Source organism: Teichococcus globiformis, assembly GCF_042646265.1.
GTDB lineage: Bacteria > Pseudomonadota > Alphaproteobacteria > Acetobacterales > Acetobacteraceae > Pseudoroseomonas > Pseudoroseomonas globiformis.
Map to the genome: position 1 here is coordinate 1 of NZ_JBHRTN010000029.1, position 56,982 is coordinate 56,982.

Here is a 56,982-nt window from a genome sequence, read left to right on the forward strand (position 1 = left end):
TTCCTTCTTTGCTGTGGTGCACAGCAAAGTTGCGGAGGCGTCGCACGAGTTGCGCGAGGTTTGCTGGCGAAGTGGCCGCCCGCCAGGCGCTCGGAACGCACAAGCCCTAGCCGTGGCCTCACGGAAACGCGAGCTTTTTTAAGGAGCTTTTAAGGCCGGATATCCATCACCCTCATGGGTGTGCGATTTCACCTGTTACATTCAGCGAAATCTCGAACGTTTCAAAAAAGATTTTACGACAGCAGGGGATCAACCCGATGGTTTGCACGGCAGAGAGGAAGCTGTGCGGCGATCTGCCCTTGCAGGAGAGGGCTTTTTCTACTTTTTAGTTTATAGAGGAGGCAGGGTCCGCAGGCGTCCCCTGGAAGCACTTCTTCCAGATACGCCGTGAAGCGGCATCAGAGACTTTTCTATGTATTATTTGCTATATTGAATATAATTCCGCCATGGCGACGTTCTTTGTTAGATAAGAACCCTACTTTCTGCGCATGATGCTAAATTGCACTCAGGGATGATCTTACTATTTATTTTATAGTTTTAGGTGGCCTCAAGGTGATGACTTGTCCAGACGACGAGCCAATGCTTACAATCACTGACTTCAGCTAGATCTGAATTTTAGACCCTTGCTCCGAGCAAGTGAGACATCCTGGACGGCCTAGACTGAAGCTTGCGCTGGAGACTTCGCCTTCGTTCAAACGGAAACGCATCCTCAGCGTCCAGGCCGTCTCGTACTTTACCGACCCGTTTAGGCCGGTCGTGCACCCATGGATGGCTCCACGATCCACACTCAGGATCGTACTAAGCCGACCGATCCTCGTACCAACCCGACGAAAAGCGAGTCGCCCCTCGTACCTGACCGGCCCACTTCTAATAGGATTCTAATATCTCTATTGGAGCGGTCGGCTCGGTACGAAACCAAGGCTACCGACGGAAAGCCGGTCGGTCAGGTACGATCGCAGAAAAAAGAATTGCTGAAGCGGGCCCGCTTTACCCCCGGTCGGCAGAGTACGATTTGACTTATCCCAGCCGCAATGTTGACGGTGGCCGGGCGAGCAAAGAAGGCGACTCCGATGGCCCGCCCCATCCCTTTCGTGGCCCAGGACATAACGGATCACGAACCCGACCAGCCTTTATCTTGGGGAGCTGGAATCGATGACGCTCTGGCGGGCCAACTGCATCGTACCATTGAAGCCATTGGCATCGACCGCGCACGCGAGTTGGCGGTCACCAGCCGCGATCGGCTCTGTGTGGACGCGGCCTACTCGGTCATGTCGGAAGAAGATCTGGCTGCTGGCTTTGTTCATGCCGGTTTCGCGCTTACAGCCTTGCCGCATCGCCGAACCGACGAGCCGGAATGGGTCCGCGAGGCTGTGGGTCTCACCCTGCGGGTGGAAAGCGGCAAGGATCAGAAGGGTAGCCGTGTTGGCATTCCCTATGGCTCGGTAGCGCGCATGATCCTGCTCTACCTGCAGACCGAAGCCGTGCGCACCCGGTCGCGTGAGGTTGAGCTGGGACGCTCCATGAACAAGTGGCTGACCAGCATGGGGGTCAATAATGGCGGGAAAGGCTACTCCCTTGTACGGGAACAATCTCGCCGCTTGAGCCTGTGCCGACTGACCTTCTATGCCACCTCCGAAGAAGGGATGCGCATCACCAATGGCAGTTTCGTTCGCAATGCCATCCTGCCCAGCAACGAGAACGATCAGCTGTCCCTGTGGCGTGAGCGGGTCGTGTTGGACGAGGCCTTTTACGACTCCCTCATCGAGCATCCCCTGCCGGTGCGGGAAACGGCGATCAAGGCGCTGGCAAGCCGCTCCATGGCTATCGATGTCTATGTGTGGTTGGCTTACCGCCTGTGGGTGCTGCGGAAGCCAACACCGATCCGTTGGGCCGCCCTTTTCGAGCAATTCGGCGGCGGTTTCAAAACAATCAAGCACTTCAAGGCGCATTTCAAGGAGCCGCTGGCCCTCGCTCTCTCGGTTTACCCCGAAGCCAGGGTCGAGGTGACGGATACCGGACTGGTTCTTAAGCCCTCGCCCTCCCCGGTGCCCGAGCGATCACAGGTTTTCCGTGGCCACGAAGCGTCGGTGGCCCGCTTGAGCTGAAACGTTTCGTACTGAACCGACCGAGCGGTTCGGTCGGTTCAGTACGATCCCTGAACCTTTCGAAACACCATTCGCCATGCCTATCGACAAGCTCGGTTCGTACTTTACCGACCATCCGGCCACAGCTCCGTTCCGGACCCGGATCCATTGTGTGCCGCGCCGCAACATGCTTGAGTGCATCCCATGCGCGTCGTGCGATCCATACTCTTGAGCACAGGTGGCCTGGGCCTCGCTCTCGGCCTGTCCTGCGCCAGCCTCGGCGGTGTTGCACAGGAAATCCGGAGCTTCCTGGCACAGCTTGGCTTGGCAGAGGGTGGAATCACATTACGCACAGACCTGGCCCGGCTGGCCCGCCAACTCGGGCCGCAGCTGCCGATGGCGATGCAGCCGGGAGAGCACCTGATCGCCATTTCGGCGCAAGGCAGCCGCCTGAACTGTCGCAACCAGGCAATCTTTTCGCTCCCTTTCCGGGAACGGGAAGAGCAGGCATCAATGATCACCCATCAGCAGCAGCAGACCGATTGCCGGATGTTTGGCGCGCAACTGGCCCGCGGGGCGGTGGTCGAGCACGACATCACTGACGCCGCCGGCTTTGCCTTCCGTACGCGCACCACTGCGGAGGACTGCGCCCGCATGGCACGCGCCGTCCCGGAACGGTAGCAGCGGACCCTCAGGAAGAATGAAGCGGCAGAATCACTGCCGGGGCAGGAACTCCGCTTGACGGTCTCGCGCGATTCCCTCGAACGCCACCAGATTTCCATCAGCTTCGCCGCAACGCTGCTGGGCATTTGGGGCGCCTTCGCCTTGCCGGGCCAGACCTGGCGTGCGTTGATCAATCCGACCCTGGCCGCATTGCTTTACGTGACCTTTCTGCAAGTTCCCATCGTGGAATTGCGGCGGGGATGGACAGAGCGGCGCTTTCTGGCAGCCTTGGGAACAACGAACTTTCTGATCGCACCCCTCGCCGCCACGTTGCTCACCCTGACGCTTCCCGATGAGCCAGCGGTGCTGCGGCTCGGCGTTCTGCTGGTGTTGCTGGCCCCCTGCATCGACTACGTCGTGGCTTTTACCCACCTTGCCCATGGAAATGCACGGTTGTTGCTGGCTGCCACTCCGTTGCTGTTGGTGGCCCAGATGATTTCGCTGCCACTCTTCATCGGGCTGGTTCTGGGACAGGACGCCGCCAGGCTGATCCGCGCGGAGCCCTTTCTTCAGGCGCTGTTCTGGCTGATCATGGTGCCTCTGGCGCTAACCGCAGCCACGCAATTCTGGGCGGCGCGGCAAACGGCCGGACGGCACATGGTCCGCGCATTGAGCTGGCTGCCGGTGCCCCTGACGGCGATGACGCTTTTGGTGATTGTGGCGGCGGTCCTGCCCGACGTGTTTGCGCAGGCTGATGAGGTGGCACGGCTTGTTCCCCTCTATGCGGCTTTCACCTTGGCGATGCCGCTGGCAGGCGCGCTTGTGGGGCGCGGTTTCGCCCTTGCCGCACCCGCCGCCCGCGCTCTGGCTTTCAGCGGCGCGACGCGCAACTCCCTGGTCGTGCTTCCCGTGGCCTTCGCCCTGCCCGAAGCGGGGCTTTTGCTTCCGGCGATCATCGTCACCCAGACCCTGGTGGAGCTGGCTCTGATGCCGCTGCTGCTCCATGCCATACCAAAGCTGCTGCCGGGTCGAAGCCATATCCGCTCTTAGGGCAAGTGCCCGGTAGCAGCCATTCGGTGCAGGAAACGCTCGGCGGCCACGCCTGGGGCCCAGGGCTGCCACGGTGCATAGCCGGGAGGCAGCACGAGGGCGAGCGGATCATCGATCAGCACAGGATGTCCGGCGAAAATGTCGGCGACTTCGTCGGCTGGCCAGCCCGCGACGTGCAAGGCTTCGCTCGCGGCGGCGGCCCGATCCGCCGCCTTGTGCGTCGCATGGGAAGAGTTGGTCCAGGCCGGCAAGCGATACCGCAGCGCTATGGCCCGGCAAAGCCGCCGTGTCAGCGCGGCATAGGACGAGCCGAGCCGCGGCTTCAAAGGGGTGATGCAGTCGAAGCCGAGCAGTCCCTCATCGGCATCGTGCAGCAGTTCGCGCAAGGCTTCCGCTGGCGTCAGTGGGCCGGAGCGTTCCCGCAGTGCCAGAACCAGCAGGGAATGCTGCGCAACTGAAAGCGGAAGAGGCCAGGAGGAATGACCCCCCCAGCGATAGGTCCGCGACAGGCCGATCGCCAGATCAGCATCCGACCATGCATCCGGCTGTGGATCGAGCAGGTTCAGGCGCCGCCCCGAGGACAGGCGGACCCAGGCCCGCTCCTGCATGTGCTGTTCCGACGTCGCAACCTCCTAAGCCCGACCTCCGGCGGATCTTACAGGTGCATGACGGTACTGGCGACCGTCAGGCGTTCGAAGGCATTTCTTCCGGCATGGCGGGGCCGAGGCCCTGACGGTGCAGAGCGGAAAGCACGTAGAACACGGCCTTGAAAGAGAGCACCGGAATCATGGCGCGCCAGTTGCCGCGAAGGTTGCCTGCCAGCATGTTGATGATGCCGTCTCGCATCCACAACGTGTTGCGCGGTGCCATGAAGAGCGAGCGCATCACCGGATCATTCACCCGGTAGATCAACCAGGAAATGCGGTCCATGGCATCGGCCAGCTCGCGATTGGTGCGTGCCGCCAGACGCTGCCCACGTACGGGATCGTCAAGCCAGGTATCCGCCGTCCTGGCACCCATCTCGCCCGCCGTCATCGCCATCAGCACGCCGGTCGAGAACATGGGATCGACGAAGCCGAAGGCATCCCCGATCATCAGGAAGCCATCGCCATGGCCTTGCCGCGCACGATAGCTGTAGTTCGCGGTGCTGAAGATCTCCGAAACCATTACCGCACCGTGCATGCGGGCCGACACCATGGGGCTGGAAGCGATGCGAGCCAGAAACAACTCCTTCGGAGTTCCGCTCCGGCCTTTCCAGGCAGATTGATTGCCGACGAAGCCGACGCTCATGATGCCGCCAGGCAGAGGAATCAGCCAGAACCAGCCATCCTCGGCCAGGTGGATGCTGATATAGCCCTCCAGATCGCCCTCGCGCCGGGTGACACCGGTGAAATGAGCGTAGATCGCGGCCGTGTTGTTGTGCTTGTTGGAGTCCTTCACCTTCAGCCGCGTCGCCATAAAGGCATCGCGGCCTGAAGCATCCAGCACATAGCGCGGGCGCCATGTCAGCGTGACACCATCGGCACCGCGCGCCTCGGCCTGGGCCCGCTCGCCGGGTGCGCCCGGCCGGAGGGCGGTGACGCGGGTTTGTTGAAAGCCTTGCGCGCCGCTGCGGATGGCGTTGCTGAAGAGCAGCGCATCGAGCTCGGCTCGTTTCACCTGCCAGGCATGGGTACGATCGCGGTTCAGCGCCTGAGCGAACGGAAAGGCACAGCTGCGGCCGGTACGATCGGATACGAATTCGGCGCCCGGTTTGTGCACGCCGATACCGCGCACCTGGTCCAGCACGCCGAGGCGCTCGAAGATGTCGAGGTTGCGAGGCAGCAGACTTTCGCCGATGTGAAACCGGGGATGGGCCTCCTTTTCAGCCAGGATCACCGAGCGTCCAGCCTTGGCCAACAGGGCGGCCGCCGTGGAGCCGGCGGGCCCGCCGCCGATCACCAGCACGTCGGGTTCGCTTGTTGTCTGGCGCATGCACATCGGTTCCGCTGTTGTCACGACATGAAGGGCGAGGCGAGGATCAGCGCCGCAAAGGTGCCGATAGCGGCGGCGCCGATACGGGGAATGATCCGTGGGCCGCTGGAGGCGCGGGCGGCGACCTGCCCCAGGCCAGCCCCCGCCATGATCCAGCTCATCCCCACCACGACCAGCACGCCCATGAAGCCGGCCATGTAAGCCCAGCTATGCGGGGAGCCGAAGGGCACCACGCCCAGGGCAAAAATTAGTGCCTTGGGGTTCAGGAGGGTGGTTACAAACACCTGTCGCGGACGGATGGCGACCGCTTCTCCGTGCAACACGGAGCCCTGCCGCCACAATCGCAAAGCCAGCAGGATCAGATAGGCGCCGACCGCGACGCGGAGCGTGATGCTGATCAGGGGCGATGCCGCGACCACCGGCCCGAGCACCAGCCCCAGGAACAGGATCGAGATGAAATAGCCTGCTGCCTCGGCTGGCAGCAGCCGTAGGGAGCGCCGCCACCCGGAGGCTGCCCCGGATGTGGCCAGAAGCGTATTGGTGGGCCCCGGGGTTCCGAGGATCGCCAGAACGGTCAGAAGAAAGAGGATGGGATCCTGCACGGCGTTACCGCTCCCGGGTCGGTTGCTTTGTCATGCTGCGACCATGGCCCGCAGCTTGCGGATGGCACTGTCGGGTGTGGTCAGCACCGGACATCCGGTGCTGGCGGCGATCGCCTGCGCAGTCGGGGCCAGGCTGAACTGGGCCAGAGCGATGACGTCGCAGCCTTGCAGCCGTGCCGCAGCCTCCACCGCGGCCCGTTCATGGCCCACCGCATCCCCCCGATCCAGCGCGGCCAAGGCGCCCTCGGCCCACACCGGCTCCAGCAGCGCATCGCCCGGAAATTCCGGACGCATCGACTCCAGCGCTGGAGCAAAGCTTGCCAGAAGGCCGATCCGCCGGTCGGGCGCGTAGGCTTCCTCGATCATTGCCTCATTTGGCTTGAGGATGGGGATAGTGGGATGCGCAGCCTTGCAGGCATCGATGCACTTGCCGAAGGCGGAGCAGGTGAACAGCACGGCATCCGCGCCCGTGCCGAGCGCATAGGCTGTGAGGTCCAGGAAGCGCCGGGTCATGGCCGGCGTGATGCCGCCATCACGGGCCAGATCCGCCGACAAGCTGGTGTCGAGCAAGTTCATCAGATCGGCATCCGGCCACAGGCGGGCAAAAGCCGCCTCGATCGGGGGCGGCGAATGGCGTAGCGCATGGATCAGCGCGATCCGCATGGTTCGATCCTGGTTCGAGGATGGTAGCTGAGGCCGGCGGAATGATGCGGAACAGAAATGCCATGCCGCAACCGCGACGCAAAGCCCGCGGGTACGAAGATGCTGCCGACAAACTGATGTGATGTCGCATGACGGTTGAAATCGGGGCATTTTGAAGGCATTATCTCTCTGCGGCGAGGACCCTGCAATTCCGGGCTCCTTTGCTCCCCTGAAATCCGGAATGCGTGGTGGCTCAACCCGCCACTGCTCGCCTGCCGGTTCGGTCAACTGCCTGTTTCCTCTGACACGCGGTCGTGCCGGTGCCGGGTCCATGCTAAGGAGGCGTCGCCATGCTGCGCCCTGTGACGTATTCACCTTCCGGAACTGACTGCGCCGGCCAAGGAAAGATCTGATTGCCCCAACACTGGCAGGGGCGCGATCCCGTGGCCCGCCTTGAACACGACCTGCCGCCCAATGCCCGATGATTTCCCAAGGCTGCCCGATTTGAACAACAGCATTTCCTCCGATGCCGACAGCCTCTGGCACCATGCCGAGCTGTGCCGGATGGCGCTGCCGCTGACGCCGCATTCCGGCCAATGGCGGCGGCGTGTGGACCAGGCCGGCTTGACCATCGAAGGCGCCTCCGCCGATCAGCCCTTGCCATATGGCTGGGCCTTGCGGTTGCTGGTGATGGCCCTTTGCGATCGCGGCCTGCGCAATGCCGACAACCCGGTTGTCGAGCTTGGGGAGGACGCTTCGGAACTCGCCGCTGCCCTCGGCCTGCCGCAAAGCGAAGTCGTTCTGAACACACTTCGCGAACAGGCCGAGTTGGTGTCGCGTTGCCGGATCCTGTTGCAGATTGGTGAAGGCTCGCCGGTTCCCCTGCTCGATGCACGAGGCCTCGGGCGACGTGCGGAACCCGGCTGGCGGCCGCGATTCCGGCTTAACAGCCGGTTCCAGGCTTCGCTGCGCGCAATGCCCGTTGCGCTGGACCGGACGATCGTTGCGCGGCTGGCAGCCGAACCAATGGCGCTCGACGCCCATGGGTGGACCCGGGAGCGGCTTCGGTCGCAGGCGGGGCAGGAAAGCATCGCCTCCTGGGCCGAACTGGAGGCACGCTTCGGCTTTGGCCAGCCTGCCGACATGTTCCGGATCGCTTTCGAGGACGCCCTGCGGATGGTGTTTGCCGCGGACGGCTCCATTCTGTTGGCGGCGGACGATGAAGGGGTGGCTCTCGCGCCCGCCGCTGCAGCCGAGACAGTGGACGTGGCACCGCAACCCGCTCCTTTACCCCCCGCACCGGATAGCGGGCCTTCCGCCCAGTCTCGATCCCCTGCCGAAGCGCCCAGGCCCAGCCAAGCAGAAGCACCCCAGCCGCAAGAGGCTGCCCCGCCATCTGACGAAGCCGAACCGCGCCGGGCAGGTCGTGCGGGCACGGTGGGGCTGCCGCAGCACCTGACTGGCCTTCCGGTTTATCTTTGGCTGCGACGTGGCCGCGATGACGAGCCGGTGGTCATCGGCGCCACCCCTGGCCACAGGCTGGAGCAGCACCTGCTCACCATCTTGATGCTGGAGCCGATGACCATGCAGGTCGCTGGTGGTCTGCAGCAAAAGGAGTTTGATCGGGTTGCCGCCTGGATCAACGCCAACCGCGACGTGATTGAGCAGGTCTGGGAAGGCCAGCTCGCCTCGTTGGACGAGGTGGTACCGCTGATCCGCAAGGTGGCGGTCTCCGTCTGGGGCTGATCCTGCCCATGAACCCTGCCCAACGATCCTGGCCTGTCTGGCCGCCGCGTTGCGCCACGCATGTCCGGCGCGCCTTCACTGGAATAACAGAATGACGAATTTTGACGGTTTCGGCTTGTGCGCTCCGCTGCTGCAGGCGGTTCAGGAGGAAGGCTACGCCACGCCAACTCCCATCCAGGCCGGAGCCATCGGCCCGTTGTTGCAGGGGCGCGACCTGATCGGCCTGGCGCAGACGGGCACCGGCAAGACCGCCGCCTTCACCCTGCCGCTGCTGCACCGACTGGCCGAGAAGCGCAGGGCACCGCCCCGGCTCGGCGCACGGGTACTGATTCTGGCGCCAACCCGCGAACTGGCGAGCCAAATTGGCGACAGCGTCAACCGCTACGGGCGTCATCTTGGTCTGTCTGCCACGGTTGTGTTCGGCGGTGTCGGCCAGGGCCGGCAGGTTGAGGCTCTGCGCCGCGGTGTCGACGTGCTGGTTGCGGCACCGGGACGCCTGCTGGACCTGTGCGGTCAGCGCCTGTGCGACCTTTCCGGCGTAGAGGCGCTGGTGCTCGACGAGGCGGACCGGATGCTCGACATGGGCTTTCTCCGTGACATTCGCCGGGTCATCGCCCTGTTGCCACCGGAACGGCAAACGGCATTGTTCTCCGCCACCTTGTCGCCGAGCATCGCGACCCTTGCGCACAGCCTGCTCCGAGATCCGGCGCGAGTGGAGGTCACGCCGCCGAGCAGCACGGTGCAACGCATCCGTCAGACGGTGATGTTCGTGGAAGCGGAAGCGAAGAAGGAGGCGCTTCTGCACCTGGTGTCCCAGCGCAGCGTGGAGCGTGCCATCGTTTTCACCTTGATGAAGCACGAGGCCAACAAGGTTTCGGACGCGCTGACCGAGGCCGGCATCTCCGCCGCAGCCATCCATGGCAACAAGTCGCAGAACCGCCGCGAGGCGGCTTTGAACGGCTTCCGCGACGGCAGCGTCAAGGTTCTGGTGGCCACCGACATCGCCGCCCGCGGCATCGACGTCGATGACGTTACGCATGTCTTCAATTTCGACCTGCCAAACGAGCCGGCGAGCTACGTCCACCGCATCGGCCGTACCGGCAGGGCTGGCCGGGAAGGCTGGGCGGTTTCGCTTTGCGATCCTGATCAGCGGGCCTGGTTGCGCGATATCGAGCGCGAGATTGGCAAGCCGATCCCTGTTTTTGCCGGCCACCCCTGGCATTCCGAAGCGGCTCAGAACTCCACGCGCCCTGCGCCGAAGCTGGGGGGTGGCGGCGGGCGGGGTCGCACAGGCCGCCCCGGCGCTCCGCCAAGGCAGGGTTCAGGACCGTCGCGCGGATCGGGCGGACGGGGCCCCGCTGTGGGCGCGCCAAAGCGCGGCGGACCGCCGGGCGGCTCTCGGCGTCGCTGAGGCGAGGTCAGCGTTGCTGGAGGAAAGCCTCCAACTCGGCCAGAACGGCCTCGGGCGCTTCCTCCTGCAACGTGTGGCCGCAATCCAGCGCCCGGCCTCGCACATCCGTGGCCTTGTCGCGCCAGGTGGCCAGCACGTCGTAAAGCTGCCCAACTGTGCCTTTCGCGCCCCAGAGCGCGAGAAGTGGGGCCAGGATGCGCTTCCCGGCATCGGCCGCGTCGTGCTCCAGGTCGATACTGGCGGCGGCTCGGTAATCCTCGCAGATCGCATGGCGCGTTGCCGGATCGCTGTAGCATCGAAGGTACTCGGCGAAGAGCGCCTCGCTGGTTGCGCCGGGTGTCTTGCTCTGCCCGTCGAGATGTGCCCGCAGAAAGAACTCGGGATCGGCGCCGATCATCCGCTCCGGCAATGGATACGGCTGGATCAGGAAGAACCACCAGAAATAGCGCCGGGCGAATTCCATGTCGGTGCGGGCGTACATTGTTGCCGTGGGCGCGATGTCGAGCACGGCCAGCCGTTCCACAACATCGGGATGGTCAAGCGCCATCCGATGCGCCACGCGGCCACCACGATCATGACCGACAACTGCGAAGCGGCGGAAGCCGAGCATGTGCATGACCTGCACCTGATCGTTTGCCATGGCGCGCTTGCTGTAGTGGATGTGGTTCGGACCACCTGTCGGCTTGGCGCTATCGCCATAGCCTCGCAGGTCGGCCGCGACAACGGTATGTCCGGCGGCCAAGCGAGGCGCAATCTTATGCCAAGTGAGATGCGTCTGCGGATGTCCATGCAGCAACAGCACAGGTGAGCCGCTGCCACCCACGGCGATGCGGATACGTGTTTCCGCCGTTTCGACATCCCGGTCGATGAAGCCCGGCATGGAAGGACTGGTCACCCGGCGTGCTCCCTTCTTTCTTCCGCGACATTGCGCGGCGGGGCGCCGATGGCGTCAAGCCGCCTCCGACGCCTAAGCAGGAGCGAAGGGCTTCAGCGATCGCAAGGCGCGGCGAACCTTCCAGCGGCAAAGGACCCTAGGGCTGCAGCGCGGCGACGTTCGGGCACAGCAATGAATTGCTCGAACAGGAAGATGGCCCCTGACAGACAGGACATGCTGATGAAGAAAGAAGCGACACTCATGGCGAAACTCCGGCACGCCGCCGCCCGATGGGGCACTATGCCGGTAGCTTAGCGGCACATCCCTGGCAGCGGGTTTCACAGCTTCTTTGAACGACTAAAAAAGAACGTGTTCGAAGAAGAAAGAGGACGTGGTTTGGCCGCAAGAGCTGAAATCCTGCTTTAAGAACGCCGCTCAAGCTTTGCGTCTAACACGATGAGTTCCGCTGCGGCGCGACCTGGAGGACCATGCACATCTGCCTTGAGGTCAGGACGTCAGGCAGCTCCACCTATGTGGATCAACGAACGAAAATGGAAAGATGGGACCCGCTTCGGCTCTTTCGAACTGAAGCGTTCGACATTCGAGCGCACTGCGCCTCCTCCTGAAGCCCGGCTTACTGAAGGAGCACCCGTTGCCTGTACCCGGCGCATGGCACCACACCATGCCGGCCCGTGGCTCCCGCAAAGGCGTAGCGACGTTGCCCGTCGAGCCTCGAGGCTGTCCGAACATGCCATGCCGCGTCGCCGCTATTCACATCCACAGCTCGACACGGCATTCCGTTAACGCCGCGAAGGCGTGCGCAGAGCGAGGTAGGCTGAGATTCCGTTGACCCGGCGCCTCTTCGCTGAAGCATCAGAATCACAGACTCTTGATCTCCTGCATGGGGAGCGGTCGCTCAGCACCGCGAACCAGCAGGGAAGTCTTAAGATGCCGTAGGGATGATCACCTCTCATGGAAAGACTCCGGGAGTAGGCTGTGCGTATCCGTACCTTCATTCTCATCTGCTTCTGCGGTGTCGCCGTTCCAGGCACGGGTGCTTCCTTGTGGCTCTCGTCAACATCCTGGACCGCATGGCAGAACGCGGAAGAAGCGCGTCTGCTGACCCGCGCGATCAGCGATGCGCAACGGGCGCAAACAGCCATTGCGGTGGAAGTGGGCGCTTTTGCTTCCCAACTGCGCATTCCGAACCCTGATTTGGCGGCAACGCGCAATGCAGCGCCGCAGACGGATGCACGGCTCAAGGCAAGCGAGGAAAGCGCCGCTCAGGCCGGCCTCCGCGCCGATGTCGTCAGGGCCGTCCGCGACCGCATCCTTCCTGTTCGGCAGCGGGCGCTTCAGGAGATGGAGCAGCCTATCTCTTCCCGTGACACCGGCCTCCCCACCGTGACACAGGCCACGCGCAACGAAAGCATCGAGGCGATGAAGCGGCTGGCAGCGGAAGCCGGCATCCGGGTCACCGCCCTGGCGCCCAGTGCCGCCATCGTGTTGGAGGTGGCCAATGCCACCATGGATTTCCGCGACTATATGGGACGGCGCAGCGTGCCGGTCACAGCCTGGATCGGCAGCCTGCCGGTGCAGCCTGCGACCTATGACGAGATGCAGCTGCACAGCGGCAAGATGGAGCAGGCCCTTGCTACGGCCCAGCGCCTCATTGCCGCCTTGCCGGACAGCGCGAGGCTGCAGCAGGCGATGCGGGAGCAGCTGCGGATTCAGGAAGCCTCTGAGCAGCGCTGGCGCCAGATGCTGGTCCGTGCCCGTGCAGCGCTGGCTGGCGAGGTTCCGGAATGGGGCACCACGGTACCTGAGTTCCGCCCCTGGTCCCTGCAGTCACAAGCGCAGATCCTCTCCTTGCGCGACGCCGCGTTGGACGAGGCCACGGAGCGCACGACGGCCGGTGCGGCAGCGGCGCGGGGCAGCTTCCTGCAGGCCCTGGCGCTGGCCTTGCTGGTTTGTGGCCTGGCCGCAACGTCGGTGGCCTTGCTGATGCGCCGGATGGTGCGGCCATTGCGCAGCCTCACGGGCATCGTGGCCCGGATCGCTGGCGGTGAGCTGGCACTTGCCGTGCCGGAGCGGGGACGCGGTGACGAGCTGGGCGAGATGGCCGAGGCGATCGAGACGCTTCGTGCAGGCTCCCTGGAGCGTCATGCAATGGCCGAGACGCAGCAGGAGAACCAGAAGCAGCAGCTCGCGCGGGCGCAGAGGGTCGATGCGCTGCTGCGCGAATTCGAGGAAGAAACGGCCGGTGCGCTTCGTTCGGTGGCCGCAGCTGCCACCGAGATGGATGCCACGGCGGGAGCCATGTCCGAGATTGCGGCCAGCGGCAATGTGCGAGCCGCCGCGGTGGCCACCGCCTCGGAACAGGCCAGCGGCAACGTGCAGACGGTGGCAGCGGCCACCGAGGAATTGTCGGCCAGCATTGCCGAGGTGGCGCGGCAGGTGCGCGATGGCGCTTCCCGGGCCCGCGAAGCTTCGGAAGCGGCGGAGCACACCGATCGCGCGGTGCGCGGATTGTCCGAGGCTGCGGCGCGTATCGGTGATGTGGTGCAGATGATCACCGGCATTGCCAGCCAAACGAACCTTCTGGCGCTGAATGCCACCATCGAGGCCGCGCGGGCAGGCGAAAGCGGCAAGGGCTTTGCCGTGGTCGCCGGCGAGGTGAAGAACCTGGCCAGCCAGACGGCCAAGGCCACGGAGGAAATCGGGCAGCAGATCGCCGGCATGCAGGCCGAGACGCAGCGCACTGCACAGGCTATCAGCGAAATTGCCCGCATGATCCGCGAACTGAACGAAGCGACGGGGCTGGTGGCCGAGGCCGCCGGCCAGCAAGCCGAGGCCACTCGGGAGATCGGCAACGCTGTTGCTCAGGCGGCCTCGGGCACGGAAGAGGCATCGCGCCATGCCAGCGGGGTCAGCGACGATGCGGAGAGCACAGGTCGGGCTGCCGGCGAGGTGCGGGGCGCCGCGAGTGAGCTTTCGCGTCAAGCCGAGGCCCTGCGAAGCAAGATGGACCACTTCCTGGATAGATTGCGTCACGCTTGAGCCACGGGATCAGGGCCGCCTCCAAGGGCAGGGCGTCCCTTTCCACCGAGCTAGTAAGCCTTGCGGCCGTTATCGTCACGACGGAAGCGGCGAAACAGTGTCCGTCCCAGGCGGCGAAAGCCCGCAGCCTGTTGCTGAGCCCAGCTCCCCGTCGCCATGGCTTCGGGAATGCGGGGGTCGCCGGTTTCCGGAAACATGTGGCGGCGGAAATCGGCGGTGCCAAAGATCCAGTCCCAGACCGGGAGCAGCACGCCGTAATTCTTGCCGTCCTTTCCGGCTCCGAGGGCGCTGTGGTGCAGTCGGTGAAAACGTGGCGACACGAGCAGCCGCTCGCCCACTGCGCCGAAGGATAGCCGCACATTGGCGTGGCTGAACGCTTCCGCCACCCGCAGGATGACGACAACGATGGGAAACTGGCCCGGCGGCACCCCGATCGCCAGGGCAATGGCGCCAAACCAGAAAGCACCGATCAGATCATCGAGTATATGGTTGCGGTCATCGGTCCAAAAGGTCATCTGGCGCTGGGCATGGTGAACGGCATGCAGCGACCACCACCATGGAAACATGTGCTGGAAGCGGTGCCGCCAATACTCACCGAAGTCCAGCACCACCACATAGACGGCCAGCGCGAGGATCGGCCAGTCGCGCAGCATGGGAAACAGGGTTTCCAGCGTTGGCGGCACCCAGCCGCTGCTGGCGACAAGCCCGGAGAAGCGGGACTCCAGCGCCGAAAAGGCGATGAAAGCAAGGAGCGGCAGCAGACCCAGGCGCGTCAGGCCCGTATAGAGGATGTCGGTGCGGATACTGCCTCGGTCGGTGCGCGGCTCCACCGGATTCCAAGCCTCGAGCGGACGGCAGATGACATAGATGACGAGGATCTGCACCAGTCCGAAGAGCGCGAAGTCGATCCATTCGAAGGCGTCTTCCGCCCAGGCCATCAAACCGAGCGCGTAAAGCGCCGGCTGCACCAGGACCTCGAAAATCCAGCCATTCAGGCTGTCCCATCCATCCTGCAGCAGGCTGATCACGGCGTGCTCCCCCTTAGCGGGCCGCTAGGCCGCCCCGATACCTTGCGCCGGCAGCAGGGCGAAGCAGAAGCCCTTTGCCTGCAGGCCTGCCACCAGATCCTCGAAGACCTCACCGAACGGTTCGCGCCGGCTGCGCACGCCCCAGTGCATGATCAGCACCTCGCCGTCGCGGATGTTGCGCAGGGCCTGACCCAGGAGCGCGCTGTTGGGATACTTGGCACTGTCCAGCTCGTCACCCAGGAAGCCGCGTGCGGTCCAGCCCTGATGCCGTAGCCCGCAAGCAGTGCCCAGACGCAGCGCGTTTGGCGTTGTGCGTCCGCCTGGAGCGCGCCAAAGCGGCAAGATGCGCGCAGCCGGTGCGATCTGCCGCAGCTTGTCGGTGGGCCGGGCCAGCTCGGCGCAGAAGGCAGACCCATCCAGGATCTCGGTACCCTCTCCACGGCGCGAGGCGTAGCGGACTTGGCCAGGCCCGGCATCGGCGGTGAAGTACCAGTGACGCCAGGTGTGGCTGGCAAAGGCATGGCCATCTGCGGCACGGGCACGCCAGAAATCGGCCCAGTTGCCAGGACCCAAGGTGGTGTCGCCGCGCCATCCAGGTTCATTGGCCACGAACAAGGTCGCTCGCACCTCACGGCGTTGCATCGTGGCAGCGATGGCCTCCGCCTCCCGGCCCCATCCCGTATCGATGGTCAGGTAAATCGTTCCCGCCCGGCATTGCGCCAGCGAGGGGCGAGCCAGACCTGCAGGCAGCAGCCCTGCGGCTCCTGCCGCCAGTGTGCGTCTGGACAGCATCAATGGGTTGCGGCCGGTGTAGACGGCGTCGCGGCATAGAAGATGCCATGCGGCGACCGGCCAACCCGTTGCGTTTCCATGGCACCCGTCATGGGATCCACCACGCCGATTCGTCCCTTCCAGCGCAGGGTCACCCAGAGACGGCCCTGCGGATCGAAGGTGACGCAGTCGGGGCCGCCGGGGACCTGCAGGGTGCGAACGATGTCCAGGCTCATGGGATCCAGGACGGTGATGCGGCTGTCCACCCGGCTGGTCACGTAGATCGCCTTGCCGTCCGGTGCGGGAAACAGCGCGTGGGCGCCGCGTCCGACGGTGATCCTACGTTCCACTTGGCGGGTCGCGGGATCGAGCACGGCGACATGGTCGCTGCCCATGATCCCGATCAGCAGCTTGCCCTGATGCCAGATGATCCCGGCCGGTTCCGGCCCTACTTCCGCCGTCCAGAGCGGCTCCATGGTTCCGAGATCGATGGCGACCACCGTGCCGGTCCCCTGCAAGGTGACGTAGACCTGCTTGCCATCCGGGCTGTAGGCCATATGGCTGGGCATGTCCGGCATATCGAGCCGCTTCGCCAGCTGCAGTCCTTGGCCATCCCAGCGATACAGGTCCACTTGGTCACGGCGCAGGCTGGTGATGGTGAGCAACGTCCCGTCCGGGCTGAACCCGAGATGGTACGGGTTCGACAGTGCTTCGCGCCGCAGCAACGCTCCCGTTGCGGGATTGACGAACAGCATTTCGTTGGCACCGGAATCGCCGATCATCAGCGTGCTGCCGTCGGGCGTCAGCGCCAGATGGTGTACCTCCCGCAACACGGGAATGCGGGCGCGCGATTGGCCTGTGCTACCGTCCAGTACCTCGATCGTGGCGTCGCCGGAATTCAGCACATAGACGAGGCCCTGCGCCGCCACGGGCGAGGCGACCATCAGCGCAAGGCTGGCCAATCCGAAAAGGAGGCTTGAACGGAGCCGCATGGCGCTGCTTCCACAAATCGCGCCAGGAGGGAAGACGGCGCCGGACATCCCGCTTCTAGCAAGACCAGGCGCTACCTTGCCAGCACGCTTTGCATCAATGCCAAGCTGACGATCTGGCGCTCGGCGCTAGAGGGCGGAAGTCTTGTCCTGATACACCGCCATGCTGCCGATCGAGTTGCCGCCATCGACCGCCAGGGAAGTGCCGGTGATGTAGGAGGAAAGGTCACCCGCCAGGAAAAGGGCGGCCTGCCCAACATCCTGTGGAGCGGCAGGGCGCCCCAACGGGATACCGGCAATGGTGTTCCGGATGTGGGCGTCAGTCAGCGGGTTCGCGGTGCTGCCGGCCGCGAAACCGGGTTCGAGCGCATTCACCCTGATGCCGTATTCCGCGAGCTCCAGCGCGAAGCCTTTGGTCAGGCGATCAAGGGCAGTTTTGGACGTGCAGTAGGGGACCACGGTGCGCCGCATCTTGCGCGCCGCACCGGAGGAAATGTTGATCACGCTGCCGCGTACCCCGGTCTGGATCATCTGCCGTGCGATTCCCTGCGTCAGCAGGAAAGGGGCGCGCAGGTTGATGTTGAAGATGCGGTCCCATTCGGCGGCATCGGTGTCGAGCAGGAACCCGCTGGGATACACGCCAGCATTGTTCACCAGCACGTCGGCGGAACCCCAGTGCCTACCAATGGTCTCTACCAGACCAGCGATGGCGGCGGCGTCGCCAAGATCGGCGGCGTGGGTGAAGCTGCCTTCCGGCAAAGCGCCGGCCAGGGGGGTCAGGCGCTCGGCCACGGCATCCGTGACACAGAGACGAGCACCCGCCGCCGCGAAGGCATCGATCAGCCAGCCACCGATGATACCGCAAGCGCCGGTAATAACGACGCGTTTTCCTTCCAACCCCTGCAGCATTCGGCCCGTCCTGCTTATTGATGCAGCGGAAGCAAAGCGCGCCGCAGCAGCGTTGACCAGGGGCTCCCTCGCCTATGGCATCGGCAGGGATCGTCTCCATATGGATGCTGCGGCGCAGCATCGCGATGTGGCGGTGATGGCGCAAGCCAGGAAGGACAAGCTTTGCCATGACCGAAACCTCACCGGGCCTGGATGAGCTGGTGCGCCTGCGGCAACGCTGGTCCCGATTTGTAGGGCGGGCGCACGCACCCTCCCCCGCAGAACGCGCAGCAGCGGAGGAGGCTCGCCGCCGATTGACCGAGATCACGGAGTTCGGCTCCAATCCGGGACAGCTTCGCCTGCTCTGCTACCTTCCGCCCGACCTTCCGCCGGGTGCGCCGCTGGTGCTGGCTCTGCATGGCTGCACCCAGAATGCTGCCAGCTTTGATCTTGGCTGCGGCTGGTCGTTCATGGCGGACAGGTTGGGCTTCGCCTTGCTGCTTCCGGAGCAGCGCCGTGAGAACAACCCCAACCTTTGTTTCAACTGGTTCAATCCCGAGGACGCCCGGCGCAACTCGGGGGAAGCTGCCTCGATCCGCCAGATGATCGAATGGATGCAGACGACACACGGGACCGACCCGACCCGCGTCTTCATCGGCGGGCTGTCCGCGGGTGGAGCGATGAGCTCGGTGATGCTGGCCTGTTATCCTGAATGCTTCTCGGGCGGCGCGATCATAGCCGGACTTCCCTATGGCGCCGCACAGGGCGTGCCCGGCGCCTTCGACGCCATGCACCGCCCTGCGAAGCTGCCCGCCCGGCAACGCGGCGACGCGGTGCGGACGGCGTCGGACCATGGCGGACCCTGGCCCCGTATTTCGGTCTGGCAAGGCGGAGCCGATGTGACAGTGAAGCCCGGCAATGCTGCCGAGATCCTGAAGCAATGGCTCGACCTGCACGGGTTGGCGATCGAGCATCCGGCGGTGGAGCAGGCAACGGATCTCGGCCGGTACCGGCTTTGGCGAGACGCAGGCGGGAACGGGATCGTCGAGTGCCACGAGATTGCCGCGCTGGACCATGGAGTGCCTCTCCACGCGGGAGAGGATGAAGGTCAGGCCGGCAGGGCGGGGCCGTTCCTGCTGGAGGCAGGCATTTCCTCAACCCACGAGATCCTCCGCTTCTGGGGGCTCGGCACAGACCGTGCCGATGAGCGAAGGCGCTTCGTGGTCGATGCTGGCGGCGATGCGCGGGAGGTCACGCCCCGACGCTTCGGGCTGCTAGACCGTGCGCTCCGCGCTGCGGGTCTGCGCTGAACTTCCGGGCCGCCCACTCATTGTGGTCCGTGAGATCACGGTTGGAGGCTGGCCACCATGGCGCAGAACAAGGCACCGCCGCTCGGCGGAATTCTGGAAACCGGCCTCTACGTGGCAGACCTGGAGCGCGGTCGGCGGTTCTACGAAGATATTATGGGCCTGCGGCCCGTGTTTGCGGATGTCAGACTGGTCGCCTACCGCGTCGCACCAGGCAACATGTTGCTGCTCTTTGCGATAGGCACCACCGAGCAAATGGTGCGGCTGCCCGGCGGCTCCATTCCACCGCATGGCGGCCGAGGCCACCTGCACTACGCTTTCGGTATCGAAGAGGCCGAAGCCGAGCCCTGGGCGGCGCATCTGGCCCGCCACGGCATTGCCGAGGAGGCCCGCATGCGCTGGCCGAGCGGTGCCTTCAGCCTGTACTTTCGTGACCCCGACGGTCATCTGGTGGAACTGGCAACGCCGGGGCTCTGGCCGGAGGAATGAGGCTCAGCCCTTGAGGCTCGTTTCCGCGATGCGCGCGTAAAGCGCGGCACCGTAGGGAATAGCCTCGTCATTGAAGTTGTAGTGCGGATTGTGCGGCGCCGCACCGGGTCCGTTGCCGACATGGATGTAGGCTCCGGTGGACTTTTCCAGCATGAAGCTGAAATCCTCAGATCCCATCAAAGGCGCCCGCTCCCGATTGACCATCCCCTCCCCCACCAACTCGGCGGCGGCATCGGCATAGGCCGTGGTGCAACTGGCATCGTTGACCAGCGGAGCGAAGATCATGCGGTAATCCACCTCGGCGGTCGCCCCGAAGCCGGCGGCGACGCCCTCCGCCACGCGGCGCATGGCGGCCTCGATCTGCGATGATACCTCGGCCGAGAAGAACCGCGCGGTTCCCGACAGCACCGCCGATTGCGGAATAACGTTGTAGGCGTCGCCGCCAGTGACCTTGGTCACGCTGACCACGGCGGTCTCGCGGGGGGACAGGTTGCGCGCCACGATGGATTGCAGCGCCGTGGCGATATGGCACGCCGTCAGCACAGGGTCGATGCTGCCTTCGGGTCGCGCGCCATGCGAGCCCCGGCCTTGCACGGTGATGTCGAAAAAGGCTCCGCCCGCCATGAAGGGGCCGGCACCGATGGCGTAGCGCCCGACATCCAGGTCAGTCGCGTTGTGCATGCCGTAGAGCGCATCGCAGGGAAAGCGCTCCAGCAGCTTGTCCTCCAGCATGGCCAGGGCGCCGCCACAGCCTTCCTCTCCCGGCTGAAAAATCAGATGCACCGTGCCGCTGAAGTTGCGCGTTTCGGCCAGATACTTCGCGGCACCCAGCAGCATCGTGGTGTGGCCGTCATGGCCGCAGGCGTGCATCTTTCCGGGCACGGTGGAGGCGTACGAAAGCCCTGTCATCTCGCGCATCGGCAAGGCGTCCATATCTGCCCGGAGCCCGATCGCGCGGTTGCCACTGCCCCCGCGCAACACTCCGACGACGCCGGTCGTGCCAACGCCGCGATGCACCTCATCGACCCCGTACTCTTCGAGCTTGCGCGCCACGATCTCCGCGGTGCGATGCTCTTCGAGGCCCAGTTCCGGATGGGCATGCAGGTCGCGCCGGATATCCGTCAGCTCCGCGTGGTTGCGGCGGATGCAATCAACAATGGACATTCTGCTTCTTCTCCCAGGTCAGGCGCGGCGCGCGTTCCAGAACACGAAAAGCCCGTCCACCACGTCGGACAGGTTGCTGCGGTGCGCAGTCTTGTAGAAGTACTGGCCAAGCGGCAGGAAGGGTACTTCGCGGATGGCGGCGGCCTGGATCTCACGCGCGATGTTCTGCTGTGAGGGAAGGTCGTTGGCGTCCAGCCATTCCTGGCGCAGTTCTTCCAGCCGGGGAATGTTGGGCCAGCCGAAATAGCCGCGCTCGCCGCCTGAGCGCAGAACCTGCGTCACCACCGGGTTGATCATGTCGAGGCCGTTCCAGGTCGTGTTGAACATGTTCCACCCTCCCTGCTCCGGCGGTGCCTTGTTGGCGCGGCGCTGCACCAGGGTTCCCCAGTCGCTGATCACGAATTCGACATTCATGCCGAGCTTCTGCAGCATGTCATGGCAAACATCGCCGAGCGCCGCCAGGACAGGCTGATCGGACGGTGACATCAGCACCACCCTCTCGCCCTTGTATCCCGCCTCTTTCAGGGCCTGTCGGGACCGTTCCAGCCCGGGAGGCGTGCCGAACACGTCGAGCGAGGCACGGGTGGCCATCGGCGTGTTCGGCGTGAAGATGCCGACCGAAGCATTCCACAGCGAAGAGTCGGTTCCGGCGGCGGCGATCATGTAGTTCTGTTGGTTTACCGCGCCCAGCACGGCGCGGCGGATGGCCGGATTGTCGAAGGGCGGGTGCAGCTGATTGAACACCCCCGTCCCAAGGGTGCCGAGCGGCGAGGACAGGCGGGTCGTGATGTTGCGGTTCCGCTCCAGCAACGGCAGCAGGTCGTTCGGCGGGTTTTCCCACCAATCTACTTCACCGTTTTGCAGTGCTCCCGTCGCCGTTCCGGGGTCGGGCATCACATGCCACTCGACGCGATCGAAATGCACCCGCTTCGGCCCAGCTCCCCAGGAGGGGGTGCCGCTTTCACGCGGACGGTAGCGGTTGAATCTCTCGTAAACCACGCGGGCGCCAACCACCCGCTCATCCCCCTTCCAGCGGAACGGTCCCGATCCCACCATTTCGGTGATCTGGGTCGTGGCGGGCGTCGCCGCCAGGCGCTCCGGCATGATGAACAAGGCGGACGGGCCGACCTTCGCCAGAGCGTCGAGCATGGCAGCGAAGGGGCGCTTCAGTCGGATGGTGAAGCTGCGGTCATTGTCTGCCGATATTTCATCCACCCGGGCCATCAATGCCTGACCCAGTGAATCCCGCTGCGCCCAGCGTTTGATGGAGGCCACGCAGTCCAAGCCCCGCACCGGCTCCCCATCGTGGAAGAGCAGCCCTTCCCGCAGGCGAAAGGTCCAGAGACGGCCATCATTCTCGACCGTATGGCCTTCCACCATCTGGGGCTGCGGGCGGAGATCTGAGTCAAGCCCATAGAGCTGGTCCCAGATCATCAACCCGTGGGTCCGGGTAATATAGGCCGTGGTCATCACCGGGTCGGTGATGGTCAGGTCGGCCTGAGGAACATATTTCAGCACCCGCGCACTGGCCGGCTGTGCGATGGCGGGGCGGACGAGAGTGGCTGCCGCAGCGGCGGCGAACAGGGAACGGCGATGCATGGCGCCTGGCTCCATCTGGCGTGTTCCCGGCCAGAAAGCACGCGCCGTGCCAGGGGAGCAAGGGCGCTCCCCAGCAAGATCAGGCCCGTTGTATCTCCAGTGCGGCCACGCCCCGAGCGGGGTTGTGCGTCGGCTCCAGCAGAGCCAGCATCACGCCGAACGGTGGCAGAACGGCAGTGCCGTCCCGCTGCAGCATGGGCGCTGCGCCGGTGACGTCGGGCAGAAGCGCAGCCCGCCCCAGATCCAACGCATCAAAGATCACCGGTTCTTCCGAAATATTGAACACGGCGAGGATGCGTTGTCCTTCCGCTCGACGCACCAGCCCGACCAGCGGTGTGGGGAGCTCCAACGCCTCCTGGCTGCCATGGATCAAGGCCGGGCAGGCACGGCGCAGTCCCAGCGCACGTCGCCAGACCTGCAGAAGGCTGCCCGGATCACCCTCTTGTCGATCAACTGCCAGGGCATGATGTGATGCCGGCAACGGCAGCCAGGGCTTGCCGGTGGAGAAGCCTGCTGCGGGGCGCTGGGCTTCCCACGGCATCGGTGTGCGGCTTCCGTCGCGACCCCGGAATTCCGGCCAGTAGGTCAGGCCGAATGGATCACGGATGTCCTCCAGCGCCAGCTCCGCCTGTTCCAACCCCAGTTCCTCGCCCTGGTACAAACAGACGCTGCCGCGCAGCGACAGAAGCAGAAGGGCCAGCAGGCGCGTGAAGCGTGGATCGGCAATATCCGATCCGGGTGGCTTCCAGCGGCTCGCCGCGCGCTCGACATCGTGGTTGGAAAACGACCAGCAAGGCCAGCCGCTATTCCGCCCGTTGCCCGATGATGCTTCGATCAGGCCCTTCACCGTGGCCTTGTCGAACCCGCCACGCAACGGCTGCAAGGTGTAAGCCATGTGCAGCAACCCCTGCCCCGCTGTGTAGCGATGCAGGCGGTCGAATGCTCCATCCTGGCTCGACACCTCGCCTAGGGTGGTGGTGCCCGGGTAACGATCCGTCAAAGCCCGGATGCGGGCCAGGATTGTCAGCGTTTCGGGATGCATCATGTCGTGCTGGTGATGCTGCAGGCCGAACAGCTTCGCCGGGATCTCGCCATCAGGGGTGGCACGCGCGGGGTTTGAACGCAGGCCGGGATCGTGGGCCAGAAAATCGATGGCATCGAGGCGGAAGCCATCGATGCCGCGGCGCAGCCAGAACTCGCCGACCTCCAGCACGGCGTCCAGGGTTGCCGGGTTCAGAAGGTTGAGGCTCGGCTGGCTGGAAAGGAAGTGGTGCAGGTAGTATTGCCGCCGGCGCGGCTCCCAGCGCCAGGCGGGTCCACCGAAGACGCTCAGCCAATTGTTGGGGGGCGATCCATCCGGCTGAGGATCCGCCCAGATGTACCAATCCGCCTCGATCGAGTCGCGCCGGGCACGGCTGCGCTGAAACCAGGGATGAGCCTCCGAGGTATGGCCACCCACAAGATCCAGAAGCACGCGCAGGCCTAGGCGGTGGGCAGACGCCACCAGCCGGTCGAAATCCTGCAACGTGCCGAATTGCGGATCGATCGCAACGTGGTTGCTGATGTCGTAACCGAAGTCAGCACCAGGCGAAGCATAGAAGGGGCAGATCCAGATGCCGTCGACGCCCAGACTGGCAATATGTTCGAGCCGGGTCTCGATCCCAAACAGGTCACCCACACCATCTCCGTTGCTGTCGGAAAAGCTTCGTGGGTAAATCTGATACAGAACCGCGCCGCGCCACCATTCTGCGCCACCCGCCATGAGGGATTCTCCCTGATCAGTGCCGAGAAGTTCCGGGCCGGGCCATACCGTGCCCTTGCTCTCCACTGATCTCGCATTCGTGATCGCGAGGCAACTTAAATTGTCTTCGGGATTTAACGAGAGAGTTGCGCCCTCCGTGCCGGAAGCTTGGTTATTGCGGTTGCGTTACCATAGTAAGCAGCACGCTGAAGTTGGCATGGCGTTGCTGATTGCGCCCGGTCCGTGACCCGAATCCCCTTGCTGATGACCTATGGGAGCCCCTAGGCATGCTGAGAAGAGTGGGAGTGTTCGCGATGCTGTTCCGTCCCGGTGTCCTAGTGATCGCGGCCCATTCTGCATGATGGACAGCGTGCCTGCTGCTCCTGCACCGGCGGCCTCTGAGGATACAGCGGTGGCCGATGTTCACGCCATGACGCTGAAGCATGATGAAAGCTTTGCCGTTTTCGGCCCTGACGGTGACCTCACTGGGGGAGCGCAAGGTCTTTATTATCGCGACACGCGGCATCTTTCTTTTCTTTGCCTTCGCATCAATGGCGCGACGCCGCAGCTATTGAGCGCGGCATTGCAGGCCGACAATTCGGCCCTGACTTGCGACCTGACCAACCCCGCGCTCAGCGACGCGGCGGATGGTGCCCCCCTGCCCCGGGGCGAGCTCCATATCCGGCGCACGCGCTTCCTGTGGAATGGCAGTTGCCATGAGCGGATTGCCATTCGCAATTTTTCCGGACGTCACTGTCGCGTTCGGCTTGAGCTTCACTTCGCGGCGGATTTTGCTGATCTGTTCGAGGTGCGTGGCCATCGCCGACCGGCGCATGGCGAACACCATCGTGCCAGTCTTACGACAGACAGCGTAACCTTGTCCTACACCGGGCTCGACGGATTGCGGCGGCAGACGGCGTTGTGCTTCGATCCGGCGCCGCGTCAGCTGGAAGCGCAGCGTGCGGTGCAGGAGATCTCATTGCCCGCGGGTGGGCGACGCACCCTGTTCATGACCATCGGGTGTGGTGAAGGCGACGCGCCCCCTCCGCGCGGTGGCTTTGGCGCAATGTTGCACAAGGCCAAGGCCGCGCGGCGGGAACACCAGGCCAGGCGTGCGAGCGTAGAAACCACCGACCCGCTGCTAAACAGCGTGCTCCAACGTGCTGTGTCCGACCTTGGCATGCTGACAACGGCGACGCCGCAGGGCCCTTATCCTTATGCCGGCACACCTTGGTACAGCACGGCTTTCGGACGGGATGCACTGATCACTGCGTTGCAGACGCTCTGGCTGGATCCTTCCCTCGCCCTTGGTGTTTTGCGCTTCCTGGCGGCTCATCAGGCACGCGAGATGAATGCCCAGAATGATGCGGAACCAGGCAAGATCCTGCATGAGATGCGGCAGGGCGAAATGGCGCTGCTGGGCGAGGTGCCATTTCATCGCTACTACGGCAGCGTCGATTCGACGCCACTCTTCGTGATGCTGGCAGGCGCTTACCTGGATCGGACGGGTGATGTCGACACCCTGCGCGAGCTATGGCCGAACGTCGAGGCGGCTCTCGACTGGATCCGGGATCACGGCGACGCGGATGGCGACGGCTTTATCGAATACCTGCGGAAGACGCCCAATGGGTTGATCAACCAGGGATGGAAAGATAGCCATGATGCGATCTTCCATGCCGATGGGGAGATGGCGGAGGGCCCGATCGCGCTGGTGGAGCTGCAAGCCTATGGCTTCGCGGCGTGGCAGGCCGGATCACGCATTGCCGCCCGGCTAGGCTTGAACGTTCAGGGGCAGCGTTATGCCGCAAGGGCCGATGCCCTGATGCAAGCATTCGACGCAGCCTTCTGGGACGAGGATCTTGGGAGCTACGCCCTTGCGCTGGATGGCCGCAAGAAGCCGTGCCGGGTGCGGAGCTCCAATGCTGGCCATGCGCTGTATTGCGGTATCGTCCCGCCTGAACGAGCCGCGCAGCTGGCTCGTCAACTCCTGGAACCCGATTCCTTTTGCGGCTGGGGCGTCCGGACCGTGGCATCAGGGCAGCGCCGATACAATCCCATGAGCTACCACAATGGCTCGGTCTGGCCGCACGACAATGCCCTGATTGCAGAGGGCCTCGTACGCTACGGTCATGCCGAAGCCGGTCTTCGGATCTTCAAAGGGCTTCTTCAGGCAGCCTCATTCGACCCGTTATACCGCCTCCCGGAGCTTTTCTGTGGCTTTCGCCGCCGTCAGGGGGAAGCTCCAACGCATTATCCAGTAGCTTGCTCACCACAGGCTTGGGCAGCCGCCACGCCGATTGCCATGCTGGGCGCTTGTCTCGGGCTTGGCTTCGATGCAGAGACGCGAACGGTCACGCTGTGCCGGCCCATGCTGCCGGACACCGTGCAGCATTTGATCCTACGGAACCTGACGTTCAGTGGCGGGAGCCTGGATCTGCGGCTGGACCGCTCCGGCGCAGATTGGCAACTTGCCATTCTGGATCGCCGGGGCACGATGGATGCCGCTCTGCTCCCCTGAGTCAATGGTAGGGCGGTTAGCCCTGACCGGCGGCGGGGTCCTTGTGGATCGGGTCGATCCAGGCGACATCCTCGGGCTTCTCGACGGGCTCGATGTCGAGGTTGACCACCACGGCCTCGTTGTCGCTTCGGACCAGCACGCATTCCAGCGTCTCGTCTGAAGACGCATTGATTTCCTGATGAGGAACGTAGGGGGGGACATAGATGAAGTCGCCTGGACCGGCCTCCGCCGTGAATTCAAGTTTCTCGCCCCATCGCATACGGGCCTTCCCCTTGATCACGTAGATCACGCTTTCCAAGGCGCCATGATGATGGGCGCCTGTCTTGGCATTAGCGTGGATATGCACCGTTCCGGCCCAGATCTTCTGGGCGCCCACCCGCGCCATGTTAATGGCCGCGGCGCGGTTCATGCCTTGTGTCTGAGCCGTGCCTGTATCGAAGCTTCCCGCGGGGATGACGCGCACGCCGCTATGCTTCCAGCCATCCTCTGGCGGCTGGCCAGGAAGGTCGTGATGTTCGTGACCGTCATGCGGCATCGGCAAAACTCCAACAGGGCCATGTTGTCCCCCAGATCATCCGGCCCGCATTGGGCCGCGTCAAGCCGAGGGATCCCTCCCCTGCCCAGTCGCCGGCGGGTCGAGCATCACTGGTCGGGCATCCACGTCGAACTCAATGCCACACCGGTCCAGCGAACACAGCAGCTCGGCCTCAGGCAGGCGGAGATAGCGGACAAGCAGCTGCAGATACAGTCCAACAAATACCGGGCCATGCCCATCATGTTCTCCATCCGCTGTGCTGCTGAGAACATGGGCCAACTCATGAAGCAGAACCCAGGAGGGCAGCCGTTCGGGAACACGAAGGCACAGCCGGGTAGCATCAGCGATGCGGCGACGTGCCTGGCGGGGCATCGGCTCGACGATCGGAGGAAACAACAACCCGAGGTCTAGCCATAATGCATCGACCATGGGCTTGATCTGCGGGAACAGGAGCACGGTCCCGTCACGCGGAGCCACCTCGCGTTCTTCCCAAGCGTAGAGCTTGCTGCGTTGGACGTCACGCATGCTAGCGCAGTCGGGAGGGCGCCTCCTCCCTCAGGGGGCGGTTCAGATTGATCCTGTCGCCAGCATTGTAGCCTTGGCGAAACGAGGAATCGCTATGCACCTGCCGCGTCCGGCCGGCGACCAAGCGGATTGAGATATCACGAAAGGCTGCTTCCACCAGATCCTGCTTCATGATCACCAACGCGCCGCCATCTGACCGCGCAGCAGAAATGTCATTTTGTCGGAGGCGAAGCATGTCTTCCAGACGATCGGAAATGCGGTTCGCTATGCCGCACTGGTAGGCCCGCAGGCGTTGGCGGCGCAATACCGGCGCCTTCACCGCAAGCGCTTCCTTGAACAGCCGAGCTTCGTGGGCCATGCCCCGGGCAATGACCGCGTAGAGGTAGAGGGCCATCGCGACATCCGTCTCATGCCCGAAAAAGATGTACTGGCCGAGGCCGTTTTCGCGAGTGATCCAAACCTTGCAGTCACAGAACCGCGCCAGAGACGGTACGCAGCCATCGATCGGGCGTCGGCGAATACCGCCAAAGGCTACGCTTTTTTGGACGCAGGAAGCTTCGCGGAGCAGGACCTCGTCCATGGATAGGGTGTAGAGGCTCATCAACCGCCCCACCATATCTGCAGCAGCAAGCGCTTCCGCCTCTGTGCAGCCATTGGAGATAGTCTTGGCAAGCAATGCCCTGATGCGGACCTTGACCTTCTCCACTTCCACCGCTTGACTCATGGCTCTGCCCTAGCCCTAGGGACTTGGATGCATCCAAGTCCGTGCTGTATCGATGTGTCAGTTGGATGCATCCAAGTCTGATCACCGCTTTGCGATGTATGATGGCGCGGGTATGAGGGTGGCTCAAGTCCAGGATCAAGGTTCCCTATGAAGCAGGCGGAAGGCTTTCGTCGGATTGCTGACTTCCTTGGCGCGGCGCAGCGGAGCGCCATCGAGGCTGAGAATGCCCCCGAGAAGCGGAAGCGCCTGCGGACCTTTCCATCCAGGGAAGCGGCAGCTTGGCTCGGCGTGACGCCGCGCGAATTGCGTGCCCTTTATCCCGAGGGCGCCACATCACCGCGGGCAAGGCTGAGCTTTGAGGACCTTCGGATCTGTCGCGAGCGGCTCGCACGGGCGAACCCCGTCTCTTCACGGAGCGTAGGGAAAGCCGCTTCTACTGCTCCTTGCATCACCTTCACCAACTTCAAAGGCGGCTCGGCCAAAACGACGAGCAGTGTGCATTTCGCGCAGTACCTGGCTCTTTCCGGCTATCGGGTTCTTTTCATCGACCTTGATAGTCAGGGCAGCGCTACAGCTCAGTTCGGTCTGGATCCTGTGGAGGAAGTTGGCCGGAAAGAGTGCTTCACGGCGTGGCTAGATAGCCCGGAGGCGGAAAGGGTGGACGCCGCCGCTCTCTGCCGACCTACCTACTGGCCGAGCATTGATCTTGTTCCCGCCAGTACCGCCCTCGCAGAGGCCGAGGACCGACTGTCCGAGAGGGCAGCAGCGGGGGGCGGTCAAGAGCCTTTCTACTTCGATGAGCTTGCTGCATTTCTGGCCGCGGTGCCGAGAAACTACGATGTCGTGGTTGTTGATACTCGGCCCGATGTGAACATGCTGATGACTGCTGCGCTTCATGCAGCCAGCGGCATCATCGTTCCCATGCGCGCCACCATGACCGATCTTGCCTCGACTGGCGCCTTCTTCGCGCACCTTTCCGACTACATAGCGGCTTTCCGCGATGCCTTCGGACGAGAGCTTTCGCTTGGTTTCAGCCGGATCCTGTTGACGGACTACGATCCAGGCGATCGCAGTCAGGAGGCGCTGGCGGCACTGCTGCGTGAGCAGTTTGGAGACACCGTGCTGAATGGTGCCTTTCTCCACTCGCGGATTGTGGGAACCGCCGGCTTCGGCAAGGAGACGCTCTACGAGTATGAACCAACCACGGATCGGGCGGCCTATGGCCGCGTCATCGCCAGCGTAAACGAAGTGAACGGTCAGATCGAAGCCTTGATCAGGCAGGCGGGCAGTCGTACCACTCATCGAAAGAGGAAATCCTCATGAAGTCTGTGCGCTCCCGGTTCGACCATTTGGCTCAGGCTGTGCGGCAGCAGGCGGAGACGGCGACCCGTGAGGCGAACGGTGCCGGAACCCAGCATCGACCGTCAGTCGCCCTGAGCAAGGCCACTGAAGGACTTCGGGAGCGAATGGAGCGCCTGGAGGCGGAACTGGCTGAAGCGGGCGCCGCAAGGGCGCAGCAGAGAACCGAGATCGAGCGGCTACGCGCGAAAATCAGCGGCGCTGGTGCGGAAGCTGACGAATTCCTGTTTCTCGATGCAGGGATGGTTGACGACACCTTGCCGCGTGATCGTCTCCCCGGTGCCTTCGATGGGCCTGAGTTCCAGGCGCTTCTCGATGACATTCGGGCCAACGGCCAGAACGATGCCGTCACGGTGCGGGCTCGCGCGGACGGCCGCTTCGAGATCGCGGCGGGCCGGCGCCGGCTGGAAGCCTGCCGACGCCTCGGCATTGAAGTGCTGGCCCGGCGGCGTGATCTGGACGACGCGGCGATGCTTCGGATCCAGTTCTCTGAGAACGAGCGGCGGGAAGACATCTCCGCCCTGGAGCGCGCACGGTGGTTCGCCGAAGTGCAGGCGCGGCTGCAGTTGCAGGGGCAGGAACTGGCCCGCCAGTTCGGGCTCGATCCATCCACCTTCAGCCTCTACCTGCGGCTGGCGCGCTTCCCTTCGCAGATTACGCAGCGGTTGCGGATGCCGGGACGTCTGGCCATGCTCCGGGCCAGACGCGTCATGGAAGCCGTGGAGGCGGATGCGGCCGTTCTGCCGCGGATCGTGGCGGCGTTGGATGCGCAACTGGCGGCAGCCCGTGGTGACGTCAAGGCCATTGACCCGGATGACCAGATCAGTCTCCTGATGCGGACTGCCGAGGGCAGGGGAGGTGGCCTGGGCAAGGCGGCGCAGCCGGAGCGGCGGCATATTGTCCATCAAGGGCAACGCATCGGCACGCTGACGCGCAATGGCGGGCAGTGGGTCTTCCGTTTTGCAACGGCCCTTCCTGACGCGCTTGTGCAGGAAGTCGCCGACAAGCTGCCCAGCCTCATGCCCGGAAAGGAAGGCGAGGTCTGACCCTTGCTGGAACGTCGGGGCTGATCCCTTTCGATTTCATTGCTGTGACGGTGCCGCGAAGTATAGAAAGGTAGCACCCGGTGCGACCATGGAGCTGGCATGTCGAGCAGCCTTGCCTTGAAACTGGATGAGGAAACCCGTCGCCGCCTGCAGGCCCTGGGCCAGCTGCGTGACCGTTCCCCTCACTGGCTCATGAAGAAGGCGGTGCTCGAGTTCCTGGAGCGCGAGGAAAGCTATGAGCAGGAGAAGCGCGAGGATCTGGATCGCTGGGAGAGGTACCGGCTGACCGGACAGGCCATTCCGCACGAGGCGGTGCGTGACTGGCTTGAAAGCTTCGGGCCCACCGGCCCCACTCAGCCGCGCCCCGAGTGAGGCCGGCCCTGATCCATGGCGCGGCTGACATGGCTGCCGGAGGCCTTGGGCGACTTGGCGCGCCTGTTGGCCTTCCTGCAGGAAAAAAATCCTCAGGCAGCAATGCGGGCGGCGAAGGCCATCGCCCGGGCGGCGGACCGGCTGGCGGCCAGCGAAGGGCTCGGCAGACCCATGGCCGACGGGACCGGGCGACGCGAATTGTTCATTCCGTTTGCCAGCAACGCCTATGTGCTGCGCTACAGGCTGGAAGAGGACGCATCCGTCGTGATCATCCGCGTTTGGCACGGCCGGGAAGGTCGGGAGGAGTGGTGATGACCGTTCGTTTACGGAATTTCACCTGCCTGGCCATCTTCGATGATGCAATGCGCCGACGGGTTCTGGCATATGGCGTCCCTCCCTGACGAAAGGTCCGGATTGAGGATGCCGCGCACCGAGGGGTGTTTCTGCCCGCTCGGGCTACCTAAGTAATCGCCTTGCCACGGAAGGGTGGCAACCAATCCCTGTCCGAGCCTGTCCCGCCGCCTTTTTCTGCAAGGCGGTCGGGCCGTGTGCGCCAAGGGCAGAGACGGCGGGGGTCGGGGGCCGGTGGCCTCCCCAAAAGACGAAAGAAGCACGGGTGAATAGCATGGACGGGATGTTTGGCTACGGCGGTGCGGATCAGGGCGAGCAAGACGGTGCTGCGGCGCTGAAGGCTCGGGCCGGCTTTGGTGGCATGCGCCGTGAGGGCGCCGAAGGCGAGCGGGACCAGGACCTTTCCACCGACCCCGACTGGCGCCCGGAATATGCCGAGGGCTTCGCCGACCCCGACCAGGAAGAAGATGGCCGTCCTGCCAGCGCTTCCACCGAAGCTGCTCCGGAAACGGAGGACGAGGTCGAGGAAGTTCGCGAGGAACAGAACGACGAATCCGGCAATGTGAATGAGGCCGCGATGGCCCGTTCCGACGACCCGGTGCGGATGTTCCTGCGTGAGATGAGCGGCACCGACCTGCTGTCCCGCGACCAGGAAATCGCCTTGGCGCAGCGGATTGAGGCAGGGCGCGACGCCATGTTGGCCGGGCTCTGCGAGAGCCCCCTGAGCTTCGCGCATCTGCGGTCCTGGAAGGAGGCTCTGGAGCACAGCCAGATGCCGCTGCGCGATGTGGTCGAGTTGGAGGCGATGGCCGCCGACGCCGCAAGTCCGGCCGCGGCCACCGAGACCGAGGTGGAAGAGGAAGGCGAGGCGACGCCGCACACCACCCTCGACGAGAAGATGAAGCCCGAGGTACTGGCAGCCTTCACCGCCGCCATCGAGGCGCATGACGCTCTGCGTTCCATGCGGCCGGGCTCCGAGGAGGCACAGGCGCACCGTGAGGCGATGGTGGTCCTGTTCGGTGCGCTGCGGTTGCGCCCCGCTCGGCTGGACCTGCTGGTTGGCCAGATGCGGGAGGTTAATCGGCGGTTGCTGGGCCTCGATGGGCGTGCGCTGCGACTGGCAACGGCCGCGCGCATGGATCGCGAAGTGGTGCTGAGCTTGTGGGACGGCAGCCAGGCCGGCCTGGAGGCGCTGCTCACAGCGGCTGCTGCAGTGAAAACCAGCTCAGCGCGCCGCGAGGCGACGCTGGCGGATCTGCGCTCGGGTCTGCCGCAGATCCGCGCGGCGATCACTGCGCTCGAGCAGGAATCCGGGCTTCCCGCCGCTGAGCTTCGCCGTGTCTGTGCCGAAGTTGGCCAAGGCGAGCGCGATATGCGCAAGGCGAAGGAGGAGCTGACCCGCGCCAACCTCCGCCTCGTGGTGCACATTGCCAAGCGCTACCGCAACCGTGGCCTTATGTTCGGCGACCTGATCCAGGAAGGAAACATCGGCCTGATGCGGGCGGTCGACAAGTTCGACTGGCGGCGCGGCTTCAAATTCGCCACCTACGCTACGTGGTGGGTGCGGCAGGCCATCACCCGCTCGCTTGCCGACCAAGCGCGCACCATTCGCGTGCCGGTGCATATGACCGAAACGGTCGGCAAGGTGGCCCGCATGAGCCGTCGCTTCGCCCAGAAGGCTGGGCGTGAGCCTACGCCCGAAGAGCTTGCCGGAGAGTTGGGCATGTCGGTCGACAAGGTTCGCGCTGTGCAGCGCCTCGCGCGTGAGCCGGTGTCGCTGGAGAACCCGGTGGGCGAGGATGATGATGGCCGTCTTGGCGACTTCATCGAGGACGAGAATGCGGTCATTCCCTTTGAGGCGGCGGCGCGCTCCTCGATGCGGGACGCCACCATGCGCATCCTGTCCGACCTGACCCCGCGCGAGGAGCGGATCCTGCGTATGCGTTTCGGCATCGGCGGCGAGAGCGACCACACGCTGGAGGAGGTCGGCAAGACCTTTAACGTGACCCGCGAGCGCATCCGGCAGATCGAGGCCAAGGCTCTCAAGAAGCTGCAAGTCTCGAAGCGCGGCCGGTCGCTGCGCTCCTTCCTGGCCTGAACAACAAGGGCGTCGGTCGATCCGACGCCCTTTCTGTTTCAGAGTACGGCGGTTTCCACCGCGCCCACGCCCTCGAACTCCACGCGGACCCGGACGCCGGGCTCCACCATGGGCATGCCGGTGCAGCTTCCCGTGGTGATCACCATCCCTGCCTTGAGGCCGCCATAGGGCCGGGATCCCGTATTGGCGAGCCACTGGATCAGCCGGATCGGTTCGCCCGCGCTGTTGCCGCCGATCTTCTCCAGAGCCACCTTCCCATTCAGCGTCAGCCGGACCGGCATGGCAATGGGATCGATGTGCCGCCAATCGGCCAGAGCCGGGCCAACCACCAGCGCCCCGTGGCTGCCCTGGTCGGCGGCGTGGCTCAGCTTGTCGGAGCCAATGGCTCTGAACCGGCTGTCCACCAGCTCGATCATCGGGTGCATGGTGGCAAGGGCCTCCAGGATCTCCTCGCGAGTATAGGGCGTATCCCGCGATGGAAGGTCCGAGCCCAGAGTGAAGCCGATCTCGCCCTCCACGCCGATCAGGTTGAAATCTGTGGCCCGGAAAGGCTCGCTGCCATGCCGCAGCGTGGCCGCATGGATCGGTGCCCCACCTGGCTCTGCGGATGGGGTGGCGGCGCCGACCTTCCAGGCCACGATCGGGCCCAGCTCCGCCGCGACCAGTTCCTGGATGGCTTGAACGTCGTCGATGCTTGTCGGCCGTGCAGCGGCAGGCAAGGCGTCCAACGGCACCCGCGTTCGACGGGCTCGCAACAAGGCATTGGCTGCGGCTTGGAAGTCGGTGGCCATGATCAGGGAAGCTCCTCTGCGATTGTGCCATCCTGTCCGGCGGCAGCGTCCGCGTCGAGGTGTTGCCATGCTCTGGCTGCCTGTGCCGAGGGGTGTTACCAGAACAGGCGGGAGGCGAGCTGCCCTTGGATCCGGCCGATACCTATCTGTTGTTGCGTCTGGGACAGCGTCACGTGGCGCTGCCGCACATCGCCGTGCGGGAGGTCCTGCCGCTTCCGCGTCTGTTCCGGCCACCGGCCTTGCCTCGCTCGATGGCGGGATTCCTGAACCTGGGGGGGGCGGCCGTGCCGGTTCTGGATCTTGCCCGGCTGTTCGGTTTGACGGAGACGGCGGAGGCGGAGGCCGCGCTCTACCGACATGTGGTCCTGTTGAAGACGCCCTTGCTGGGCCTGCTGGTTGACCGGGTGTTTGATCTGGTGCGGGTTCCCACCGTGCAACTCCGCCCGTTACCCGAAGCCCTGTCGCTGAATGGGTGCGCCGCGGCAGAACTGCCGCTTCAGGACGGCTTCGCCCATCTTCTGGCTCCGGATCGCATTCTGCTGGCGCAGGAGGCTGCGGCCGTCCATTCGTTGCAGGAAATGGCGCAGACACGCTTGGCCGGGTGGGCGGAGCCGGCCTGATGGCTGGTCCAGGGCAGCGTCCCGCCGTCACCTTCGTGCCGGATGCCGATTTCCTGCGGCTGAAACGCCACATCATCGGTCGCACCGGACACTTCTACTACGAGGACAAGGATGCGCTGCTTTGGGATCGTCTCAAGCGGCGGTTCCATGAGACCGGCCTAGCGGGCAGTGGCGCCTATCTGCGGAGACTGGAAGATGCCGTGCAAGGCGAGGCCGAGTGGGAAGCGTTGGAAGCCGAGATCACCATCGGCGAGACCTTCTTCTTTCGCTACGCGGAGCAATTCGCTGCACTCCGCAGGACGATCCTGCCCGACCTCCTGAAGCGCAGGGGCGAAACACGGCAGCTGCGCGTTTGGAGTGCCGGCTGCGCCAACGGCGCTGAACCCTATTCCTTGGCGATCCTGCTGGGGGACCTGTTGTCCGAAACCTTGCCGGACTGGCGTGTCTTCCTGCTCGGGACCGACCTCAACGAGGCCGCCTTGCGGCAGGCGCGGCAGGCAGTCTTCAGCCGGTGGACCTTGCGCGGCCACCCGGCCGACGCGCTGGAGCGCGACTTCTTGGCGGTGGATGCGGGCCGCCGCTGGGCCTTGCGGCCCCAACACCGCGCCCTGGTGCGATTTCGGCGGCACAACCTGCTGAGCCTGCTGGAGGATGACACTCCGCTGGAACTCAACGATTTTGACCTCATCCTTTGCCGCAACGTGCTGATCTACTTTCATCCTGAGGTGGTGGAGAGGGTGGTGCGGGCCCTGGCGGGAAGGCTCCGGGATGGCGGATGGCTGCTGCTAGGCCATGCCGAGCCGAATCCGGCATTCGCCAGCTTCCTGGAGGTTGTGGAACTGCCCGGCACCATCGCCTACCGCCGAGCAGGAACAGGCTCAGGCCCGGCGCAGGCTCCAGCTGCGCCGCCGCTTCCATCGACGGAGCCACCCGCCCGCGCCGATGCACCGCGCCGCCTCGCGGCGAAAGTTCCAGCCCGCAAGCCGGAGCCGACGGCTCGCGAAGTGCCGCAACGGCCCGCTCAGTGGCTCGCAACGGCCCGTGCCGCAGCCGACCGCGACGACCTCGCCGCCGCTGCCGAGGCTTGTCGGGCGGGGCTCGTCGCCAGGCCGGAAGATGCAGCCCTGCATTACATGGACGGTCTGGTGCAGCGGGCACAGGGCCGATCGCGCGAGGCCGAGGCCGCCTTTCGCCGGGCCTTGTATCTGCGCGGTGACTTTGCCATGGCCCATTACCAGCTTGGCCTGCTGCTGCTAGACGAAGGGCGGCGCACTGGCGGCAGGCGTGCCCTGGCCGCGGCAGCCCGCATCGCCATGGCCCTGCCGGGGGGGATGCCGGTGGAGGAGGGGGATGGCATGACCGCGCGGCAATTGCGCGCCGGAGTGCGGCTGCAGCTTGAGGGGCCGGGTTGATGCCTTCCGCTTCCGCCCGCCGCGTGAGTGCGGAAAGGGCACAGCACATCCTGGAGGAGCGCACGCGCCGCCTTGCGCAGCGGGGCGCGGTGTCGACGGTGGCCTCCCGGCCTACCCTGCTCTGCGATCTGGGCTCCGAGCTTTGCGGCCTATCGCCCGCCTTTGTTGCGCGGGTGGTGCCAGACGGTCCGCACGCGGCGCTGCCCGGGGCGCCACCGGCCCTGGCAGGGCTGTTCGCGGCGGGCGGCCAAGGATACCTGTTGATCGACCTCGCTTTGGCGCTGGGGCGTGCGGAAGCCGTGACCGGTGGCGGGCATGTTCTGCTTCTGCGCCACACAGCGCCGCGCTTCGCCTTGCGGGCAGGCCGCGTGTTGGGGCTGGTCGAAGTGCAGCCCGTGACACCGGGCGAGGCGGCGCCTCCGGCTGATCCTCTGGAAGGCCACGCCACCTGGCACGCGAACTTACCTGACCAGCCGCCCCAAAGCCTGGGACTGGTCGACATTTCCCGCCTGCTGCAGCCGTTCCTGCCGTCCGATCAGCCCACCGGAGCATGATGTCTTGACCATCGCCAATCGCATTCTCCTCGGGTTCGCCTGTATCACCCTGCTGCTGGTGGGGCTGGGTGTGTACAGCCTCAATCAGATCAGCGTGGTCACGGCGGCGACCGACATGATTGTCACCCGCGACATGGCCGCACTGCGCCAGTTGATGGCACTGCGCGAGGCGGAAACGTCCATGCAGGACAGTCGCAGCCGGACCCTGTCGCGCTTTCTGCTGCGGAATCTCGGTCGCGAAACCGGCTCCGACGATCTGGCTGCATCCTGGGCGGCTCAGGCGGCGCGCGCCGATACCCTGGTGCGAGAAATGCAGATGAGCACCAGCCAGAACGCCGCCACAGCGCCTTCCGCCGAACGCCGCGCTTCCTGGCAGCGCATGGGAACGCTTGCCGGGCAGGTTGCGGCTGAAATGCAGCGCATCCGCGAGCAATCGGAATCCCAATTCCGTGCCATCCGGGCCGGCGACCTCGGCGCCGCGATCACCGCGGGCGAAGGTCTTGTGGCCACGCGAACACAGTTCGCCCAGCTTGGCCAGTCCCTGGAGGAAGGGCTGAACAGCCTGGTGGCGGCCGGGCAGCAGCGCGGACAGGAGGTGTATGAGGACAGCCGGCTTTCTGTGCTGGCCGTGCTCGCCGGCGCCGTGCTGCTCGGCATCATCATCAGCCTGGTTATCCGCCGCTCGATCACCAGCCCGTTGGGAGCCTTCATGGAGTTCGTCGAGCGGGTCGGCCGGGGCGACCTTTCAGGGCCGCCGGCCGCTACGGGGGCAGATGAGCTGGGACGGCTGGGCCAGACCCTGAATGCCATGGTGGACGGGCTGCGTGCGTTGGCGCGGCAAAGCCGGGAGGCAACGGAGAACCTGCACGCGGCCGTGGCCGAGATCCGCGCCAGCACGCAGGAACAGGCGGCGAGCGTGGAGGAGCAGCTGGCCGCCGTGCAGGAAACCGCCGCGACAGTGGACGAGATCACGCATTCCGGCTCCCAGATCGGCAAGCGGGCGCAGGAGGTGATCGCTTCCGCCCAGGCCACTGCGCAAACTTCAACGGCCGGGTTGCGGGCGGTGGACGAGACGGTGAAGTCGATGGATTCGATCCGCGAGCAGGGCGAGGCCGTGGCTGCCAACATCGTCGCCCTTTCGGAGAAGACCCAGGCGATCGGCGAGATCATCACCAGCGTCAACGACATCTCCGAGCGTAGCCATCTCCTGGCGCTGAACGCCGCCATTGAGGCGGCGGCTGCGGGCGAACAGGGCCGCTCCTTCGCCGTGGTGGCCAGCGAGATGAAGACGCTGGCCGATCAGGCCAAGGACGCGACCGGCCAGGTGCGCTCCATCCTGGGCGACATTCAGCGCGGCATCAATTCCTCGGTGATGCTGACGGAGGAGGCGGTGAAGCGCGTTGCCGCCGGACGCGAGCGCACCGGCACCACGCACGAGGCCATCACCGAGATCACGGCAAGGATCCAGGAAAGCGTGCAGACCTTTCAGCAGATCGTGGCCAGCACCAATCAGCAGCAGCTCGGCATTGAGCAGGTCATGGGTGCGCTGCAGAACATTCGCCAAGCCAGCCAGCAGACGGCGGTGGGCACGCGTCAGCTCGACAGCGCTGCCGCCAATCTGTCGCAGCAGGCCCAGACCCTGGTGACCATGGCCGATCGCTACCGCATCTGAGCCGACCGCCTGGGGAGAGGGAATGAACGAGCTCCGGCAGGAGTTGCTGGCCGCCTTCGCCATTGAGCACCGGGAGCATCTCGGCGCCATCCGAACTGCGTTGACCGCTGCGGAGCAGGGCCGCCCCTTCGATTTGCGGGATGTGTTCCGCCGTGCGCACAGTCTGAAGGGTGCTGCCCGCGCGGTGGACCTGCCGGCGGTGGAGGCCATGGCTCACCGGCTGGAAGCCCAGTTTGCGGCCATGGGCGAGAATGCCGGGGTTCTGGATGCCGCCCGCATCAGCGCGCTGCAGGCGCTGCTGGACGCGATCGAGGATCATGTGGCGAGGCCGGAAGGGCCCGGCGAGCAGACCCGCGGCGATGCGCCCCTCCCTGCGCCGGATGCAGGCGAGAGTGCGGCAGCGATACTCCGGATCTCGACGGCGCAGGTCGAGTCTTTGAACAGTGCCGGCCATGCCATTGCCGCGGCTCTGGCGCAGCAAACAGGCTTACAGGAAGGGCTGCGGGCGCTGGCCGCGGCTCTGGGCAATCTGCGTGGGCAAGTGGTGCCTGCAGGACAAGGGCAGAGCCTGGCGCGGGAACTGGAGGGGCTGCGGGTGCAGGCGGCGGCGCTCGCGCGGGCCCATCGCGGGGCCATGGCTGCCGCGGAGGCGGCCACCGCCAGCCTGCGCCGTGCCACTGACCGCATGGCGCTGGTGCCTGCGGAAAGCGTGCTGGGCGGCCTCGCACCCATGGTCCGCGAGATGTTGCGTGAAAGCGGCAGCGAGGCGCGGCTGCGCGTCGAGGGCCTGGAAATCCAGGCCGACCGTGCCGTTCTTCAGGCGCTGCGCGATCCGGCCATGCACCTGCTACGCAATGCCGTGCGTCACGGGCTGGAACCGCCGGCGGCTCGCCTGGCTGCCGGACGCCCGCCGGAAGGCAGCATCACGCTGCGGCTGGCCATCGATGGAGCCTTGCTGCTGCTGACGGTGGAGGATGACGGCCCGGGGCCGGATCTGCCGCGGATCGAGGCCGTTGCGGTGCAGCGGGGCCTGGTGCCAGCCCGCCCTCCCGGTCAACCGCCGCCGCCGCAGGAGCGCCTGCTGGCCCTGGTGTTCGAGCCCGGCTTCTCCACGGCGTCAGAGGTGGATCTTATTGCCGGACGCGGCATTGGCCTTTCGGTGGTGGCCGAAGCAGCCCGCCGTTTGCAAGGCAGCGTGATCCTTCGTCCGCGCCGCCCACACGGTGTCGCGGTGGAGGTCGCGGTGCCGCTTTCCGCGGCCCGGCAATCCTTGATCCTGGCCGAGGCAGCTGGTCACACCTATGCCCTGCCGGCTCGTGGGGTAGAAAGGGTGCTGAGAGTACGGTACTCGGCGGTGGAAAGCATCGAGGGCCGCCCCGTCTTGCGCATCTCGGTGGGTGGACGGGACGTTATCGTGCCCGTGGTAACCCTGGCCTCCCTGATCGGATACGCGCCTGCACCGCAGGCAGCCAACCTGAACGCCGTGTTGCTGCGAAGCGGAGTCCGGCGGTGCGCGGTGGTGGTGGAGCGGCTTCATGATGTTCAAAGCCTGGCGGTCGAGGCGGTGCAGGCGCCCCTCTCCGATCCGGCCCTGATCATGGGTGCCGCGCTGCGCCAGGGCGAGCCGCCGGTACCGGTGCTGAGCCCGGAAGCCCTCATGGGACGCTGGATTCGGGATCACGGCATGCTGACGGTGGCCGGGCTGGGCCTCGCCGCCACGCCTGATGCCGGAACCGAGACCGCCACCATTCTTGTTGTGGATGATTCGATCACCACCCGAACATTGGAAAAGAGCATCCTGGAATCTCAGGGCTTTCGCGTGCTGCTCAGCGTGGACGGGCTGGATGCGCTGACCCGGCTTAGGGGCGGGGAAGCAGTGGTCGACCTCGTCATTGCCGACGTGGAAATGCCCCGCATGGATGGCTTCGCCCTGCTGCAGGCCATGAAGGACGACCTGCGCCTTGCCTCGATCCCGGTGATCCTGATGACCTCCCGCGCCACGGCGGAGGATGTCCGGCGTGGCCTGGAGCTCGGCGCCGGCGCCTACATCACCAAGCAGAAATTCGATCAGCGCGAGTTGCTCGCCACAATCGGGCAGATGCTGTGACCGCCCCCTCCGGACCTGTTCGCGTCATGCTGGTGGAGGATTCTCTGGTGGTCCGCCAGTTACTCTCACACATCGTGACGCGCGATTCCCGGCTGCAGCTGGCCGCTGCCGTGGGCTCGGCCGAGGAAGCATTGCGCGAGCTTCCGCGCATCCGCCCCGACGTCATCTCCATGGATATCCGCCTCCCCGGCATGGACGGGCTCGAAGCAACCCGCCGCATCATGGCGGCGCAGCCCACGCCGATCGTGGTCATTGCCGACGCGATTGAGGATGCCTCGCTCCACATCTCCATGAATGCGCTGCGTGCCGGTGCCCTATCGGTGGTGGAGAAGCCGGTTGGTGCCTGGACCAGCGGCTATGAACGCATCGCAGGCACAATCTGCACCCAGCTCTTCATCATGAGTCAGGTGCCGGTGATCCGCAGGCGGGGCCCTGGCATATCGCGTCCCGAGCTTGTTCGGGACCTGGCCGTGACGGGGGAGGGGCAGGGGCGTCCCTCCGTACTTGCCATTGCCGCCTCAACCGGCGGTCCTCCCGCGCTGGCGCAGGTTCTGGGCAGCCTGCCGAAGGACTTCCCCTTGCCGGTGCTGGTGGTGCAGCATATGGGAAGCCCATTCATGGAAGGCTTCGCCGCATGGCTGGACGGGCTGGTGCCGATGCCTGTGGCACTGGCGCAGGACGGCAAGGCGGCGCGCCCGGGCCATGTGCATGTGGCGCCGGGCGACCGGCACCTGGTGTTGGGAACAGGTGGCATCCTTCGTACGACGCTGGATCGACCACTGGCCAGCCAGCGCCCTTCCGCAACCGTGCTGTTTCAGTCTGTGGCGGAAGCTGCCGGATCGCAGGCCATCGGTGTGCTGATGACAGGCATGGGAGAAGATGGCGCCGCCGGGCTGCTGGCCATGCGCAGGGCCGGCGCATTGACCATCACAGAACATGAGAGCACGGCGGTGGTCAACGGCATGCCGGCGGCGGCGGCGCGCATTGGTGCGTCCATGCAGAGCCTGCCCCTCCCACTGATCGGCCCGCGACTGCTCGCGATTCTGGAGCAGATGGCATGAGCACTCTGCTGCTGGTGGAGGATTCGGAAACGCAGGCCTTGCAGATGCGGCGTCTTCTGGAAGCCAATGGCTTCGGCGTGCATCGGGTTCCCACCGCCGAGGCGGCGCTTGAAGCCCTGAACGAGGCAGTGCCAGCTTTGGTGATCGCCGATTTTCACCTGCCTGGCATGAATGGCGACGAACTGGCGCGGCAGATCCGCCTCAACAGCCGGACACGGGCCATCCCTGTGCTGATGCTGACCGAGGCGCGGGAAGGCGACATGGAGCGACAAGGGCTGGAAAGCGGAGCCGACGCCTATGTGCCGAAATCCGCCGACCACGAGCTGTTGCTCCTGCGCATCCGGGCTCTGCTCCGGCGTAGCGCTGTCACCGCGCCATCCAGCCAGAGCATCGCCTTCCGCCGTGCCAAAACCCTGGTGATCGACGACAGTGCCACGTTCCGCACCTATCTCTCGGGCCTGCTGGCACGCGAAGGCTATGTGGTGAGGGCCGAGGCCGATGCCGAGATCGCGCTGGAGGCTGTGGCGCAGGCGCCGCTCGAATGGGACTGCGTCGTTATCAACGTGCTGGGTACAGGGTATGACGGTGCATCCATTTGCGCCCGCCTGAATGCGTTGCGTGGCGCAATGAGCGGAATGGCAGGTGGAACGGCCGGATTCCAGATCGTTGCCGTGGGCAGCGACAGCCCGACTGAACGCGAGAACTCTGCTCATGTTTTCGAGGCAGGCGCAGATGACCTGGTGCCCGGCATCGCCGAGCCGCGTCTTTTGGGCATGCGCATTCGTGCCGCGCTGCGGCGTAAGATGCTGCAGGACGAGGAGCGGCGGGCAGCCGAGGAAATCCGCGCCCGTGAGGTTTCCCTGCAGCGCGCCGAAGCAAAGGCGGCGATGGCGGAGGCGCTGGCCCGAGCCAATGACGAGCTGGAAGAGGCCAATAGACAGCTCCGGGATGCGCAGACCAAATTGGTTCAGGCGGCCAAGATGGCCCTTCTGGGCGAACTGGTTGCCGGCATTGCGCACGAGATCAACAATCCTCTCGCGTTCATTCTGGCGCACCAGCGCACGGTGGAACGCGTGCTTCATCAATTGCGATCCGTGGTCGGTGAGAAGGATGAAGCGCTCGGTCTTGTCGAGAAGGGCATCGAACGCTCCAACTCCATGACCTTGGGTTTGAAGCGCATCGAGGAGTTGGTTGCCAATCTCCGGAAGTTCTCGCGCTCGGACGATGCATTCCAGACCGTCAATGTTCCCGATGCAATGGAAACCGTTCTTGCGCTTCTGGCCCACAAGCTGGGAGAGGGCATCACGGTTGAGCGCCGTTATGAAGCGCCGCCTGAGCTGCGCTGCTCGCCCGCTTTGCTGAACCAGGTCGTGATGAACATCGTCGCCAACGCCGCCGACGCGATCGACGGCCGCGGCCGCATCCTCATCGCCACTTCCAGCGATACCAGGAACTACCAGATCGAGGTGGTGGATTCGGGGCCTGGTATCGCAGCCGAGCTGCGCGAGCGCGTCTTCGAGCCATTCTTCACCACAAAGGCCGCGGGTGCCGGAACCGGGCTGGGCCTTGCTATTGCCTACAACGTGATCCAGGCTCACGCGGGATCGGTGTCGGTGACGGAGGGCCCATCCGGTGGGGCACGGTTCGTCATCACCGTGCCCCTGGATTCAGGAACATGATTGTGGAGCGCAGGCCTGACTATCCGCCAACGTTGTTGCTTGTCGACGATGAGCCGGAGATCCTTGTCGCGCTCACGGACTTGTTCGAAGAAGAATTCCGCATTGTGACGGCAGGGTCTGGCGAAGCCGCCCTGGCCATGCTGCCAGGTCAGCCTGCTGTGGAGATCATCGTGTCCGACCAGCGCATGCCGGGCATGACGGGCGATGCCTTCCTGGCGCGTGCGCGCAAGATCTGCCAGGCCGAAGCGGTGCTTTTGACAGGCTACGCCGATCTGGAAGCGGTAATTGCCGCGGTGAACCATGGCGGCATCGCCGGGTACGCGCCCAAACCTTGGGAGCCGGCCGCCTTGCTCAGCATGGTCCGCGGCGCTGGAGCACGCTTCCGGTTGAACCGGGCTCTGGAAACCGAGCAGGCACTGCTTCGCGGCATGATGGACTCGTCACACGATGCGGTAAGCTTCCGCGACACCGGCGGCCGCTATGTGCGGATGAACGCAGCGAAGGCCGCGGCTCTGGGTGGTACGCCGCAGGACTGGATCGGATGCGAGCTGCCGCTTTCATCGGAGGACGCCGACGCCATCGCCTCAGCCACCATGCGGGAAACCCTGGAGGCGCGCAGCGAGGAAGGCGGCCTGCCACGATGGATGCGACAGACCCGCATCCCAATTCGGAATGAAAGCGGAAAGGTCAGCTACCTGGCCTTGATCGAGCGCGACATCACCGAGGAGCGCCTGTTGCAGGAAAGGCTGCACCAGGCAGAGAAGATGCAGGCACTGGGCACGATGGCCGGCGGGGTCGCCCATGACTTCAACAACCTGCTAACAGCGATTTTGGGAAGCCTGGAACTGCTCGATGCCAGTCTTCCGGTTGATGCCCGACAGCGGCGCATGATCGGCAACGCCATGGCGGCTGCCGAGCGCGGCTCGGCCTTGACCCGCCGCTTGCTGAGCTTCAGCCGAAAGCGCCCGCTGCAGTTGGCACCGACCGATGTAAACCGGCTCGTCGCCGAGATGGAGGATCTGGTGCTTCGCAGCGTCGGTGATGACGTTGCGCTGGAACAACGGCTGCAGCCGGGTGCCTGGACGGCCATGGTCGATCCCGAACAGCTCAGCATGGCGCTACTGAACCTTTGCATCAACAGCCGCGACGCCATGCCCGATGGCGGCAAGATCATCCTGTCAACCCGCAATGTCAGCGTGGAAGAGGGCACCATCGGGGACCTTATGCCAGGTGACTATGTCGGCATCGCTGTTGCTGATACGGGTTCCGGCATGCCGCAGGCCGTTCTGGCACAAGCCTTCGAGCCCTTCTTCACCACAAAGGAAGTCGGCCGCGGTACCGGCCTTGGTTTGTCCATGGTCTACGGGCTGAGCCGCCAATCCGGCGGAACGACCTTGATCGAGAGCAGTGAGGGACAAGGCACCAAGGTGGAGGTGCTGCTGCCACGCCTTTTTGAGCCGCCGTCCCCGCCGCAGAGACCTGAGCAGTCCGCAAACGCCAGTGGCACAGCTCGTGTGCTGATCGTCGATGACGATGCGGCGGTCCGTCAGGTGACCGCCGGCTTTCTGGCTGAGTTGGGGCAGGATGCCATTGAGGCCGCGGACGGGTCGGATGCGCTGCATCTGCTGCGCACGGATGCCACAATCGGAATGTTGGTGACAGACGTGCGGATGCCGAAAATGACAGGTTGGGAACTGGTCGAGCAAGCCCAGCAAATACGTCCTGGCCTACCCATCCTGATGGTCAGCGGCTTTCCACCCACCGACGATGCCGCCAGATCCCTTCCGCTTCTGCGCAAGCCGTTCCGCAAGGCGGAGCTGGCGGAGCAATTGGCCCTGCTGCTGTCCTCGCGGATGATGTGACGTACGGACAACACTCAGCTTCCGCGCCGGAGCAGCTCCGCCGCGTGCTCGGCGACCATGATAACGGCGGCTTGGATGTTGCTCGAGGGGATGAGGGGCATCACCGAGGCGTCGGCCACCCGCAATCCCTGAATGCCCCGCAATCTGAGCTGGGGGTCCAACACAGCGGCAGCGTCACTTCCCATCCTGCATGTGCCACAGGGATGGTAGACGGTCGTGCCTGCCGCACGGATGTAGTCGAGCATGGCCGCATCATCCGGCGTCTCGGCCGACGGGGCTAGGTCAGCTTCGATCAACCCGGCGAGCGGCTCGGCGCGGGCGATACGACGCCCCAGGCGCATCGCGTCGATCATGATCCGCTGGTCGGCGGCTGAGTCGAGGTAGTTGGCCCGAATTAGCGGTTTGTCGTCGGAATTGCCACTGCGTAGCCTGACGCTGCCGCGGCTTTCAGGACGACATTGGCCGAAATTCAGCATCATCCCAGGTTCAGGCGTCAGAACATACCCGGCACTGCCGAGGGCGAAGTTGATGAACTGAAACTGGACCTCTGCTTCTTCCGCTCCTGGTGTGACCGCGGCGAACAGCGTTGCCTCCGTGGCACCAACCGCCAGAGGACCGCTGCGGCGAAGAGCGTAGCCACCGACCGCTCGCGCCAGAGACCAGCGGCTTCGCATCACTTCATTCACCGTCCCCGCTCGCCGGGTGCGGAAAGCCAAGCGAGCGATAAGGTGGTCCTGCAGGTTCAGCCCGATCTGTGGACAGTGCAGCGCAACATCGATGCCGAGGGATCGGAGATGCTCACCATCGCCGAGGCCCGACAGCATCAGCAACTGTGGGGAGGCGAGGGCGCCGGCACACAGAACGACTTGCCGCGCATGAAGATTGTGAAGTGCGCCACGATCGTCCCTGGCCTGCACGCCGGTAACCCGTGTGCCATCCAGCAGGATCCGCTGCGCCGTGAAGCCTGTTCGGAGCTGGAGATTAGGGCGCTTCAGAGCCGGATGCAGGTAGGCGCGGGCCGTGCTGATCCGGCGACCCTTCCTGACGTTCATCTGGATCGGCATGACTCCGGCGATGTCGCCATCGTTCATGTCGCTGTTGCGGCGATATCCCATCCCTTCGCAGGCCGCGATGAAGGCCTCCGCACCCTTGGAAAGCCGCGTCACCTGGCTGACCGGCAGCGGCCCTTCCCGTCCGCGGGACGTACCCACGCCTCCCAGCCATTGCTCCATGCGCCGGAAAAAAGGCAGAACATCATCGTAGGACCATCCGGTCGCACCGGATTGCGCCCAGCGATCAAAATCATGCGGGGAACCGCGCAGAAAGACGAGGCCGTTGATCGATCCTGATCCACCGAGAACCCGGCCTCGGGGCCAGTTGACCCGGCGTTCGTTCAGCTCGGGCTCGGGCTCCGTTGCGTAGCCCCAATCGTAGCGGCCGCTGGCGAAGAGGCGGGCATAACCTGCGGGCAGGTGGATCCATGGATCGCGGTCAGGCGGACCGGCCTCCAGCAGAAGGACGCGATGGGCCGGGTTCTCCGACAAGCGGGCGGCCAGCACGCAGCCAGCACTTCCTGCACCGATGATGAGGTAATCGGACACATCCTGCATCTGGTGTCACTCGGATGCGGCTGCGCGGGTTTTGATTTCAGTGTTCAGGGCCTGCCGGGCCGGAGATCTGGCACACGCCCGGCACGCCGCCTGAAGGATAAGGACGAGCTGGGGCCTGCTTGGCCAGATCGTCTGGCATGGGTTCATCCAGCAATGTCCTCCCGCCGGCACGCTGTTCCGCCTGCGCCACAACGAGAGTGCTGTTGCCGTATCAGACTTGTCAACCGCGATCGCCCATGGACGTCGCCCGCGAGCAGCCGTGCCGATCCGGCAATCCGGGCGGCTCGCACCGCCCGGGGAAAGTCAGCCGGCTGCCCGGGCTGCCTTGCGCTTGTTTTTCTTCAGCGCGGTAAAGGCGCCTTCGCGCAGGGCCGGGCTGGGCTTGAAGCGCACGGTGGCGCTGGCCTTCACCGCCACCTTCTCGCCGGTACGGGGGTTCATTGCCGTGCGCTTAGGGGTTTCGCGCACCGAAAAGGCGCCGAACTCCGGAATTGTGAAGCGGCCGGTCTGGATAATCTCGTTCTTGATGGCTTCGATGATGTCCCCGGCCAGCGCCGTGGCGCCCACGCCGGTGATTTCGATGGACTTCTGGATGGTATCGGCGAGGAACTTCTTCGACATGGTCTTGCCTTTCAAGTCTGTCATGCAGCCAAAGCACAGCCGGCGGCTGCCGTGAAGTCCCCAACTTTGCTGCACGCGACAGAAACCGGTGGGATGTGGCAGGATCGCACCGGCCATCCGGCGCCCAGCCCCATTTGGCTCCGTGACGGTGAAGCCCTGGATTTTCTGGAAGCGGCCGACTCAACCGCGCCCTCAGCCATCCGTTATCGCGGCAGCATGGGCCAGTGAAACGGATCTCTTTAAACGGACCATGCCGGAGTTCCGCTCATGCCAATCGCTTCCCGGAGATGTTCCCGGTCCTGTTCCCTGCCGCTGCCTGCACCAGGGGCGTTGCGGGAGGTCCCGCTGCGGATCGCCTGCGTCGCGGTTGCATCACTTCTCATGGCGGCTGCGCCAGCGCCCGATGAAAGTGGGACAAGCGAGACCGTGCCCGCCCCTGCGCCGGCAGTGGCCGGGCGGCAGGCACTGGTGAAGGATCAGACGCTGCGGATCATCGGCACCGATGTGAAAGGATCAAGCGGCATCGTTGTTGGCCAGATCGTCAATGTGCTGGTGGACGCCGACGGCCAACCGGTGGGAGCGGTGCTCGACTACGGCGGCTTCCTCGGTGTGGGCAAGCGGCGCATCGGCGTCGCCTGGAATGCGCTGGCGTTTGAGCAAGGTGCCATCACGCTTTCCCTGACCCGTGAGCAGCTGAAGAACTTCCCGGAATTCCGTGATGGCGAGGATGCAGTGTTGGCCACCATTCCTGCACCCCCGGGCTGAGCATAGAGATGGGAGGCACTCGCCGCAGCCAGCGCGGACTCGACTGGCTGAACTTCTTTGTTGCAGACGTTCAGACAGGCTTCGGGCCCTTTGTCGCTGTATATCTGGCCAGCCAAGCCTGGACCGAGGTGCAGATCGGCTTCGCCCTCAGCCTCGGTACGCTAACGGCGATGCTGAGCCAGATGCCGGCGGGAGCCATCGTCGACGCCGCGCGGGATAAGCGTCGGATGGCTTTTCTTGCACTTGTGGCACTCGCTTTCTCTGCCGTTTTGCTGGCCGCCTGGCCATCAACGCTTCCGGTGTATGCATCGGAAATGCTGCACGGCTTTGCCAGCTGCGTGCTGAACCCCTCGATTGCGGCGATCAGCCTGGCGCTGGTTGGACGCGAAGCGCTGGGCGAAAGGCTAGGCCGCAACGCCCGCTTCGCCTCACTTGGCGGTGCCATAGCGGCTGGGTTGATGGGGCTGGTTGGCACCTATCTATCGCCGGCGGCGGTATTCTGGATGACGGCGGCGCTGACCATACCCAGCCTCATCTCCCTCAGCCGTATCCGAGGGGAGGAGTTGCGCCCGGTGCAGGCGACCCAGATGGCCGGGCACGGCGACGCGCGACGAGAGGGCAGCATCCGGGATCTGCTGGCGGACCGGGGCATTCTGATCTTCGCGGGTTGCGCGGCGTTGTTCACCCTGTCCAACGCCGCCATGCTGCCACTGGCCGGCGCTGCCGTGACCCAGCGCGCGGGAGACGAGGCCAACCTGATCATTGCGGCCTGCCTTGTGGTGCCGCAGCTCGTTGTTGCGGCGATTTCGCCTCTCGTGGGACGAGCGGCGCAGCAGTATGGACGACGCCTCGTGCTGATTGTCGGCTTTTCCATGCTGCCAGTTCGGGGTGTCCTGCTGGCGATGGTGGAGGAACCGGCCGCGCTGATCATGGTGCAGGCGCTGGACGGCATCAGCGCGGCGACGCTCAACGTGATGCTGCCACTGCTCGCCGCCGATCTGACGCGGGGCACGAACCGCTTCAACCTGTGCATCGGCTTCTTTGGGCTCGCTGTCGGTATTGGTGGCACGATCAGCACCACGCTGGGAGGTGCGGTGGCTGCCTGGAGCAGTTCCGCCGATGCCTTTCTCATGCTGGGCGGCATAGGTCTGCTGTGCCTGATCCTTGCCTGGGCAGCCATGCCTGAGACCCGTGATCAGTTGCCCAAGGACATGGCACTGGCACAATAGAGCGGATTCACGAACCAGAACGGGATTATTATCTTGATTGCTCTCTCAGCCATGTTAAATTAGAAAAGTCTTGAAACGGGCTTCCGGGCCCCGCGGGAATTTGACCCATGCAGCTTGCACCGCGTCATCAAATGCTAAAGCGCTTCTTCCCGGCTTCCGGCCAGGATGCAGGCGATCGTCTTGTACGGCGGTGTTGTTGGCGCTGAGCGCCGCATCCACCCCCTCCCCCCGCTTTCGCATCTTCTTGCCAGGACCCATCCTAGAGGTGGGTCGGAGCCTCACGATGTTGACATCCCGTCCTGTGGACATCGGCGGCCGTTTTGTCGGTGTCGCCGTTTCCGGCCCTGCTGGCTGGCACTTCAAGGCTATCGATCCGGTGTTGGACGATCTTGAGGGCGTTCAATTCAGCAGTCCGGCGGAAGCCGCCCGCGTTGCACGGCTGGTGATCGAGCGTGCCCGCCGTTGGCAGACGACGGCTCAGCACTAATGCTGGATCGTCGTTCGCTGCTTTCACTGGGCCTGACTCTACCCGTTCTTGCGCGACCTGCCATCGCGCAAGCGCCATGGCCGAACCGCCCGATCCGGATGATCGTACCCTACACGCCCGGTGCGGCGACCGACGCCATGGCGCGCCTCGCGGCACAGAAGCTTCAGGAGAAGCTCGGTGTCTCGGTGGTGGTCGAGAACCGCTCCGGCGGTTCAGGCACGGTGGGAGCGCAGGCTGTTCTGCAAGCGCCTGCCGATGGCTACACCATCATGGGTTCCGCATCGATCCATCCGATGGCACGGCATGTGATGAAGGCAGTGCCCTATGATCCGGTGGAAGATTTCCTGCCGATTGCCCGCACCGCCCGTGGACCTTGCGTTCTGGTGCAGGACAGGCGTATGCGGGAAGCTACCGTGGCGGAAGTTATTGCAGCGGCCAAGGCTGAGCCCGGGCGCTGGTCCTTCGCCACCTCGTCCCTGGGCGCGGCGGGACATCTGGCTTCCATCGAATTCAACCGGCTGGCAGAGACCCAGATCGAGATCGTGCCCTATCGGGGCTCGGCTCCCGCGCTGACCGATGTTGCCGCAGGCAACATCCAGCTGATGTTCGATCCTGCGTTGGCAACACTGCCGATGATCCGCGGCGGCCAAGTGAGGGGGCTGGGCATTGCCACGCCACAGCGTTTCACCCTTGCTGCGGAGTTGCCGACCCTGTCCGAAGCTGGCCTTCCCGGCTTCACCTTCTATTCCTGGTACGGCATCTGGGCGTCGAGAGGCTTCCCTTCCGACATCGCAGCCCGGCTGAACGCCGCCATTGTCGATGGGCTGCATGAGGCGGAAACCGTGAACAGGCTGGCGGAGCAGGGCTTCGAGCCTGTGCGGGAGACAATCAACGAGACCCAGTCCTTCATCGCCGACGACGTGGCGCGCAATGCCGATCTGCTGAAGCTTGCGCGATTTGAACCGCAGTGATGCTTCCGCGCCTCGTGGCGATCAGGTCTGCTGAACCCAGTCATGTGGCCGCCTCCTGAAGCCAGCCGCACCTGCCCGCATCGTCGCATGTTCAACAGAAGTCGGAGCCATGACGCTGCAGGCCGGTCCGGGTGCCATCATGTCCGCCGCGGGCCCTGGCATTGTTTCTGGAGAAACGGCCTGTCGCCGCATGTTGATGCCGGTGCCGGCCACTGAGCCTCGGTTAGCGTCCGCGTTGATGTGGCCTGCCCTCCCGGCTGCGATCATGAGCAAGCATCCTTGTCCATGAGGGCACAGCGTGCATGATCGGCAGATAAGCGGTGACGTTGAAAACCGTCGGCCACGGCACCGCTGGCCAGGAACAGGAACAGGAACAGGAACATTGCATGAGCATCCAGGCAGCCACCTCCGTTGATGCTGACGACCACGCCAGAGTGGTGGCCTGGTTCCGGGAATTGTCCGAGCATGTGCGGGCCGTGGATTTCGCGGCGGCGCGGCCCTTGTTTTCCGACGACTTCCTGGCTTTCGGTACCTTCAGCGACTTCGTGTATGGCCGGGAGCAGGCGGAACAGAAACAGTGGCGCAAGGTGTGGGGCACCATTGATGCCTTTACCTACCGGGAAGAAGACGTGAAATCGCTGGTCTCGCCGGACAGGCTCTTTGCCGTTGGCCTGGGCATCTGGGACTCCACAGGCTATGCGCCGGATGGTCAGCCTTTCGATCGCAAGGGGCGAACCACCGTCTCACTGGCCCGCTCCGCCATCGACGGCCCCTGGATAGCCACTCACACGCATATGTCGCTGTTCAGGGGCACACCTGACGTTTCGCATGGAAGCAAGCCGGCCAAGAGCTGACTCAGGCCGGGCAAAGGAAGGATCATGCGCCCAGCAACCCAATCCATCCATGCCGCCGCGCCAGAGCGACGGCCGGGCGCGCCATTGACGCCTTCCGTTGTGGCCGCCACCAGCTTCCACACCGACCCCGATGCGATCGGCTTCTCGGCTGCGGATCTCGAGGGTGAGGCACCGCCATTCTACACGCGGTGGGGCAACCCCACGGTTGCTCTTCTGGAACAGCGGCTGGCCACGTTGGAAGGCGGCGAGGCAGGGCTCGCTTTCGCCAGCGGCATGGCGGCGGCCTCGGGCCTCATGCTGCATCGCCTTGCCGCAGGCAGTCACCTCATCCTCAGCGATGTTTGCTATGCCGGCGTCGCCGAGTTCGCGCATGACACGCTGCGACGCTATGGGGTCTCGATTTCCGCCGTCGATCTTTCGGATCTGGATGCCGTGGCGGCTGCCATGCGGCCCGAGACACGCCTGATCCATGCAGAGGTCCCGGTCAATCCGATCCTGCGCCTGGCGGATATCTCTGGTCTCGCAGATATCGCGCATCGTGGTGGGGCCGAGCTTTCCGTCGACTCTACCATGGCCACCCCCATGGCCACGCGGCCGCTGGAGTTTGGCGCCGACTGGGTCATCCATTCGTTGACGAAATACGCTTGCGGTCACGGCGATGCCCTCGGCGGTGTGGTGGTCGGCCGAAGCACCGCCATCGCCGGACTACGCAAGGAGGCGCTGATCCATGCGGGCGCCGCCCTCAGTCCCTTCGCTGCCTGGCTGATCCTGCGGGGGCTGGAAACCCTGCCAGCCCGCATGGCGGTACATGAGCGGCATGCCGGGGAAGTGGCGCGCTGGCTGGAAGCGCATCCCCGCATCCGCCGCGTCTACTGGCCCGGCCTGCCGAGCCATCCACAGCACGATCTTGCAAAGCGGCAGATGCGCAATTTTTCCGGCATGGTCAGCTTCGTTGCTGACGATGACAAGGCCCTTGCCCGTCAGCTCGCAGCACAGCTCCGTATCGTCACCTATGCCGTGTCCCTCGGAAAGACACAGAGCCTGCTGTTCCACATTCCTGCCGACGACATCATGCGCTCCTCCTTTCACCTGGAGGATGCGGCCGCGCAGCGCTACCGGGACTGGACTGGAGCCGGAACCTTCCGCTTCTCCGTCGGGCTCGAGGATCCAGCCGACCTGATCGCCGATTTGGAACAGGCCCTGAGCTGACGCACTACCGAAAGGCCGCGAGCAGCGCCGCTGTCACTTCCACCCGCGCGGCGCGTGCCTTGGACAGCAGGGCGGTCTGTGCGATGAAGCCATGCGGCATGCCCTGGTAGATGGTCAGTGCATGCGGCACGCCGGCCGCCTGGAGCTTGTGTTCCAGGTTGATTGTGTCGTCCAGCAGGGGATCGAGCGCCGCGGCCTGCAACAGCAAGGGCGGCAGCCCTGCGAGTTCGGAACGCAAAGGCATAATTGCGGCATCCTGGCGCATGGCCTCGTCCGGTAGGTAGTGGCTCCAGAAGCGTTCCAGCTTGGCCGTTGAGAGGCCGTAACTGCCGCCGCCGAATTGCTTGTGCGAGTAGGTGCCGTGGTCAGCGGACAGCATGCCGTAGATGATGACACCGAGCCGGGGCAGGGCCTCGCCCGCATCACGTAGGCGCAGCAATGCATTCAGCGCCAGGTTGCCGCCGGCGGAATCTCCGCCCACAGCGACCAAGGTGCCGTCCACGCCCAGCCCGGCAGCTTCCTCGCCACGCAGCCAGCGGAGGGCCGCGAGAACCTGCTGGATCGCCGTCGGGTAAGGATGCTCGGGAGCGAGGGCATAATCCAGCCCGGCCACCATGATGCGCGCGTCCTCGGCGATCTCGCGCTTCCATCGATCCAGCGCGTCCAGGCCGCCAAACCCGAAACCTCCGCCATGGATATGAAGGTAAATCGGGAGGGCTCCGTCGACACCGTGCGGACGGTAAAGCCGCAATGGCAGGGGGGGCGCCGTTTCCAGCACATGCTCGCTGATCGCCGCCATTTCCGGCCCGCCACGGTTGAGAAAGGCCTGGTAGCGCTTCGTTGCTGCCCGTGCCTCGGCAAGGTCGGGCGCGAGGATGTCGCCATTCGCGAGACCGGCCTCGCGGATACGGGCCTGTGCCTCCAGCACCTCGGGGGCCAGGGCGGGCGTCGTTGCGGACATCGGCATCTCCTTTGCGGCGGTCCATCGCGACTTTAGGGGCAAGTGCCACCCGCGGTCACTCCGGGACGCCCCAGGCTGGCGCTGCAAGTACCCAAGGAGGGTGGGAAGGAAGTGCCGGCCTGCGCGATGCCACGGCAGAACCGGTGGCTACGGGGCATCTCGACGAGCCGGCACACTACACTGTGCCTGCGAAGATCAGCGCGCAGGCGCCGACCACTCGGACGGCGATACGAAAGGGGCATCCCAGGGGAAGGGCTCGCGGATGCGCTCGGCCAGGTGCTCGATCAGGGTGCGGATCTTCAGCGGCAGCGCGGGTGTTGGTGGATAGACCAACTGCAGGCTGTCGGGAACCGGCTCCCAGCCCGGGATCACGACTGGCCGCAGGGAACCGTCGCGCACCGCCTCCGCCACGAGGAAGCGGGGAAGCACCACCAGCCCCAGCCCAGCCCTCGCGGCATCCATCAAAGCCTCGCCGCTGTTGGCGACAAAGCGGCCGCGAAGGGTCAGCGAACGCTCTTCGTTGCCGGCTCGCTCCCCCGTGCGGCGAAAGCGCCAGAGATGATGGATGCTGGCATTGGCGTAGCCCAGGCAGGAATGCCCCTGAAGAGCCTCGAGGTAATCCGGCAAGCCATGACGCGCGGCATAATCTGCGCTGCAACACAAGGCGCGTTGGCTGGTGCCGAGGCGCCGCGCCCGCAATTCGGAGTCCTCAAGCCTCCCGGCACGCAAGGCAAGGTCATAGCCACCCGTCATCAGGTCCACACGTCTGTCGTCCAGATCGAGCGACACCTCGATCCGCTCGTAGAGCCGCATGAAGTCTGCGATCACCGGCCCCAGATACCGGATGCCAAATGACAGGGGCGCCGCCAGCCTGACCGGGCCCTGCAGAGCGCCGCTCCGCGCCAGCACCTCATCCGCCACGAGGTCGAGCTGCGCCAGGACGGCCCGCGCACGCTCGTAAAGCAGGGCGCCGCTTTCGGTTGGCGTGACGTGGCGTGGCGCGCGGTGCAGCAGCGGCGTTGCCAACTGCGCTTCCAACTGCGCGATCCGCTTGCTGACCGCCGATTTCGCGAGGCCCAGCCGATTGGCTGCGGCCGTCACGGTGCCGCTGTCCACCACCTGCACGAACATGGCCAATGCATCGGGATCAGGGCGCATCGTTCACTTTTAGCGAACGGTCCGTTTCCCTTCAACCGGTTGAGGTGCGTGGCCAGAGAACACACTCTTGCACCGCCAGCACGTCCCAAGGAGCAATGGCATGAGCAAGATCCTGGTTCTGTACTACTCCTCCTATGGCCATATCGAGACACTCGCCGGTGCCATCGCTGAGGGCGCGTCCTCGGTTTCCGGTGCGGAGGTGGTCGTGAAGCGCGTTCCCGAAACTGCGCCGGCAGAGGTGGCGAAGGCCGCGCACTTCAAGCTTGATCAGGCGGCACCCATCGCCACGGTGCAGGAGCTTCCGGACTACGACGCCATTATCATCGGTACCCCGACCCGGTACGGCCGTATGACTTCGCAGATGGCGAGCTTTCTCGACCAGACCGGTGGATTGTGGGCCCAGGACAAGTTGGTGGGCAAGGTCGGCTCGGTCTTCTCCTCGACTGCCAGCCAGCATGGCGGTCAGGAAACGACCATCATGTCCACCATTGTCAACCTGATGCATTTCGGCATGACCATTGTCGGCCTGCCCTACACCGAGAAGCGGCTGACCGACATCACCAAGGTCAATGGCGGCACGCCCTATGGTGCTACCACCATCGCCAATGGCGACGGTTCCCGCCAGCCTTCCGAGGAGGAGCTGGAAATGGCCCGCAGCCAAGGCCGCCATGTGGCCGAAGTGGCTGCAGCCTTGGTCAAGGGCCGCGCCTGAACCCGAACGCCGGAGGGTCCCGCCTCCTCCGGCCCTGATTTCCATGTTGGCGGGCAGGAGGATTGCAATGCAGTTGCATGGACTTCATCACCTGACCGCCATCTCGGCCAATGCCGCGGGCAACCACGACTTCTACACGAGAGTGCTCGGCCTAAGGCTGGTGAAGAAGACGGTCAACCAGGATGACACCAGCGCCTATCACCTGTTCTACGCGGATGGCGAGGCAAGTCCCGGCAGCGACATCACCTTCTTTGAATGGCCTATGGAGCGCGAACGGCGTGGGACGCACAGCGTCACACGCACCGGGCTGCGCGTTGCCGGCGAGGCGGCGCTGCGCCGCTGGGCCGAACGTCTGGCCTTGCACGGCGTCACCGTCGGCCCGCTGCACGAACGTGACGGGAGGCTGACACTGGAGTTCGAGGACCCCGAGGGACAGCGCCTCGCCCTGGTCGACGATGGTGGCGCCGGCGCGGCCCATCCCTGGTCCGGCAGCCCGGTGCCGGCCGCGGACCAGATCCGCGGCCTGGGCCCGGTGACGATGAGCGTCCCCGATCTCCGTCGCACGGAAGCCTTTGTCACGGATGTGATGGCGATGCGCCGAGGCCGCCGCTACCAGATCGCCGAGGCGCAGCCCGTCGACGTCCAGGTCTATGAAATGGGTGAGGGTGGTCCCGCCGCCGAATTGCATGTGCGGATCGAGCCCCACCTGGCGCCGCATCGGTCTGGTGCCGGCAGCGTGCACCATGTCGCTTTCCGCGTGCAGGACGATGAGTATGGATCCTGGGTAGATCGCTTCGCCCGAATGGGGTTGCGGTCCAGCGGGCCGGTGGACCGCTTCTATTTCAGGTCGCTCTATGTGCGCGAGCCGGGCGGCATCCTCTTCGAAATCGCGACAGACGGCCCTGGCTTCGACGCTGACGAGCCCAAGGAGAAGCTAGGCGAGCGGCTGGCCCTGCCGCCCTTTCTTGAGCCGAAACGGGCAGAGATCGAGGCAGGATTGAAGCCGATCTGATCCTTTACCTCAGAGAGTGCCGCTG

At 64.8% G+C, this 56,982-nt stretch carries 50 protein-coding genes; 30 read left to right on the forward strand and 20 right to left on the reverse strand.

Going from position 1 to position 56,982, the window contains the following annotated elements; translation table 11 throughout:
* The first annotated feature begins 1,070 nt into the window (after positions 1–1,070).
* The 3 genes from ACFOD4_RS20895 (at position 1,071) to ACFOD4_RS20905 (ending at position 3,797) form a co-directional block, all read left to right on the forward strand.
* The gene (locus ACFOD4_RS20895; RefSeq protein ID WP_379599623.1) at positions 1,071–2,105 is read left to right on the forward strand and encodes a replication protein RepA; all 1,035 of its coding nucleotides are present in this window, start codon (positions 1,071–1,073) and stop codon (positions 2,103–2,105) included.
* 375 nt (positions 2,106–2,480) lie between these two features.
* A complete protein-coding gene (locus ACFOD4_RS20900; RefSeq protein WP_379599625.1) occupies positions 2,481–2,765 on the forward strand; it encodes a hypothetical protein in 285 nt (94 codons plus the stop codon).
* Positions 2,766–2,822: 57 nt separating this feature from the next.
* Positions 2,823–3,797, forward strand: a complete 975-nt coding sequence (locus tag ACFOD4_RS20905; protein WP_379599627.1) for an arsenic resistance protein — start codon at positions 2,823–2,825, stop codon at positions 3,795–3,797.
* On the opposite strand, the gene ACFOD4_RS20910 is transcribed toward ACFOD4_RS20905, so the two are convergent.
* The 4 genes from ACFOD4_RS20910 to ACFOD4_RS20925 all read right to left on the reverse strand — a co-directional run bounded on the left by ACFOD4_RS20910 (position 3,794) and on the right by ACFOD4_RS20925 (position 7,036).
* Positions 3,794–4,405 carry a phosphohydrolase gene (locus ACFOD4_RS20910; protein ID WP_379599629.1) on the reverse strand — a complete coding sequence of 204 codons (612 nt, stop codon included), beginning with the start codon at positions 4,403–4,405 and terminating at the stop codon, positions 3,794–3,796. The two genes, ACFOD4_RS20905 and ACFOD4_RS20910, sit on opposite strands and share 4 nt — an antisense overlap.
* A gap of 76 nt (positions 4,406–4,481) precedes the next feature.
* Entirely contained in the window at positions 4,482–5,771 is a 1,290-nt protein-coding gene (locus ACFOD4_RS20915; RefSeq protein ID WP_379599630.1) for an NAD(P)/FAD-dependent oxidoreductase, read from the reverse strand.
* 20 nt (positions 5,772–5,791) lie between these two features.
* The gene (locus ACFOD4_RS20920) at positions 5,792–6,373 is read right to left on the reverse strand and encodes a LysE family translocator (RefSeq protein WP_379599632.1); all 582 of its coding nucleotides are present in this window, start codon (positions 6,371–6,373) and stop codon (positions 5,792–5,794) included.
* A 30-nt stretch (positions 6,374–6,403) separates the two neighbouring features.
* Complete coding sequence (locus ACFOD4_RS20925; RefSeq protein ID WP_379599634.1) at positions 6,404–7,036, reverse strand: arylsulfatase; 633 nt, start codon at positions 7,034–7,036, stop codon at positions 6,404–6,406.
* A 483-nt stretch (positions 7,037–7,519) separates the two neighbouring features.
* Between ACFOD4_RS20925 and ACFOD4_RS20930 the strand changes: the two genes are divergently transcribed.
* A complete protein-coding gene (locus ACFOD4_RS20930; RefSeq protein ID WP_379599636.1) occupies positions 7,520–8,761 on the forward strand; it encodes a hypothetical protein in 1,242 nt (413 codons plus the stop codon).
* A 91-nt stretch (positions 8,762–8,852) separates the two neighbouring features.
* The gene (locus tag ACFOD4_RS20935; RefSeq protein ID WP_379599637.1) at positions 8,853–10,172 is read left to right on the forward strand and encodes a DEAD/DEAH box helicase; all 1,320 of its coding nucleotides are present in this window, start codon (positions 8,853–8,855) and stop codon (positions 10,170–10,172) included.
* A 7-nt stretch (positions 10,173–10,179) separates the two neighbouring features.
* Here the strand turns inward: ACFOD4_RS20935 and ACFOD4_RS20940 are convergent, their stop codons facing one another.
* Positions 10,180–11,052 carry an alpha/beta fold hydrolase gene (locus tag ACFOD4_RS20940; protein WP_379599877.1) on the reverse strand — a complete coding sequence of 291 codons (873 nt, stop codon included), beginning with the start codon at positions 11,050–11,052 and terminating at the stop codon, positions 10,180–10,182.
* A 990-nt stretch (positions 11,053–12,042) separates the two neighbouring features.
* Between ACFOD4_RS20940 and ACFOD4_RS20945 the strand changes: the two genes are divergently transcribed.
* On the forward strand, positions 12,043–14,106 hold the full coding sequence (locus tag ACFOD4_RS20945; protein ID WP_379599638.1) for a methyl-accepting chemotaxis protein: 2,064 nt from the start codon (positions 12,043–12,045) through the stop codon (positions 14,104–14,106).
* A gap of 50 nt (positions 14,107–14,156) precedes the next feature.
* Here the strand turns inward: ACFOD4_RS20945 and ACFOD4_RS20950 are convergent, their stop codons facing one another.
* The 4 genes from ACFOD4_RS20950 to ACFOD4_RS20965 form a co-directional block, all read right to left on the reverse strand.
* Entirely contained in the window at positions 14,157–15,134 is a 978-nt protein-coding gene (locus ACFOD4_RS20950) for a sterol desaturase family protein (RefSeq protein ID WP_379599640.1), read from the reverse strand.
* A 24-nt stretch (positions 15,135–15,158) separates the two neighbouring features.
* On the reverse strand, positions 15,159–15,926 hold the full coding sequence (locus ACFOD4_RS20955; protein ID WP_379599642.1) for a polysaccharide deacetylase family protein: 768 nt from the start codon (positions 15,924–15,926) through the stop codon (positions 15,159–15,161).
* Entirely contained in the window at positions 15,926–16,897 is a 972-nt protein-coding gene (locus ACFOD4_RS20960) for a YncE family protein (RefSeq protein WP_379599644.1), read from the reverse strand. Before ACFOD4_RS20960 ends, ACFOD4_RS20955 begins: the two co-directional genes overlap by 1 nt.
* Before the next feature lie 126 nt (positions 16,898–17,023).
* A complete protein-coding gene (locus ACFOD4_RS20965; protein ID WP_379599645.1) occupies positions 17,024–17,803 on the reverse strand; it encodes an SDR family NAD(P)-dependent oxidoreductase in 780 nt (259 codons plus the stop codon).
* A gap of 167 nt (positions 17,804–17,970) precedes the next feature.
* Between ACFOD4_RS20965 and ACFOD4_RS20970 the strand changes: the two genes are divergently transcribed.
* Together ACFOD4_RS20970 and ACFOD4_RS20975 are read left to right on the forward strand one after the other, a co-directional pair.
* Positions 17,971–19,092 carry an extracellular catalytic domain type 1 short-chain-length polyhydroxyalkanoate depolymerase gene (locus ACFOD4_RS20970; RefSeq protein WP_379599647.1) on the forward strand — a complete coding sequence of 374 codons (1,122 nt, stop codon included), beginning with the start codon at positions 17,971–17,973 and terminating at the stop codon, positions 19,090–19,092.
* 57 nt (positions 19,093–19,149) lie between these two features.
* Entirely contained in the window at positions 19,150–19,578 is a 429-nt protein-coding gene (locus ACFOD4_RS20975) for a VOC family protein (protein ID WP_379599649.1), read from the forward strand.
* A 3-nt stretch (positions 19,579–19,581) separates the two neighbouring features.
* On the opposite strand, the gene ACFOD4_RS20980 is transcribed toward ACFOD4_RS20975, so the two are convergent.
* The 3 genes from ACFOD4_RS20980 to ACFOD4_RS20990 all read right to left on the reverse strand — a co-directional run bounded on the left by ACFOD4_RS20980 (position 19,582) and on the right by ACFOD4_RS20990 (position 24,103).
* Positions 19,582–20,742 (reverse strand): M20 aminoacylase family protein, encoded by a 1,161-nt coding sequence (locus tag ACFOD4_RS20980; protein WP_379599651.1) that lies wholly within the window; start codon positions 20,740–20,742, stop codon positions 19,582–19,584.
* Between the two features lie 18 nt (positions 20,743–20,760).
* Complete coding sequence (locus tag ACFOD4_RS20985; protein WP_379599653.1) at positions 20,761–22,341, reverse strand: ABC transporter substrate-binding protein; 1,581 nt, start codon at positions 22,339–22,341, stop codon at positions 20,761–20,763.
* A 79-nt stretch (positions 22,342–22,420) separates the two neighbouring features.
* Positions 22,421–24,103, reverse strand: coding sequence for an alpha-amylase family glycosyl hydrolase (locus ACFOD4_RS20990; RefSeq protein ID WP_379599655.1), 1,683 nt, complete (start codon positions 24,101–24,103; stop codon positions 22,421–22,423).
* 391 nt (positions 24,104–24,494) lie between these two features.
* Between ACFOD4_RS20990 and ACFOD4_RS20995 the strand changes: the two genes are divergently transcribed.
* Positions 24,495–26,600: an amylo-alpha-1,6-glucosidase gene (locus ACFOD4_RS20995; protein ID WP_379599657.1), complete on the forward strand. Its 2,106-nt coding sequence runs from the start codon at positions 24,495–24,497 to the stop codon at positions 26,598–26,600.
* A gap of 16 nt (positions 26,601–26,616) precedes the next feature.
* Here the strand turns inward: ACFOD4_RS20995 and ACFOD4_RS21000 are convergent, their stop codons facing one another.
* Genes ACFOD4_RS21000 through ACFOD4_RS21010 form a run of 3 tightly spaced genes read right to left on the reverse strand, consistent with a single transcriptional unit; the run spans position 26,617 to position 28,384 of the window.
* Positions 26,617–27,135 carry a cupin domain-containing protein gene (locus ACFOD4_RS21000; RefSeq protein ID WP_379599659.1) on the reverse strand — a complete coding sequence of 173 codons (519 nt, stop codon included), beginning with the start codon at positions 27,133–27,135 and terminating at the stop codon, positions 26,617–26,619.
* 60 nt (positions 27,136–27,195) lie between these two features.
* On the reverse strand, positions 27,196–27,660 hold the full coding sequence (locus ACFOD4_RS21005; protein WP_379599660.1) for a hypothetical protein: 465 nt from the start codon (positions 27,658–27,660) through the stop codon (positions 27,196–27,198).
* Position 27,661: 1 nt separating this feature from the next.
* A complete protein-coding gene (locus ACFOD4_RS21010) occupies positions 27,662–28,384 on the reverse strand; it encodes a DUF2786 domain-containing protein (RefSeq protein WP_379599662.1) in 723 nt (240 codons plus the stop codon).
* 147 nt (positions 28,385–28,531) lie between these two features.
* On the opposite strand from ACFOD4_RS21010, the gene ACFOD4_RS21015 reads away from it, so the two are divergent.
* The 5 genes from ACFOD4_RS21015 to rpoD all read left to right on the forward strand — a co-directional run bounded on the left by ACFOD4_RS21015 (position 28,532) and on the right by rpoD (position 33,610).
* Positions 28,532–29,707, forward strand: coding sequence for an AAA family ATPase (locus ACFOD4_RS21015; protein ID WP_379599664.1), 1,176 nt, complete (start codon positions 28,532–28,534; stop codon positions 29,705–29,707).
* A complete protein-coding gene (locus ACFOD4_RS21020) occupies positions 29,704–30,789 on the forward strand; it encodes a ParB/RepB/Spo0J family partition protein (protein WP_379599665.1) in 1,086 nt (361 codons plus the stop codon). The genes ACFOD4_RS21015 and ACFOD4_RS21020 overlap by 4 nt, the downstream gene beginning before the upstream one ends.
* A 99-nt stretch (positions 30,790–30,888) precedes the next feature.
* Complete coding sequence (locus ACFOD4_RS21025) at positions 30,889–31,161, forward strand: CopG family ribbon-helix-helix protein (RefSeq protein ID WP_379599667.1); 273 nt, start codon at positions 30,889–30,891, stop codon at positions 31,159–31,161.
* 15 nt (positions 31,162–31,176) lie between these two features.
* The gene (locus ACFOD4_RS21030) at positions 31,177–31,473 is read left to right on the forward strand and encodes a type II toxin-antitoxin system RelE/ParE family toxin (protein ID WP_379599669.1); all 297 of its coding nucleotides are present in this window, start codon (positions 31,177–31,179) and stop codon (positions 31,471–31,473) included.
* Positions 31,474–31,786: 313 nt separating this feature from the next.
* Positions 31,787–33,610, forward strand: coding sequence for an RNA polymerase sigma factor RpoD (gene rpoD / locus ACFOD4_RS21035; RefSeq protein ID WP_379599671.1), 1,824 nt, complete (start codon positions 31,787–31,789; stop codon positions 33,608–33,610).
* Between the two features lie 38 nt (positions 33,611–33,648).
* On the opposite strand, the gene ACFOD4_RS21040 is transcribed toward rpoD, so the two are convergent.
* Entirely contained in the window at positions 33,649–34,401 is a 753-nt protein-coding gene (locus tag ACFOD4_RS21040) for a 2-keto-4-pentenoate hydratase (protein ID WP_379599672.1), read from the reverse strand.
* A 125-nt stretch (positions 34,402–34,526) separates the two neighbouring features.
* On the opposite strand from ACFOD4_RS21040, the gene ACFOD4_RS21045 reads away from it, so the two are divergent.
* Genes ACFOD4_RS21045 through ACFOD4_RS21080 form a run of 8 tightly spaced genes read left to right on the forward strand, consistent with a single transcriptional unit; the run spans position 34,527 to position 45,368 of the window.
* Positions 34,527–35,021 (forward strand): chemotaxis protein CheW, encoded by a 495-nt coding sequence (locus ACFOD4_RS21045; protein ID WP_379599674.1) that lies wholly within the window; start codon positions 34,527–34,529, stop codon positions 35,019–35,021.
* Entirely contained in the window at positions 35,021–36,433 is a 1,413-nt protein-coding gene (locus tag ACFOD4_RS21050; RefSeq protein WP_379599676.1) for a CheR family methyltransferase, read from the forward strand. Before ACFOD4_RS21045 ends, ACFOD4_RS21050 begins: the two co-directional genes overlap by 1 nt.
* A complete protein-coding gene (locus ACFOD4_RS21055; protein WP_379599678.1) occupies positions 36,433–36,987 on the forward strand; it encodes a chemotaxis protein CheW in 555 nt (184 codons plus the stop codon). Before ACFOD4_RS21050 ends, ACFOD4_RS21055 begins: the two co-directional genes overlap by 1 nt.
* A 4-nt stretch (positions 36,988–36,991) precedes the next feature.
* On the forward strand, positions 36,992–38,659 hold the full coding sequence (locus ACFOD4_RS21060; protein WP_379599680.1) for a methyl-accepting chemotaxis protein: 1,668 nt from the start codon (positions 36,992–36,994) through the stop codon (positions 38,657–38,659).
* A gap of 22 nt (positions 38,660–38,681) precedes the next feature.
* Entirely contained in the window at positions 38,682–40,766 is a 2,085-nt protein-coding gene (locus ACFOD4_RS21065) for a hybrid sensor histidine kinase/response regulator (RefSeq protein WP_379599682.1), read from the forward strand.
* 26 nt (positions 40,767–40,792) lie between these two features.
* Positions 40,793–41,827, forward strand: a complete 1,035-nt coding sequence (locus ACFOD4_RS21070) for a chemotaxis protein CheB (RefSeq protein ID WP_379599878.1) — start codon at positions 40,793–40,795, stop codon at positions 41,825–41,827.
* Entirely contained in the window at positions 41,824–43,506 is a 1,683-nt protein-coding gene (locus ACFOD4_RS21075) for a response regulator (protein ID WP_379599684.1), read from the forward strand. The genes ACFOD4_RS21070 and ACFOD4_RS21075 overlap by 4 nt, the downstream gene beginning before the upstream one ends.
* Before the next feature lie 2 nt (positions 43,507–43,508).
* Positions 43,509–45,368: a response regulator gene (locus ACFOD4_RS21080; protein WP_379599685.1), complete on the forward strand. Its 1,860-nt coding sequence runs from the start codon at positions 43,509–43,511 to the stop codon at positions 45,366–45,368.
* A 14-nt stretch (positions 45,369–45,382) separates the two neighbouring features.
* Here ACFOD4_RS21080 and ACFOD4_RS21085 read toward each other — a convergent pair whose 3' ends face one another.
* Together ACFOD4_RS21085 and ACFOD4_RS21090 are read right to left on the reverse strand one after the other, a co-directional pair.
* Entirely contained in the window at positions 45,383–46,978 is a 1,596-nt protein-coding gene (locus ACFOD4_RS21085) for a GMC family oxidoreductase (RefSeq protein ID WP_379599686.1), read from the reverse strand.
* Positions 46,979–47,281: 303 nt separating this feature from the next.
* Positions 47,282–47,716, reverse strand: a complete 435-nt coding sequence (locus tag ACFOD4_RS21090; protein WP_379599687.1) for an HU family DNA-binding protein — start codon at positions 47,714–47,716, stop codon at positions 47,282–47,284.
* 351 nt (positions 47,717–48,067) lie between these two features.
* Between ACFOD4_RS21090 and ACFOD4_RS21095 the strand changes: the two genes are divergently transcribed.
* From ACFOD4_RS21095 to ACFOD4_RS21120, 6 genes are all read left to right on the forward strand, one after another.
* Positions 48,068–48,364 (forward strand): PRC-barrel domain-containing protein, encoded by a 297-nt coding sequence (locus tag ACFOD4_RS21095; protein ID WP_379599688.1) that lies wholly within the window; start codon positions 48,068–48,070, stop codon positions 48,362–48,364.
* Positions 48,365–48,372: 8 nt separating this feature from the next.
* Positions 48,373–49,593, forward strand: a complete 1,221-nt coding sequence (locus tag ACFOD4_RS21100; protein ID WP_379599689.1) for an MFS transporter — start codon at positions 48,373–48,375, stop codon at positions 49,591–49,593.
* 283 nt (positions 49,594–49,876) lie between these two features.
* Positions 49,877–50,080 carry a hypothetical protein gene (locus ACFOD4_RS21105; protein ID WP_379599690.1) on the forward strand — a complete coding sequence of 68 codons (204 nt, stop codon included), beginning with the start codon at positions 49,877–49,879 and terminating at the stop codon, positions 50,078–50,080.
* Positions 50,080–51,051, forward strand: a complete 972-nt coding sequence (locus tag ACFOD4_RS21110) for a Bug family tripartite tricarboxylate transporter substrate binding protein (RefSeq protein ID WP_379599691.1) — start codon at positions 50,080–50,082, stop codon at positions 51,049–51,051. The genes ACFOD4_RS21105 and ACFOD4_RS21110 overlap by 1 nt, the downstream gene beginning before the upstream one ends.
* Before the next feature lie 326 nt (positions 51,052–51,377).
* Positions 51,378–51,905: a YybH family protein gene (locus ACFOD4_RS21115; RefSeq protein WP_379599692.1), complete on the forward strand. Its 528-nt coding sequence runs from the start codon at positions 51,378–51,380 to the stop codon at positions 51,903–51,905.
* A 24-nt stretch (positions 51,906–51,929) separates the two neighbouring features.
* The gene (locus ACFOD4_RS21120) at positions 51,930–53,114 is read left to right on the forward strand and encodes a trans-sulfuration enzyme family protein (RefSeq protein ID WP_379599693.1); all 1,185 of its coding nucleotides are present in this window, start codon (positions 51,930–51,932) and stop codon (positions 53,112–53,114) included.
* A 4-nt stretch (positions 53,115–53,118) separates the two neighbouring features.
* Here the strand turns inward: ACFOD4_RS21120 and ACFOD4_RS21125 are convergent, their stop codons facing one another.
* Positions 53,119–54,075, reverse strand: a complete 957-nt coding sequence (locus ACFOD4_RS21125; protein ID WP_379599694.1) for an alpha/beta hydrolase fold domain-containing protein — start codon at positions 54,073–54,075, stop codon at positions 53,119–53,121.
* Between the two features lie 195 nt (positions 54,076–54,270).
* Positions 54,271–55,233, reverse strand: a complete 963-nt coding sequence (locus ACFOD4_RS21130; RefSeq protein ID WP_379599695.1) for a LysR family transcriptional regulator — start codon at positions 55,231–55,233, stop codon at positions 54,271–54,273.
* Between the two features lie 100 nt (positions 55,234–55,333).
* Between ACFOD4_RS21130 and wrbA the strand changes: the two genes are divergently transcribed.
* Both wrbA and ACFOD4_RS21140 read left to right on the forward strand, forming a co-directional pair.
* Positions 55,334–55,945, forward strand: coding sequence for an NAD(P)H:quinone oxidoreductase (gene wrbA / locus ACFOD4_RS21135; protein WP_379599696.1), 612 nt, complete (start codon positions 55,334–55,336; stop codon positions 55,943–55,945).
* Between the two features lie 67 nt (positions 55,946–56,012).
* On the forward strand, positions 56,013–56,957 hold the full coding sequence (locus ACFOD4_RS21140) for a ring-cleaving dioxygenase (RefSeq protein ID WP_379599697.1): 945 nt from the start codon (positions 56,013–56,015) through the stop codon (positions 56,955–56,957).
* Positions 56,958–56,982: the final 25 nt, after the last annotated feature.

Bases quoted from the DNA above. Each gene is read 5' to 3' on its own strand.
- ACFOD4_RS20975 (WP_379599649.1), top strand. From the start codon at position 19,150: ATGGCGCAGAACAAGGCACCGCCGCTCGGCGGAATTCTGGAAACCGGC.
- ACFOD4_RS20895 (WP_379599623.1), top strand. From the start codon at position 1,071: ATGGCCCGCCCCATCCCTTTCGTGGCCCAGGACATAACGGATCACGAA.
- ACFOD4_RS20955 (WP_379599642.1), bottom strand. From the start codon at position 15,926: ATGCTGTCCAGACGCACACTGGCGGCAGGAGCCGCAGGGCTGCTGCCT.
- ACFOD4_RS20940 (WP_379599877.1), bottom strand. From the start codon at position 11,052: ATGCCGGGCTTCATCGACCGGGATGTCGAAACGGCGGAAACACGTATC.
- ACFOD4_RS20970 (WP_379599647.1), top strand. From the start codon at position 17,971: ATGACCGAAACCTCACCGGGCCTGGATGAGCTGGTGCGCCTGCGGCAA.
- ACFOD4_RS20960 (WP_379599644.1), bottom strand. From the start codon at position 16,897: ATGCGGCTCCGTTCAAGCCTCCTTTTCGGATTGGCCAGCCTTGCGCTG.
- ACFOD4_RS20965 (WP_379599645.1), bottom strand. From the start codon at position 17,803: ATGCTGCAGGGGTTGGAAGGAAAACGCGTCGTTATTACCGGCGCTTGC.
- ACFOD4_RS20925 (WP_379599634.1), bottom strand. From the start codon at position 7,036: ATGCGGATCGCGCTGATCCATGCGCTACGCCATTCGCCGCCCCCGATC.
- ACFOD4_RS21070 (WP_379599878.1), top strand. From the start codon at position 40,793: ATGCTGGTGGAGGATTCTCTGGTGGTCCGCCAGTTACTCTCACACATC.
- ACFOD4_RS21090 (WP_379599687.1), bottom strand. From the start codon at position 47,716: ATGGCCGGTGCGATCCTGCCACATCCCACCGGTTTCTGTCGCGTGCAG.
- ACFOD4_RS20915 (WP_379599630.1), bottom strand. From the start codon at position 5,771: ATGCGCCAGACAACAAGCGAACCCGACGTGCTGGTGATCGGCGGCGGG.
- ACFOD4_RS21110 (WP_379599691.1), top strand. From the start codon at position 50,080: ATGCTGGATCGTCGTTCGCTGCTTTCACTGGGCCTGACTCTACCCGTT.
- ACFOD4_RS21120 (WP_379599693.1), top strand. From the start codon at position 51,930: ATGCGCCCAGCAACCCAATCCATCCATGCCGCCGCGCCAGAGCGACGG.
- ACFOD4_RS21100 (WP_379599689.1), top strand. From the start codon at position 48,373: ATGGGAGGCACTCGCCGCAGCCAGCGCGGACTCGACTGGCTGAACTTC.
- ACFOD4_RS21050 (WP_379599676.1), top strand. From the start codon at position 35,021: ATGGCTGGTCCAGGGCAGCGTCCCGCCGTCACCTTCGTGCCGGATGCC.
- ACFOD4_RS21130 (WP_379599695.1), bottom strand. From the start codon at position 55,233: ATGCGCCCTGATCCCGATGCATTGGCCATGTTCGTGCAGGTGGTGGAC.
- ACFOD4_RS20910 (WP_379599629.1), bottom strand. From the start codon at position 4,405: ATGCAGGAGCGGGCCTGGGTCCGCCTGTCCTCGGGGCGGCGCCTGAAC.
- ACFOD4_RS21020 (WP_379599665.1), top strand. From the start codon at position 29,704: ATGAAGTCTGTGCGCTCCCGGTTCGACCATTTGGCTCAGGCTGTGCGG.
- ACFOD4_RS20990 (WP_379599655.1), bottom strand. From the start codon at position 24,103: ATGGCGGGTGGCGCAGAATGGTGGCGCGGCGCGGTTCTGTATCAGATT.
- ACFOD4_RS21055 (WP_379599678.1), top strand. From the start codon at position 36,433: ATGCCTTCCGCTTCCGCCCGCCGCGTGAGTGCGGAAAGGGCACAGCAC.
- ACFOD4_RS20935 (WP_379599637.1), top strand. From the start codon at position 8,853: ATGACGAATTTTGACGGTTTCGGCTTGTGCGCTCCGCTGCTGCAGGCG.
- wrbA (WP_379599696.1), top strand. From the start codon at position 55,334: ATGAGCAAGATCCTGGTTCTGTACTACTCCTCCTATGGCCATATCGAG.
- ACFOD4_RS21005 (WP_379599660.1), bottom strand. From the start codon at position 27,660: ATGCGTGACGTCCAACGCAGCAAGCTCTACGCTTGGGAAGAACGCGAG.
- ACFOD4_RS20900 (WP_379599625.1), top strand. From the start codon at position 2,481: ATGGCGATGCAGCCGGGAGAGCACCTGATCGCCATTTCGGCGCAAGGC.
- ACFOD4_RS21040 (WP_379599672.1), bottom strand. From the start codon at position 34,401: ATGGCCACCGACTTCCAAGCCGCAGCCAATGCCTTGTTGCGAGCCCGT.
- rpoD (WP_379599671.1), top strand. From the start codon at position 31,787: ATGGACGGGATGTTTGGCTACGGCGGTGCGGATCAGGGCGAGCAAGAC.
- ACFOD4_RS21015 (WP_379599664.1), top strand. From the start codon at position 28,532: ATGAAGCAGGCGGAAGGCTTTCGTCGGATTGCTGACTTCCTTGGCGCG.
- ACFOD4_RS21065 (WP_379599682.1), top strand. From the start codon at position 38,682: ATGAACGAGCTCCGGCAGGAGTTGCTGGCCGCCTTCGCCATTGAGCAC.
- ACFOD4_RS21075 (WP_379599684.1), top strand. From the start codon at position 41,824: ATGAGCACTCTGCTGCTGGTGGAGGATTCGGAAACGCAGGCCTTGCAG.
- ACFOD4_RS21140 (WP_379599697.1), top strand. From the start codon at position 56,013: ATGCAGTTGCATGGACTTCATCACCTGACCGCCATCTCGGCCAATGCC.
- ACFOD4_RS20985 (WP_379599653.1), bottom strand. From the start codon at position 22,341: ATGCATCGCCGTTCCCTGTTCGCCGCCGCTGCGGCAGCCACTCTCGTC.
- ACFOD4_RS21025 (WP_379599667.1), top strand. From the start codon at position 30,889: ATGTCGAGCAGCCTTGCCTTGAAACTGGATGAGGAAACCCGTCGCCGC.
- ACFOD4_RS21125 (WP_379599694.1), bottom strand. From the start codon at position 54,075: ATGTCCGCAACGACGCCCGCCCTGGCCCCCGAGGTGCTGGAGGCACAG.
- ACFOD4_RS21030 (WP_379599669.1), top strand. From the start codon at position 31,177: ATGGCGCGGCTGACATGGCTGCCGGAGGCCTTGGGCGACTTGGCGCGC.
- ACFOD4_RS21105 (WP_379599690.1), top strand. From the start codon at position 49,877: ATGTTGACATCCCGTCCTGTGGACATCGGCGGCCGTTTTGTCGGTGTC.
- ACFOD4_RS21085 (WP_379599686.1), bottom strand. From the start codon at position 46,978: ATGCAGGATGTGTCCGATTACCTCATCATCGGTGCAGGAAGTGCTGGC.
- ACFOD4_RS20980 (WP_379599651.1), bottom strand. From the start codon at position 20,742: ATGTCCATTGTTGATTGCATCCGCCGCAACCACGCGGAGCTGACGGAT.
- ACFOD4_RS21010 (WP_379599662.1), bottom strand. From the start codon at position 28,384: ATGAGTCAAGCGGTGGAAGTGGAGAAGGTCAAGGTCCGCATCAGGGCA.
- ACFOD4_RS21000 (WP_379599659.1), bottom strand. From the start codon at position 27,135: ATGCCGCATGACGGTCACGAACATCACGACCTTCCTGGCCAGCCGCCA.